This window comes from Actinacidiphila rubida (assembly GCF_900110255.1).
GTDB lineage: Bacteria > Actinomycetota > Actinomycetes > Streptomycetales > Streptomycetaceae > Actinacidiphila > Actinacidiphila rubida.
In genome coordinates this window covers 1-46,854 of the sequence record NZ_FODD01000051.1, presented here as the reverse complement: position 1 = coordinate 46,854, position 46,854 = coordinate 1, and the positions used below count along the sequence as shown (strand labels likewise).

At 73.9% G+C, this 46,854-nt stretch carries 41 protein-coding genes, 1 tRNA gene and 1 pseudogene; 18 read left to right on the top strand and 25 right to left on the bottom strand.

Features of this window, described 5'->3' with window-relative positions:
• Positions 1–507: 507 nt before the first annotated feature.
• On the bottom strand, positions 508–1,782 hold the full coding sequence (gene purD, locus BMW99_RS34120) for a phosphoribosylamine--glycine ligase (protein WP_069464944.1): 1,275 nt from the start codon (positions 1,780–1,782) through the stop codon (positions 508–510).
• 212 nt (positions 1,783–1,994) lie between these two features.
• On the opposite strand from purD, the gene BMW99_RS34115 reads away from it, so the two are divergent.
• Entirely contained in the window at positions 1,995–2,738 is a 744-nt protein-coding gene (locus BMW99_RS34115; RefSeq protein WP_107485458.1) for an SLATT domain-containing protein, read from the top strand.
• Positions 2,739–2,777: 39 nt separating this feature from the next.
• Here BMW99_RS34115 and BMW99_RS34110 read toward each other — a convergent pair whose 3' ends face one another.
• Positions 2,778–3,431, bottom strand: coding sequence for a hypothetical protein (locus BMW99_RS34110; protein ID WP_069467641.1), 654 nt, complete (start codon positions 3,429–3,431; stop codon positions 2,778–2,780).
• Between the two features lie 73 nt (positions 3,432–3,504).
• The gene (locus BMW99_RS34105) at positions 3,505–4,194 is read right to left on the bottom strand and encodes a GntR family transcriptional regulator (RefSeq protein WP_069467640.1); all 690 of its coding nucleotides are present in this window, start codon (positions 4,192–4,194) and stop codon (positions 3,505–3,507) included.
• A gap of 321 nt (positions 4,195–4,515) precedes the next feature.
• Here BMW99_RS34105 and BMW99_RS34100 point away from each other — a divergent pair, with 321 nt between their 5' ends.
• Complete coding sequence (locus BMW99_RS34100; RefSeq protein ID WP_075018148.1) at positions 4,516–6,381, top strand: serine/threonine-protein kinase; 1,866 nt, start codon at positions 4,516–4,518, stop codon at positions 6,379–6,381.
• Between the two features lie 103 nt (positions 6,382–6,484).
• Here the strand turns inward: BMW99_RS34100 and BMW99_RS34095 are convergent, their stop codons facing one another.
• Positions 6,485–7,768: an adenylosuccinate synthase gene (locus BMW99_RS34095; protein WP_069464041.1), complete on the bottom strand. Its 1,284-nt coding sequence runs from the start codon at positions 7,766–7,768 to the stop codon at positions 6,485–6,487.
• 134 nt (positions 7,769–7,902) lie between these two features.
• Between BMW99_RS34095 and BMW99_RS34090 the strand changes: the two genes are divergently transcribed.
• Complete coding sequence (locus BMW99_RS34090; RefSeq protein WP_069464040.1) at positions 7,903–8,730, top strand: diacylglycerol kinase family protein; 828 nt, start codon at positions 7,903–7,905, stop codon at positions 8,728–8,730.
• Between the two features lie 70 nt (positions 8,731–8,800).
• On the opposite strand, the gene BMW99_RS34085 is transcribed toward BMW99_RS34090, so the two are convergent.
• The 5 genes from BMW99_RS34085 to BMW99_RS40460 form a co-directional block, all read right to left on the bottom strand.
• Positions 8,801–10,096, bottom strand: a complete 1,296-nt coding sequence (locus tag BMW99_RS34085) for a cytochrome P450 (RefSeq protein ID WP_079138491.1) — start codon at positions 10,094–10,096, stop codon at positions 8,801–8,803.
• Positions 10,093–10,896 (bottom strand): MBL fold metallo-hydrolase, encoded by an 804-nt coding sequence (locus tag BMW99_RS34080; protein ID WP_245791741.1) that lies wholly within the window; start codon positions 10,894–10,896, stop codon positions 10,093–10,095. The genes BMW99_RS34085 and BMW99_RS34080 overlap by 4 nt, the downstream gene beginning before the upstream one ends.
• A 137-nt stretch (positions 10,897–11,033) precedes the next feature.
• Positions 11,034–11,957 (bottom strand): NUDIX hydrolase, encoded by a 924-nt coding sequence (locus BMW99_RS34075; protein WP_177226134.1) that lies wholly within the window; start codon positions 11,955–11,957, stop codon positions 11,034–11,036.
• Between the two features lie 217 nt (positions 11,958–12,174).
• Positions 12,175–12,642, bottom strand: a complete 468-nt coding sequence (locus BMW99_RS34070) for a RidA family protein (protein ID WP_075018147.1) — start codon at positions 12,640–12,642, stop codon at positions 12,175–12,177.
• The gene (locus BMW99_RS40460) at positions 12,642–12,803 is read right to left on the bottom strand and encodes a DUF4177 domain-containing protein (protein ID WP_107485457.1); all 162 of its coding nucleotides are present in this window, start codon (positions 12,801–12,803) and stop codon (positions 12,642–12,644) included. Before BMW99_RS40460 ends, BMW99_RS34070 begins: the two co-directional genes overlap by 1 nt.
• 320 nt (positions 12,804–13,123) lie before the next feature.
• Here BMW99_RS40460 and BMW99_RS34065 point away from each other — a divergent pair, with 320 nt between their 5' ends.
• Positions 13,124–14,284 carry an ArsA-related P-loop ATPase gene (locus BMW99_RS34065; RefSeq protein ID WP_079138806.1) on the top strand — a complete coding sequence of 387 codons (1,161 nt, stop codon included), beginning with the start codon at positions 13,124–13,126 and terminating at the stop codon, positions 14,282–14,284.
• Between the two features lie 4 nt (positions 14,285–14,288).
• Positions 14,289–15,557 (top strand): ArsA family ATPase, encoded by a 1,269-nt coding sequence (locus BMW99_RS34060; RefSeq protein ID WP_069465888.1) that lies wholly within the window; start codon positions 14,289–14,291, stop codon positions 15,555–15,557.
• Here BMW99_RS34060 and BMW99_RS34055 read toward each other — a convergent pair.
• Positions 15,539–15,872, bottom strand: a pseudogene (locus BMW99_RS34055) (WhiB family transcriptional regulator). The gene BMW99_RS34060 and the pseudogene BMW99_RS34055 sit on opposite strands and share 19 nt — an antisense overlap.
• Positions 15,873–16,259: 387 nt before the next feature.
• On the opposite strand from BMW99_RS34055, the gene BMW99_RS34045 reads away from it, so the two are divergent.
• Positions 16,260–18,578 (top strand): transglycosylase domain-containing protein, encoded by a 2,319-nt coding sequence (locus BMW99_RS34045; RefSeq protein WP_069465887.1) that lies wholly within the window; start codon positions 16,260–16,262, stop codon positions 18,576–18,578.
• A gap of 256 nt (positions 18,579–18,834) precedes the next feature.
• Here the strand turns inward: BMW99_RS34045 and BMW99_RS34040 are convergent, their stop codons facing one another.
• A complete protein-coding gene (locus tag BMW99_RS34040) occupies positions 18,835–19,293 on the bottom strand; it encodes a GatB/YqeY domain-containing protein (protein ID WP_069465886.1) in 459 nt (152 codons plus the stop codon).
• A gap of 143 nt (positions 19,294–19,436) precedes the next feature.
• On the opposite strand from BMW99_RS34040, the gene BMW99_RS34035 reads away from it, so the two are divergent.
• From BMW99_RS34035 to BMW99_RS34020, 4 genes are all read left to right on the top strand, one after another.
• On the top strand, positions 19,437–20,360 hold the full coding sequence (locus BMW99_RS34035; RefSeq protein ID WP_069465885.1) for a metallophosphoesterase: 924 nt from the start codon (positions 19,437–19,439) through the stop codon (positions 20,358–20,360).
• Between the two features lie 183 nt (positions 20,361–20,543).
• Positions 20,544–20,617: transfer RNA gene (locus BMW99_RS34030), tRNA-Pro, on the top strand.
• Positions 20,618–21,053: 436 nt separating this feature from the next.
• The gene (locus BMW99_RS34025) at positions 21,054–21,587 is read left to right on the top strand and encodes an SMI1/KNR4 family protein (protein WP_141726501.1); all 534 of its coding nucleotides are present in this window, start codon (positions 21,054–21,056) and stop codon (positions 21,585–21,587) included.
• 195 nt (positions 21,588–21,782) lie between these two features.
• Positions 21,783–22,202: a hypothetical protein gene (locus tag BMW99_RS34020; protein WP_245791739.1), complete on the top strand. Its 420-nt coding sequence runs from the start codon at positions 21,783–21,785 to the stop codon at positions 22,200–22,202.
• Between the two features lie 126 nt (positions 22,203–22,328).
• On the opposite strand, the gene BMW99_RS41605 is transcribed toward BMW99_RS34020, so the two are convergent.
• From BMW99_RS41605 to BMW99_RS34000, 4 genes are all read right to left on the bottom strand, one after another.
• Positions 22,329–24,617, bottom strand: a complete 2,289-nt coding sequence (locus BMW99_RS41605; protein ID WP_176735710.1) for a YncE family protein — start codon at positions 24,615–24,617, stop codon at positions 22,329–22,331.
• A gap of 277 nt (positions 24,618–24,894) precedes the next feature.
• Positions 24,895–25,509: a dihydrofolate reductase family protein gene (locus BMW99_RS34010; protein ID WP_069467035.1), complete on the bottom strand. Its 615-nt coding sequence runs from the start codon at positions 25,507–25,509 to the stop codon at positions 24,895–24,897.
• A 116-nt stretch (positions 25,510–25,625) separates the two neighbouring features.
• Positions 25,626–26,255, bottom strand: a complete 630-nt coding sequence (locus tag BMW99_RS34005) for a DUF6197 family protein (RefSeq protein ID WP_069467036.1) — start codon at positions 26,253–26,255, stop codon at positions 25,626–25,628.
• Between the two features lie 172 nt (positions 26,256–26,427).
• Positions 26,428–27,000 carry a flavoprotein gene (locus BMW99_RS34000; protein WP_245791738.1) on the bottom strand — a complete coding sequence of 191 codons (573 nt, stop codon included), beginning with the start codon at positions 26,998–27,000 and terminating at the stop codon, positions 26,428–26,430.
• A 220-nt stretch (positions 27,001–27,220) separates the two neighbouring features.
• Here BMW99_RS34000 and BMW99_RS33995 point away from each other — a divergent pair, with 220 nt between their 5' ends.
• The 4 genes from BMW99_RS33995 (at position 27,221) to BMW99_RS33980 (ending at position 30,725) form a co-directional block, all read left to right on the top strand.
• Positions 27,221–28,384 carry a hypothetical protein gene (locus tag BMW99_RS33995; protein WP_177226133.1) on the top strand — a complete coding sequence of 388 codons (1,164 nt, stop codon included), beginning with the start codon at positions 27,221–27,223 and terminating at the stop codon, positions 28,382–28,384.
• A 359-nt stretch (positions 28,385–28,743) separates the two neighbouring features.
• Positions 28,744–28,992: a CbtB domain-containing protein gene (locus BMW99_RS33990; protein WP_079138986.1), complete on the top strand. Its 249-nt coding sequence runs from the start codon at positions 28,744–28,746 to the stop codon at positions 28,990–28,992.
• Between the two features lie 24 nt (positions 28,993–29,016).
• Complete coding sequence (locus tag BMW99_RS33985) at positions 29,017–29,904, top strand: CbtA family protein (protein ID WP_069466843.1); 888 nt, start codon at positions 29,017–29,019, stop codon at positions 29,902–29,904.
• Entirely contained in the window at positions 29,901–30,725 is an 825-nt protein-coding gene (locus BMW99_RS33980) for a (2Fe-2S)-binding protein (protein ID WP_245791737.1), read from the top strand. The genes BMW99_RS33985 and BMW99_RS33980 overlap by 4 nt, the downstream gene beginning before the upstream one ends.
• A gap of 109 nt (positions 30,726–30,834) precedes the next feature.
• On the opposite strand, the gene BMW99_RS33975 is transcribed toward BMW99_RS33980, so the two are convergent.
• The 7 genes from BMW99_RS33975 to BMW99_RS33945 form a co-directional block, all read right to left on the bottom strand.
• Positions 30,835–32,010, bottom strand: coding sequence for a damage-control phosphatase ARMT1 family protein (locus tag BMW99_RS33975; protein ID WP_075018146.1), 1,176 nt, complete (start codon positions 32,008–32,010; stop codon positions 30,835–30,837).
• A gap of 280 nt (positions 32,011–32,290) precedes the next feature.
• The gene (locus BMW99_RS33970; protein WP_075018145.1) at positions 32,291–33,541 is read right to left on the bottom strand and encodes an MFS transporter; all 1,251 of its coding nucleotides are present in this window, start codon (positions 33,539–33,541) and stop codon (positions 32,291–32,293) included.
• Position 33,542: 1 nt separating this feature from the next.
• Positions 33,543–34,121: a winged helix-turn-helix domain-containing protein gene (locus BMW99_RS33965; protein WP_069467500.1), complete on the bottom strand. Its 579-nt coding sequence runs from the start codon at positions 34,119–34,121 to the stop codon at positions 33,543–33,545.
• A 333-nt stretch (positions 34,122–34,454) separates the two neighbouring features.
• Positions 34,455–36,719: an ArnT family glycosyltransferase gene (locus BMW99_RS33960; protein ID WP_079176279.1), complete on the bottom strand. Its 2,265-nt coding sequence runs from the start codon at positions 36,717–36,719 to the stop codon at positions 34,455–34,457.
• A 287-nt stretch (positions 36,720–37,006) separates the two neighbouring features.
• Entirely contained in the window at positions 37,007–37,378 is a 372-nt protein-coding gene (locus BMW99_RS33955; RefSeq protein ID WP_069466981.1) for a DUF952 domain-containing protein, read from the bottom strand.
• Between the two features lie 22 nt (positions 37,379–37,400).
• On the bottom strand, positions 37,401–38,057 hold the full coding sequence (locus tag BMW99_RS33950) for a GNAT family N-acetyltransferase (RefSeq protein WP_075018144.1): 657 nt from the start codon (positions 38,055–38,057) through the stop codon (positions 37,401–37,403).
• Positions 38,058–38,110: 53 nt separating this feature from the next.
• Positions 38,111–39,004, bottom strand: coding sequence for an NAD(P)-dependent oxidoreductase (locus BMW99_RS33945; protein ID WP_075018151.1), 894 nt, complete (start codon positions 39,002–39,004; stop codon positions 38,111–38,113).
• Between the two features lie 102 nt (positions 39,005–39,106).
• On the opposite strand from BMW99_RS33945, the gene BMW99_RS33940 reads away from it, so the two are divergent.
• The 4 genes from BMW99_RS33940 (at position 39,107) to BMW99_RS33925 (ending at position 43,418) form a co-directional block, all read left to right on the top strand.
• Positions 39,107–39,778 (top strand): GNAT family N-acetyltransferase, encoded by a 672-nt coding sequence (locus BMW99_RS33940; protein ID WP_176735614.1) that lies wholly within the window; start codon positions 39,107–39,109, stop codon positions 39,776–39,778.
• Between the two features lie 140 nt (positions 39,779–39,918).
• A complete protein-coding gene (locus tag BMW99_RS33935; RefSeq protein WP_075018150.1) occupies positions 39,919–40,473 on the top strand; it encodes a TetR/AcrR family transcriptional regulator in 555 nt (184 codons plus the stop codon).
• A 466-nt stretch (positions 40,474–40,939) separates the two neighbouring features.
• On the top strand, positions 40,940–41,398 hold the full coding sequence (locus BMW99_RS33930) for a universal stress protein (protein ID WP_075018149.1): 459 nt from the start codon (positions 40,940–40,942) through the stop codon (positions 41,396–41,398).
• Positions 41,399–41,567: 169 nt separating this feature from the next.
• On the top strand, positions 41,568–43,418 hold the full coding sequence (locus tag BMW99_RS33925) for a S9 family peptidase (protein WP_075018143.1): 1,851 nt from the start codon (positions 41,568–41,570) through the stop codon (positions 43,416–43,418).
• A 212-nt stretch (positions 43,419–43,630) separates the two neighbouring features.
• Here the strand turns inward: BMW99_RS33925 and BMW99_RS33920 are convergent, their stop codons facing one another.
• From BMW99_RS33920 to BMW99_RS33910, 3 genes are all read right to left on the bottom strand, one after another.
• A complete protein-coding gene (locus BMW99_RS33920) occupies positions 43,631–44,473 on the bottom strand; it encodes an SURF1 family protein (RefSeq protein WP_069464654.1) in 843 nt (280 codons plus the stop codon).
• Between the two features lie 140 nt (positions 44,474–44,613).
• Positions 44,614–45,732: a hypothetical protein gene (locus tag BMW99_RS33915; RefSeq protein ID WP_069464653.1), complete on the bottom strand. Its 1,119-nt coding sequence runs from the start codon at positions 45,730–45,732 to the stop codon at positions 44,614–44,616.
• Entirely contained in the window at positions 45,729–46,313 is a 585-nt protein-coding gene (locus BMW99_RS33910) for a SigE family RNA polymerase sigma factor (RefSeq protein ID WP_069464656.1), read from the bottom strand. The genes BMW99_RS33915 and BMW99_RS33910 overlap by 4 nt, the downstream gene beginning before the upstream one ends.
• Between the last annotated feature and the right edge of the window lie 541 nt (positions 46,314–46,854).

Genomic DNA, 46,854 nt, shown 5'->3' with positions numbered 1-46,854 from the left:
ACTCCGGGAGTGTCTCCTCGAGCTTTGCATGGCGGCTTTTTCCGAAGAGGTGGGCCGGGGCCTTGCAAAGCTCTGCGGGGACACACCCGGATCGTCCCCCTCCGGCCCGTCCCCGTCTGCGGGAGGACAGAGCTTGGCCGTGTCCCATGTCCCCCGCCGCACGGTGGATCAGCGGGAGGGGGTGGGGAGGAAGTGCTCCCCGCAGAGAAATGTGCGCGGCCCCCGGGCAAGACTGCGTACGAACCCGTATGCACATTTCCGAGGAGACGCTTCCGGAGCGCCCCCGACCCCCGTACCGACGGCACGCACACCAGGGGCGCGAGGAACTGCGCGAACAACCACGACGAGACCCGCAGACGGCAGCGCGCAGCGCGGGGCACCCCGGAGCCCGAACACACCACCGGCCGGTGGACGGCCGACAAGCCCCGGGGGCACCCCGGAAGCCGAACCACCCACCGGCCGGTGGACGGCCGACAAGCCCCGGGGGCACCCCGGATTCCGAACCCCTCAGGCCCGCGCCGCGTCCGCCGCGATGTCCCGGCGGTGGTGGGAACCGGCCAGCCCCACGCGGTCCACCGCGTGGTACGCCCGCTCGCGGGCCACCGCCAGATCGTCGCCGGTCGCGGTCACGGACAGGACGCGGCCGCCGGCCGCGACGACGCGCCCGTCGTCCTCCCGCCGCGTCCCGGCGTGCAGCACGTACGCGTGCTCGTCCTTCGCGACCTCGTCGAGCCCGGTGATCTCGTCACCGCTCCGCGGCGTGCCGGGGTAGTTGTGCGCGGCGATGACCACCGTCACCGCCGCGCCGTCGCTCCAGTGCAGCTCGGGGAACGCGGCGAGCTGTCCCGTCGCCGCGGCGCGCAGCAGCTCGGCCAGCGGGGTGCGCAGCCGTGCCAGCACGACCTGCGTCTCGGGGTCGCCGAACCGCGCGTTGAACTCGATCACCCGCACTCCGCGCGAGGTGATCGCCAGCCCGGCGTACAGCAGCCCTGCGAAGGGGGTGCCGCGGCGCCGCAGCTCGTCGACCGTCGGCTGCAGCACGGTCCGCTCGACCTCGGCGACGAGGCCGGGGTCGGCCCACGGCAGCGGCGAGTAGGCGCCCATGCCGCCGGTGTTGGGGCCCTCGTCGCCGTCCAGGGCGCGCTTGAAGTCCTGCGCGGGCTGCAGCGGCACGACCGTGCGGCCGTCGGTCACCGCGAACAGCGACACCTCGGGGCCGTCGAGGTACTCCTCGATGACGACCCGCCCGGAACCGGAGCCGTCCGCGCCGGCGACGCAGGCCAGGGCGTGCGCCCGCGCCTCGTCCACGTCGGACGTGACGACGACGCCCTTGCCGGCGGCCAGCCCGTCGTCCTTGACGACGTACGGCGCGCCGAACGCGTCGAGCGCGGTGTCGATCTCCTCGGGCGTGGTGCAGACGTAGCTGCGGGCGGTCGGCACGCCGGCCGCTGCCATGACGTCCTTCGCGAACGCCTTGGACCCCTCCAGTGCCGCGGCCTCGCCGGACGGCCCGAAGCAGTCGATGCCGCGTTCGCGGACCGCGTCGGCGACGCCGGCGACCAGCGGCGCCTCGGGGCCGACGATCACGAAGTCGGCGCCGAGCGCGACCGCGAGGCCGGCGACGGCCGCGCCGTCCATGATGTCGACGGGATGCACCGCTGCGACCTCGGCGATACCGGCGTTGCCGGGCGCACAGTGCAGCGACGTCACGTCGGGGTCGAGGGACAGAGAGCGGCACAGGGCGTGTTCGCGGGCACCGCCGCCGATGACAAGGACGTTCACGCGCACCAGGGTAGTGGGCGGTGCGGCCGGGGCCCGCCTCACTCTTTCGAGCGACCGCGCAGAACGGCCTCCACCTGATCACGCTGCCCGTACGGGCGGTCTTCCGATGACGGGACGCACGGGCTCAGCCGTTCGGCGGTAAGAAGAGAGCTTCACACCGGGCCGGAGTGCCGAGCCCCCGTGAGGTCGTGTGTCGTCCCAGGGAGTGCGCAGTGAGCCAGCAGGACAAGTCCCCCGAAGAGGCCCCTCGTGAGGAGCCTCCGCGGCGGGCGCTGCACCACCAGCACGAGGACCTGCGGGCGCTGCCGTTCCCGCTGGGCGACTGGGGCGAGCCGGCCGAGCGGCTGACGGAGCTGTACCGCTGGTCGGAAGAGGGCGCGGTGCGCACCGCCGAGTGGTACCTGCGCGACCGCGTGGGCAAGCGCCGGGCCGCCCGGGGGCTGCGGGTCGCGGCGGCCTGCCTGGTCGCCGCGGGTGCGCTGCTGCCGCTCGTCGAGCTGGCGGACGGGCCGGACACGGCCGCGGCCTGGGGTTATGTCGCGCTGCTGCTCGGTGCGGTGTGTCTGGCCTTCGACAAGGTGCTGGGCCTGACGTCGGGGTGGATGCGGGACGTGGCCACGGCCCAGGCGGTGCACCGGCGGCTGGAGGTGCTGCGCTTCGACTGGGCGGCGGAGAGTGTCCGGGAGGTGCTGGGGCCGACCGAGGGGACGGCGGCGGAGGCCGCGGACCGCTGCCTGGCGATCCTGCGGCGCTTCTGCGAGGACGTCGCGGACCTGGTCCGGATGGAGACGGCGGACTGGATGGTGGACTTCGGCGCGAAGACCGCGGCGGCGCCGCTGCGCACCCAGTCCGCCGCCTGGTGGCCGTCCCGCCAGGACACCAGCGCGCCGCGCCTGGCCCACCCCAGCACCCGCCCGAACATGCCCCGCCAGCGTCCCCCGGAGAACCCGCGGTAGCCCACGGGATCTCCGGGATCCGGCGGGAGACGGCGGGAACTAGCTGAAGACGATCATCGAGCCCTGGCCCAGGGACCGCGTCGCCGCGGCGTGGAGGCCGAGCCAGACGTGGTGTTCGCGGGCGAAGGGGCCGTCCGTGGGGAGCGCGGGGGTGAGCGCGGGCTCTTCGAGGGTGGTGTGCCGGTCCGGCGGAGTGGGGGCGGCCGGCGGGTTCGCCGGGTCGATGCCGATGGCGGGCGCCACGAACTCCAGCTCCCGCAGCAGGCCGTGGCTGGAGCCCAACGGGCCGCCGCCTTCGAGCAGTTCGTCGTTGACGACGGGCACCGGGAAGTCCAGGGGGACGTACGCGCCCGCGTGGTCGTAGTGCCAGACGAGGTGGGAGCGCTGGGCCGCGCCCTCGAACATCTCCAGCAGCTGCTCGTAGTCGCCGCCGAGCGCGTCGACGGGCGTGACCTCCAGTCCCTGCAGGCTCAACAGGTAGGCGCGGCGCAGGAAGTGCAGCGCGTCGTAGTCGAAGCAGGCCACCGGGGCGACGTCGCCGGACAGGCCCGGCATGTAGCTGTAGACCGGGATGGGCGGCTGTCCCGCCTCGCCCAACGCCTTGTCGTAACGGGCGAGTTCCTCGGAGAAGGGGTTTTCCGGGCTGTGGCAGAGCACGTCCACGAGCGGCACCAGCCACAAGTCGCAGGCCACGAACACTCCATCCGGTCGGGGGCGTACAGCGTAGTTCGCCCGCGCCGGTCGCGTCAGCGGCACACGGGGCGGTTCAGGGGTGTGCGGGGTCGAGTTTCTCGACGAGCGCGCGGGTGTGGGCGTGGTAGTCGAGGGTGAGCTGCCGGGCGGCGCCGGTGTCGCGGGCGGCCACGGCGTCCACGAGGTCGACGTGGCCGGCCCAGCACACCCCGGCCAGGTCGGGTACGGCCCGCAGGTGGGGCACCGTGTAGATCCAGGTCTGGACGCGCAGCCGGTCGAGGAACTCGCAGATGTGCGGGTTGCCGCCGATGGCCGTCAGTTCGCGCCAGAAGCGCAGGTCGCAGCCGATGAGCACGTCCAGCACGCCGGCGTGCGCTGCGCGGGCCGCGGCCTCCGCGCGGCGCCGCACGGACGCCAGCGCGTCCGCGGGGACGTCGCCCATGCCCTGCTCGTCCATCATGCGGAACGCGGCCTCGACCACGAAGACCCGCGCCTCGACGATCGACTGGAAGTCGTCCGCGGTGAGCTGCCTGACCTGGAAGCCACGGTGCTGCTCGACCTCCAGCAGGCCCTGGGCGGTCAGGTCGACGAGGGCCTCGCGCACCGGGGTCGCGGAGACGCCGTAGGTCTCGGCGATCTCCTTGACGGTGAAGTGGCGGCCGGCCTCCAGCCGTCCGGTGAGGACCTCGTCGCGCAGGGCGTCGGCGATCTGCTGGCGCAGGCTGCTGCGCCGTACGGGCAACGATCCGCCGCCGTCCGGCATGCCACGGTCCTCTCCCGCGTCGGCTGCCGCGCGACCGAGCGGCGGCCGTGCGGATGACCCCGCACACGATAGGCGAGTGCGCGGGGCCCGCGCCGCGAGGTTCGGCTCATCGTGGCCACGGCGTGACGGTCGGCGACGGCGGGAGCCGCCGGCGGTGCCCGGAGGGGGCCGGGGCGCCGGGGTGGGGGCGGGTGGCGAAAGCCGTCGCGGAACCGGCGGGTTGTCAGGGGCGGCGGGCGGACCGCCGGCCGTTCGTACGCATATTCTTCGGCCGTACGAGTGCGGGGCGACGCCCGCGCCGTCGGAGACGGGGGGCCAGGGATGGACGAGCTTCGGGCCGACGACCCGCGCTGGATCGGCACGTACCGCCTCCTGGGCCGGCTGGGCACCGGCGGCATGGGGCGGGTGTACCTGGCCCGGTCCGAGCGCGGCCGGACGGTCGCGGTGAAGCTGGTGCGCGCGGAACTCGCCGAGCAGGAGGAGTTCCGCACCCGGTTCCGCCGCGAGGTGCGCGCCGCCCGCCGCGTCGGCGGCCGCTGGACCGCGCCCGTCCTGGACGCCGACACCGAGGCGGAGATCCCGTGGGTCGCCACCGGGTACGTCGCGGGGCCCTCGCTCCAGCAGGTCGTCGCCAGGGACCACGGCCCGCTGCCCGAGCCGTCGGTGCGGGTGCTGGCCTCGGGGCTGGCGCACGCGCTCGCCGACATCCACGCGGCCGGCCTGGTGCACCGCGACCTCAAGCCGTCCAACGTGATGATCACCATCGACGGGCCGCGGGTGATCGACTTCGGCATCGCCCGGGCCCTGGAGACCGTCGCGGACGACGGCGAGGGCACGGAGGGCACGGAGGGCGCTGTCACCTACACCGGCGCCATGGTCGGCTCCCCCGCCTTCATGTCGCCCGAGCAGGTGCGCGGCGACCGGATCGTCACCCCGGCCTGCGACATCTTCTGCCTCGGCTCGGTACTGGCCTTCGCGGCCACCGGGCTGCAGCCGTTCGGCGCGGCCTCCAGCGGGGTGCACGCGCAGATGTTCCGCATCGTGCAGGAGCCGCCGGACCTGGACGCCGTGCCGGACGGCCTGCGCGACCTGGTCGCCGCGTGCCTGGTCAAGGACCCGCAGGAGCGTCCGTCGCTCGCGGAGGTGCAGGAGCGCATCGGCGCGGGCGGTGCGGTGGACGCCACCGGGCCCGCCGGCGAGCCGTGGCTGCCGGGCGCGATCGTCGCCCAGCTGGGGCGGCAGGCGGTGCGGCTGCTGGAACTGGAGGCGGCGGAGACCGGCTCCCTGCCCGTCGTGAGCCTGGCGGACGCGCCGAGCGCGAGGACCCGCGTCCAGACCGCGCCGGCCGGGCAGGCGCCCCGCGACACCCACGGCACCCGGGACACCCGGGCCTCCTCGGACGCCCCGAGCCCGGTCGTGCCGCGGCCGCGCGCCGAGCCGTGGCCCGCACCCGCGTCAGCGGCCGCACCCGCCGCGGTACAGGCCGCCGGCCCCGGCACGGGGTCCACCGCGGCACCCCAGCCGGGCACGGCGTACCCGCCGTCCGCGGCCGGTGCGCCGGTACCGCCGCACGCCGCGACGGCCCCGCACCTCCCGCCCGGCGGCCCGGCGGCCGCGCCCCCGCGGCGCGGGCGGCGTGGCGCGCTCATCGCCGTCGTGGTGCTGCTCGCGGTGATCGCGGGCACCACGACGGCGCTGGTGGCGCTGCGCGCCGGCGACCACGGCGGCTCCGGACCGCGCACCGCCTCCTCGGCGCCGGCCACGACGGCGAAGGGTGGCGGCACCACGGCCGCGACGCCGCCGGCCACGGCCACGCCCTCGGGCCCGGGCGGCCCGGGCGGCCCGGGCGGCGTGCCCGCGCCCGCCGACCTGGTCGGGACCTGGCACGCCGCCTTCGACAGCGGGCAGGGCGAGAACGACCGGACGCTGACCGTCCACGCGGACGGCTCGGTCGTGCTGACCGGCGACAGCACCAGCGGCGGCGGCTACGACTGCGCGTGGTCCATGCACGTCACCTCCGCGGGGCCGCCCACCGAGCTGAGCGCGTCGGTGCTCACCCGCGGTGAGCCGGCCGGCGCGTGCCTGCCCGGCGAGACGACGTCCCTGACCCTGGTCGACGCCACGCACCTGCGCCGGGACAACCTGGAGTCGGGCAAGGCGCCGCTGACGTACGAGCGGACCGGCTGACCCGCACGCACCGCGAACGCCGGACGGGCCGGGCCCGGACGGCGTACCGTCCGTGCCCGGCCCGTCCGCCGGAGCCGCGTCAAATGCGTCCGCTGCGTACCGTCTACAGGAACGAGTTGACCTCGATGGTCTCGGTGCGGCCGGGGCCGACGCCGATCGCCGAGATGGGTGCGCCGGACATCTCCTCCAGCGCCTTGACGTAGGCCTGCGCGTTCTTCGGCAGGTCGGCCACCGTCTTGGCCTTGCTGATGTCCTCCGACCAGCCGGGCAGGTACTCGTAGACCGGCTTGGCGTGGTGGAAGTCGGTCTGGTTGTAGGGGAGTTCCTCGACGCGCCGGCCGTCGATGTCGTAGGCGACGCAGACCGGGATGCGCTCCCAGCCGGTGAGGACGTCGAGCTTGGTGAGGAAGAAGTCGGTGAGGCCGTTCACCCGGGTGGCGTACCGGGCGATGACCGCGTCGAACCAGCCGCAGCGCCGGTTGCGGCCGGTGGTGACACCGAACTCGCCGCCGATGGTGCGCAGCTTCTCGCCGTCCTCGTCGAGGAGTTCGGTGGGGAACGGTCCGGAGCCCACACGCGTTGTGTACGCCTTGAGGATGCCGATGACCCGGGTGATCTTGGTGGGGCCGACACCGGTACCGGTGCAGGCACCGCCCGAGGTCGGGTTGGACGAGGTGACGAAGGGATAGGTGCCGTGGTCGACGTCCAGGAGCGTGCCCTGCCCGCCCTCCATCAGCACGACCTTGCCCGCGTCCAGCGCGTTGTTGAGCAGCAGCGTGGTGTCGGCGACGTAGCCGCGGATCTGCTCGGCGTAGCCGAGGTACTCCTCGACGACCTGGTCGGTGCTGATCGCCCGCCGATTGAAGATCTTGACGAGGATCTGGTTCTTGTCCTGCAGCGCCGCGTCGACCTTCTGCCGGAGGATCGACTCGTCGAAGAGGTCCTGGACGCGGATGCCGACGCGGTTGATCTTGTCGGCGTAGGCGGGGCCGATGCCGCGCCCGGTGGTGCCGATCTTGCGCTTGCCCAGGAAGCGCTCCGTCACCTTGTCGATGGTCTGGTGATACGGCGTGATCAGGTGGGCGTTACCGCTGATCACCAGTTTGGAGGTGTCGACGCCTCGCTCGTTCAGCCCGCTCAGCTCGGAGAGCAGGACCGCGGGATCGACGACGACACCGTTCCCGATCACCGGGACGCACTCCGGCGACAGGATTCCGGAGGGGAGGAGATGCAGTGCGTACTTCTGGTCGCCGACGACGACCGTGTGGCCGGCGTTGTTGCCGCCCTGGTAACGCACCACGTAGTCCACGGAGCCACCGAGCAGGTCGGTGGCCTTCCCCTTGCCCTCGTCACCCCACTGAGCACCGAGCAGCACAAGTGCGGGCACAGGCGTACACCCCTTCCGGGCGGGGCATGTCCAACGTGCAGAGAGCCGTCGAACCTGCCCCGGAATAGACGAAGCCCCTGACGCAAAGGCGCAAGGGGCTCTTGCACCGAGATTTTACCTGAGGAAGGACCAAGGTGTCGGCTCACGTCCCGGCCGGACAGTCCCTGCTCGTCCTCGTCGACCCCGCGGCACGCGCCGTCGACGGCGAGTCCGTGCGGATCGCCAAGGACGTACTGCGTGCGGGCGCGGCCTCGCTGAAGATCGTTCTGCCGGAATCCGCGGCCGAGGCCGAGCACGCCCTGGCGCACCGCGGCCGCCGCCACCCGGTGGTGCTGGGCGACGACGCGGCACTGCTGCGCACCGTGCGGGCGCTGCACCGCGAGCGGGCGCTGCACGAGGCGCCGGTCGCGGTGGTGCCGATCGGCCCGCGCTCCACGCTGCTGCGGGCTCTCGGCGTCCCCGGCCAGGTGCCGGCCGCCGCCCGGGCGGTGCTCGACGGCGCCGAACGCGAGCTGGACATCCTCGTCGACGAGAGCGGCGGCATCGTGCTGGGCGCGCTGAGCATCCCCTGCGGCAACCCCACCGCGCAGACCTCCGCGCGCTGGTGGACGCCGGTGGAGAAGACCGCCCGGTCCCTGGTGCGCACCCTGACCTCGCCGATCCCGGTGAACGGCCAGCAGCCGCAGCGCCAGCAGCGGCTGCGCGTCGAGGCGGACGGCGTGCTGCTCGCGGACCTGGACCGGCCGGTGCACGAGGTGTCGGTGCGCACCGCACCGGCCGGCTTCGCCGAGATCTCGGTGCGGCACACGCAGGACTCCGCGCACGTGCGGACGCGCGCCCGCACCATCACCGTCTCCGGCCGGGACTTCCGCTACCGGGCCGACTCGGCGATCACCGGCCCGGTGCGCACCCGCACGTGGACCGTCGAGGCGTCCGCGTGGCGGCTGACCGTCCCGAAGTGACGGCGGGCGGACGGGAGTCCGCGCGCGCCCGCCCGTACCCACCGCGGGGCCGGCGCCCGCCCGGCGCCGGTCACCAGGTGACGAGCAGTTCCTCCAGGCCGCGGATGACGTACCCGGGGCGCCACCGCGGCTCCTCGGCCAGTCGCATGCCGGGCGCCCGGCCCAGGAACGTCCCGAAGGACGCGGCGAGTTCGAGGCGGGCCAGCGGCGCGCCCAGGCAGTAGTGGATGCCCGCGCCGAACGACAGGTGCCTGTTGCCGGCCGCGGGACGGGTGACGTCGAAGCGGTCCGGGTCGGCGAACCGGGACGGGTCGCGGTTCGCCGACCCGAACAGCAGCGCCACCTCGGAGCCGCGGGGGACGACGGTGCCGTCGATCTCGACGTCGTCCAGCACCCACCGCTCGAACATCTGCAACGGCGTGTCGTAGCGCAGCATCTCCTCGACGCCGTCCCGGAGCAGGCCGGGGTCCCGCTGGAGCAGCCGCAGCTGGTCGGGGTGGCGGAACAGCGCCAGCCAGCCCAGCGTCGTGGTGTTGACGGTGGCCTCGTGCCCGGCGTTCAGCAGCAGCACGCACGTGGACACCATCTCCTGCTCGCTGAGCACGTCACCGCCGTCGTGCGCGGCGATCAGCGCGCTGATCAGGTCGGTGCCGGGGTCGCGGCGACGGGCGGTGATCAGCTCCCGCAGATAGGCGGAGAACTCCTCGCTGGCCCGCACCGCCCGCCGCGCGCTCTCCTCGGTGGGGTTCAGCTCGAACATGCCGGTGATCGCCGCGGACCAGGGCCGCAGCAGCCCCCGGTCGGCGGGCGGCACGCCCAGCATCTCGGCGATCACCGCGACCGGCAGCGGCTCGGCGACCCGCGCCAGCAGGTCGCCGCCGCCGTCCGCGTGCAGCGACCCGACCAGTTCGGCGGCCAGCCGCCGCACGGTCGGCGCGAGGTCGTCCACCATCCGCGGGGTGAACGCCTTGGAGACCAGGCGGCGGACACGCGCGTGCGCCGGCTCCTCCAGGTCGAGCATCCCCTCGCCGTTGAGCGTGGTGAACGGCTCGTGCTCCGGCGGCGGCGCCGGCCGGCCGAACTCCTCGTGGCTGAAGCGGTGCAGGTAGGTGCGGCCCAGCCGGCGGTCGCGCAGCAGCGCGCTCACGTCGTCGTGGTGCGGCACCAGCCACTGGTCGGTCGGCGCGAAGTAGTGGACGCGGCCGGCCGCGCGCAGCGCCTCGTACGCGGGGTACGGGTCGGCGACGAAGGAGCCCGCCCACGGCTGGAACAGGGCGGTCGCGGCGTCGGGGGAGGGCGAGCCCGAGGAAGCCGGCGAGGCCGGGGGCGTCGGGGAGGTCCCGGATGTCGGGGAGGAGGGCGTCATGGCAGCTCGATCAGTCCGTGTTCCCGCAGGTAGTCCAGTTGCGCGTGGACCGACAGCTCGGCGGCCGGCCACAGCGACCGGTCGACGTCCGCGTACACGTGCGCCACGACCTCGGACGCGGTCCGCAGGCCGGACTCGACGGCCGTCTCGACCTGCGCGAGACGGTGCGCGCGGTGCGCCAGGTAGAACTCGACGGCCCCGCGCGCGTCGGCGAGCACCGGCCCGTGCCCGGGCAGCACGGTGTCCACGCCGCCGTCGGCGGTCAGCGCCTGGAGCCGGCGCAGCGAGTCCAGGTAGTCGCCGAGGCGGCCGTCGGGGTACGCGACGACGGTGGTGCCGCGGCCCAGCACGGTGTCGCCGGTCAGCACCGCGGCGTCCGCGGGCAGCTGGAACGACAGCGAGTCCGCGGTGTGGCCCGGGGTCGGCAGCACCCGCAGCTCCAGCCCGCCGGTGGTCACCGTGTCGCCCGCGGTCAGGCCCTCGTCGCCGAGCCGCAGCGCCGGGTCGAGCGCCCGCACCGGCGTGCGGGTCAGCTCGGCGAACCGGGCGGCGCCCTCGGCGTGGTCGGGGTGGCCGTGCGTCAGCAGCGTCAGCGCGACGCGCTTGCCGAGCCGTTCCGCGGTGGCCACCACGTTCGCCAGGTGCGCCTCGTCGAGCGGGCCGGGGTCGATGACGACGGCCAGCTCGGAGTCCGGCTCGGCGACGATCCAGGTGTTGGTGCCGTCGAGCGTCATCGGCGAGGGGTTGGGGGCGAGCACGCACAGCGCCCGCTCGGTGGCCCGCCCGCCGACGGTGTCCAGCGGGCGGCCGGGCGGAACGGGCGGCTGGCCCTGCGGCCGGTGCAGCGGCTGGCCCTGGCCGTGGCGGCCCGCGGCGGAGGGGCCCGAGCGGTCCGGCCGCCCGTCCGGTCCGGGCCGGCCCGGCGGTGTCACCTCGGTCACCGGCACTCGCCCCCGGACGCCGGGCCGTCCGACGGGGGCGCGGGCAGGCCCCTGACGACGCGGGTGAACTCCTCGTGCCCCGGCCAGGTCAGCACCACGTCGCCGGATGCGTCCAGTTCGGCCCTGGCCAGCACCGGTGTCAGGTCCCGGCCGGACGCGGCGGCGAGCGCCGCGTCCGCGGAGGAGTAGGGCAGCAGGTCCCGCAGCATCGTGATGGTCGGCGGCAGCATCACCATCTCGCCGCGGCCGTAGCCCTCGACGCCCTCGCTCGGCGGCAGCCACACCGTGCGGTCGGCCTCGCCGGACACGTCGCGGGTGCGCTGCCCCTCGGGGAGCCGGGCCAGGAAGAACCACGTGTCGTAGCGGCGCTCCTCGAACTCCGGGGTGATCCAGCGGGCCCAGGGGGCCAGCAGGTCGGAGCGCAGCGCGAGTCCGCGGCGGGCCAGGAAGTCGGCGAAGCCCAGCTCGCGGGCGACCAGCGCCTGCCGGTCGCGCTCCCAGTCGTCGCCGGTGGTGTCCTCGACGACGGTGCCGTCCTCGGGGCCGGCCAGCAGCACGCCCGACTCCTCGAACGTCTCCCGGACGGCCGCGCAGACGACGGCCTGCGCGCTGACCTCCGGCACCCCCAGTACTGCGGCCCAGTGCGCGGCACCGGGCCCTGCCCAGCGGACCTCGCGCTCGTCGCGCGGGTCGACGCCGCCGCCGGGGTAGGCGTAGGCACCGCCGGCGAAGGCCATCGACGTGCGGCGCCGCAGCATGTGCACCATCGGCTCGCCGCCGTCGCCGCCGTCGGCACCGTCTCGCAGCAGCAGCACGGTCGCCGCGGGCTTGGGGGGCACCACGGCGAGCTCGCCCCGGGCCAGCGCCCGGATCCGCTCGGGCCACGCCGGGGGGAACGCCGAACCGTCCATCGAGGTCATGTCCCGAGGCTACCGGCTCGCCTCGTGGCGGGAAGGTCCCCGGGGACCCGGCCGGCGCCTTGCCCGGCCGGCGGTTTCCGGCGGACGGCGGACGGCCCGGCGCACCGCCGGCGGGCGGGCGGACCGGGGCGGGAACGGCCCCGGCGTTCGCCACGACGCCCGACGCTCGACGCCCGATGCGCGACGCCCCCGCCTGCCGTCCGCCGACGGCCTCGCCCTACGGCAGCAGTTCGACCTGGATCTCGACCTCGACCGGCGCGTCCAGCGGGAGCACCGCGACGCCGACCGCGCTGCGCGCGTGCTGGCCCTTGTCGCCCAGCACCTCGCCGAACAGCTCGCTCGCGCCGTTCACGACGGCCGGCTGGCCGGTGAAGTCCGGCGCGGAGGCGACGAAGCCGACGACCTTCACGACCCGCGCGATGCGGTCGAGGTCGCCGACCACCGAACGGACGGCGGCGAGCGCGTTGAGCGCGCACACCCGCGCCAGGTCGTACGCCTCCTCGGCGCTGACCTCGGCACCGACCTTGCCGGTGGCCACGAGCTTGCCGTCGACGATCGGCAGCTGACCGGACGTGAACACGTACGCGCCCGAACGCACCGCGGGCTGGTACGCGGCCAGCGGCGGGACGACGTCCGGCAGGGTGTGGCCCAGCTCGGCGAGCCGGGCGGCGACCGCGCCACTCATTACTGCTTCTCCCGCTTCAGGTACGCCACCAGCTGCTCCGGATCGTTCGGGCCGGGCACGACCTGCACCAGCTCCCAGCCGTCCTCGCCCCAGGTGTCGAGGATCTGCTTCGTCGCGTGCACCAGCAGCGGCACGGTCGCGTATTCCCACTTGTTCGCCATGACGGCGACTCTAGTGCCTGGGCGTGGTGCTCCCCCGGCGGCCCGACCCGCGTCGGGCCGGCGTCCGATCCCGGCCCGTGCCGGGCCCGGTCCCCCGCTCGTCCGGCGCCGCTCCGCCCGCGCTCCGGCCCCGGATTCCGCCCGGTTCCGGCCCCGCTCCGGCCCCGCTCCGGCCCCGCTCCGGCCCCGGATTCCGCTCTCGTCCGCGGGCCCGCCCGCCCCGTTCCGGCGGGCCCCGCGTGCCGCCGGAACGCCGGGCGCCGGGATGTCAACCGCCGACCGGCCGAGTGTCGGGGCCGTCGAGTGGTTAGGCTCGCAAGGTGAGCCCTCAACAGTCATCTGCGGTCAGACTGCACATCGTGACCGGCAAGGGCGGCACGGGAAAGACCACGGTCGCCGCCTCACTGGCGCTCGCCCTCGCCGCCGAGGGCCGGCGCGTGCTGCTGGTCGAGGTCGAGGAGCGGCAGGGTATCGCCCAGCTCTTCGAGACCGAGGCGCTGCCTTACGAGGAGCGGAAGATCGCGTCCGCGCCGGGCGGCGGCGAGGTGCACGCGCTGGCCATCGACGCCGAGCTGGCGATGCTCGACTACCTCGACATGTTCTACAAGCTCGGCCGGGCCGGCCGGGCGCTGAAGAAGCTCGGCGCGATCGACTTCGCCACCACCGTCGCGCCCGGCATCCGGGACGTGCTGCTCACGGGCAAGATGTGCGAGGCCGTCCGCCGCAAGGACAAGGCCGGCTGGCCGGTGTACGACGCGGTGGTGCTGGACGCGCCGCCGACCGGCCGCATCACCCGCTTCCTGAACGTCAACGACGAGGTCGCGGGCCTGGCCAGGGTCGGCCCGATATACAACCAGGCGCAGTCCGTGATGGCCGTGCTCAAGTCCCCGCAGACCGCCATCCACCTGGTGACGCTGCTGGAGGAGATGCCGGTCCAGGAGACGGTCGACGGCGTGGCGGAGCTGCGCGCGGCGGGCCTGCCCGTGGGCGCGGTGATCGTCAACATGCTCCGCCCGGTGCTGCTGTCCGACGCGGACCTGACCGAGGTGGCCGACGGGCCGCGCCGCACGGCCGTCGCGAAGGCGCTGTCCCAGGCGGGCCTGGGCGGTGCGCGGCGCGGCGGCCTGGCCGAGCGCCTGGTCGACCCGCTGCTGGCGCAGGCACACGAGCACGCCGAGCGGGTCGTCCTGGAACGCGCGCAACGCGCGGAGATCACCGGCCTCGGCCTGCCCGTGCGGGAGTTGGAGCTGCTGTCGGACGGCGTCGACCTCGGCGGCCTCTACCGGCTCGCGGAGAGCCTGCGCAAGCAGGCGGTCGCGGTGCCGGCCGACGGCCCGGTGCGTCCCCTCGGGGACGACGCGCTGTCCGCCGACGCGGCGCGGGACGGCGCGGACGACGGCGGCCGTGGAGGCGGCGGCCGTGGGGACGACGGCGACAGCGACAACGGTCACGACGGCGACGACACGGACGGCGAGGTCTGAACGGATGAGCCTGGAGAGCCCGGTGCTGGACATCGACCCGCTGCTCGACGACCCCAAGACCCGCATCATCGTGTGCTGCGGCTCCGGCGGTGTGGGCAAGACCACCACCGCCGCGGCGCTGGGCGTGCGGGCGGCCGAGCGCGGCCGCACCGCCGTCGTGCTCACGATCGACCCGGCGCGGCGGCTGGCGCAGTCCATGGGACTGACCGAACTCGACAACACCCCGCGCGAGGTGGCCGGAATTGATCGGTCCGCCGGCGGGTCGCTCCACGCGATGATGCTGGACATGAAACGGACGTTCGACGAGGTCGTGGCCCAGCACTCGGACCCCGAGCGGGCGCGGGCGATCCTGGAGAACCCCTTCTACCAGTCGCTGTCGGCCGGATTCGCCGGCACGCAGGAGTACATGGCGATGGAGAAGCTGGGCCAGCTGCGGGCCCAGGACGCCTGGGACCTGATCATCGTCGACACCCCGCCGAGCCGCAGCGCGCTGGACTTCCTGGACGCGCCCAAGCGCCTCGGCTCGTTCCTCGACGGGAAGTTCATCAAGCTGCTGATGGCGCCGGCGAAGGTCGGCGGCCGGGCCGGGGTGAAGTTCCTCAACATCGGGATGTCGATGATGACCGGCACCCTGAACAAGGTGATGGGCGCGTCCCTGCTGCGGGACGTGCAGACCTTCGTGGCCGCCATGGACACGATGTTCGGCGGCTTCCGGACCCGGGCCGACGCCACGTACCGGCTGCTCCAGGCGCCGGGCACGGCGTTCCTGGTGGTGGCCGCACCGGAACGGGACGCGCTGCGCGAGGCGGCCTACTTCGTCGAGCGGCTGGCCGCCGAGGACATGCCGCTGGCCGGGCTGGTGCTCAACCGGGTGCACGGCAGCGGCGCGGACCGGCTCACGGCCGAGCGCGCGCTGGCCGCCGCGGAGGCGCTCGAGGAGCGCGCGGAGGAGCCCGGGGGCGCGCGGGGTGACGCCGTGCCAGAAAATCTTGCGCCGGGCGGCATGGAGGGCCACCCGGCGGGGAAGGCTGACACAGGCGCCGCGGAGGGCGCCCCGGACCGTACGGAACGCCTCACCGCCGGACTTCTGCGGTTGCACGCCGAGCGCATGCAGGTGGTCGCGCGTGAACGACGCACCCGCGACCGCTTCGTCTCCGTGCACCCCGAGGTTCCGATGGTGGACGTGACGGCCCTACCGGGCGACGTGCACGACCTGGAGGGACTGCGGGCGATCGGCCTGCGGCTCTCCGGGGCTCAGCCCGCGGCCGCGTAGTCCGCTTCGTCGCCGAGGGGCAGCAGACCCGTACTGCGCTCGTACTCGGTGCGGGCGGTCTCCAGCAGCCTGCGCCAGGAGGTCACGGTGGGACGGCGGCGCAGCAGCGCGCGGCGTTCCCGTTCGGTCATCCCCCCCCCACACACCGAACTCGACCCGGTTGTCGAGCGCGTCCGCCAGGCACTCGGTGCGCACCGGGCAGCCCGTGCACACCGCCTTGGCCCGGTTCTGGGCCGCGCCCTGGACGAACAGCTCGTCCGGATCAGTCGTCCTGCACGCCGCTTGCGTGCTCCAGTCGGTTACCCAGCTGCTCATGCTGGCGCCGTCCTCTCCCGAATCGAGGCTCCCCCACGGCGGCAAGCGGCATATTCACCGTTGCCAGTTGAGGACGTTACGGAAGGTAGGCGCGGCGCAACAGCCCTTTCAGGCCCAATCTTGCATGGCCCGAATGGACTATGCGTACCCGGGAGGTCACCCACCGGAGTGAGCGACGATCAAACTGGACACACCGGGACGAACATCCATGGTTCGCCCGCCTCAGGGTCCAAGACCCCAGGCATATGCCGAAATTCGGGCAGATCTCATCACTCACAAGAGTGACGGCGAGAGACAAGTGCGCGCACGACGATCGCGCCCTGTCTGTTACAGAGTAGGCGAACAGATGGGCGCCCGTCCGGGGAATCGCAACGTAGGCTGCTCTGCATGGCTCACAAGCGTTCTGGCGGGGGGCTGACGTCGGCCCAGCAGGCCGCCAAGTTCCTCGGTGTCAGTGTGCTCGCCGGTGTGGTGCTCGCAGGGATCGCCCTGCCCGCCGCCGGCGCGCTCGGCCTTACCGCGAAGGGCACGGCATCCGGCTTCGCGGACCTGCCGGGCGAGCTCAAGGCACCGCCCCTGAGCCAGGCCTCCAAGATCCTGGACGCCAACGGCGGTCTGATCGCGACCGTGTACTCCCGTGACCGCACGGTGGTGCCCATCACGCAGATGAGCCCGAACATCCTGGGCGCCATCGTCGCCATCGAGGACTCGCGCTACTACCAGCACGGCGCCCTCGACCTGAAGGGCATCCTGCGCGCCGTCAGCCACAACGGCTCCGGCGGCAGCACCCAGGGCGCGTCCACGCTCACGCAGCAGTACGTGAAGAACGTGTTCGTGGAGGAGGCCGGCGACGACCCGACGAAGGTCGCCCAGGCCACCCAGCAGACCGTGGGCCGCAAGATCAAGGAGATGAAGTACGCGATCCAGGTCGAGAAGGAGCTCGGCAAGAAGAAGATCCTGGAGAACTACCTCAACATCACCTTCTTCGGCGAGCAGGCCTACGGCATCGAGGCCGCCTCCCAGCGCTACTTCAGCACCCACGCCAAGGACCTCACGCTGACCCAGGCCGCGCTGCTGGCCGGCATGGTGCAGTCCCCGAGCCGCTACGACCCCGTCAACGACGAGCAGGAGGCGCTCAAGCGCCGCAACACCGTGCTCGCGCGCATGGCGCAGCTCAAGGACATCAGCCCCGCGCAGGCCCAGGCCGCCGAGAAGCAGCCGCTGGGCCTGAAGGTCAGCTCGCCCAAGAACGGCTGCATCACCGCCGTCAACGGCGCCGGCTTCTTCTGCGACTACGTGCGCGAGACCTTCCTGCAGAACGCCGCCTTCGGCAAGACGAAGGAGGACCGCGCGAAGCTGTGGAACACCGGTGGCCTGACGATCAAGACCACCCTGGACCCGAACGCGCAGACCGGCGTGCTGCAGGGCATCAGCAAGCACGTCAACAAGTCCGACAAGGTCGCCGCCGCCGTCGCCCTCGTGGAGCCCGGCACCGGCAAGATCGTCGCGATGGGCCAGAGCCGCCCGTACGGCTTCGGCAAGAACGAGACGCAGATCAACTACTCGGTCAACGCCGACATGGGCGGCGGCCAGGGCTTCCAGAACGGTTCGACGTTCAAGCCGATCACCGCGGCCGCGGCGCTGGAGGCGGGCTACAAGCCGTCCCAGTCGGAGGACTCGCCGAACAAGATGGTCTACCCCGACGTCACCACCTGCAGCGGAGCGACGCTGCACGGCACGGACCAGACCGGCAACGAGGACCCTTCGGAGAAGGGCCCGTACATGATGCCCGAGGCGCTGAAGAAGTCGATCAACACCTACTTCCTCCAGCTGGAGAGCCAGGTCGGGCTGTGCCCGATCATCAACATGGCCTCCAAGCTCGGCCTGGTGCGCGCCGACGGCAAGCCGATGAGCCAGATCGCGTCCCTGACCCTGGGCACCAACGAGGTCTCGCCGCTGAACGTCGCGGCCGCGTACGCCGCCTTCGCCAACCGCGGCACCTACTGCACCCCGGTCGTCGTCGAGTCGGTCACCACCAACACCGGCAAGAGCCTGCCCGTGCCCAAGACCATCTGCTCGCAGGCGATGTCCCAGAACACCGCCGACACCATCAACACCATGCTCAAGGGCGTCGTCGACGACGGTACGGGTGCCGCGGCCAACCTGGACGACGGCCGGGACACCGCGGGTAAGACCGGTACCACCGACGACCGCTGGGCCGCCTGGTTCGCCGGCTACACCCCGAACATGGCCGCCGCGGTATGGATGGGCGACCCGCGCCACGTGCAGCAGATGAAGAACGTCACCATCGGCGGCAAGTACTACGACAAGGTGTACGGCGCCGACGGCCCCGCACCGATCTGGAAGGACGCGGTGGCGGGCTCGCTGACCAACAAGCCGCGCCTGAGCTTCGTGACCGTGCCGCTGGGCCTGCCCGACAAGACCCAGCAGCCGCCGAACTCGCCCAACCCCAACAACCCGAACCCGGGCAACAACAAGCACCCGGGCAAGCACGGCGGCGGGGGCGTGACCGTCATGGGCGCGACCGGGGGCCTGATCGGCGGCACCACCACCGGAGCGACCACCGCGGGCGCGACCGCGGGCGGCGCCACCGGCGGAACCGGGACGGCCGGCGGCACCACCGGCGGGCCCAACCCGTTCCCGACACTGCTGCCCTCGGGCGGCGGAGGACCATCGACGCCATAGCCGGGGCGGCCCGTGACGGGGCCGCCGCACCGGACGCATGAGTAAGGGGTGCCCCGCTTTGTGGGGCACCCCTTACTCATGCGTGAACGCTGTGGCGCGGGCTCGCGCGGATGGTACGGGCTCGCGCGGATGGCACGGGCTCGCGCGGATGGCACGGGCTAGCGCGGATGGCACGGGCTCGCGCGGGCTCGCGCGGATGGTGCCGGCTCGCACCTGAACCCTTGGTGCGGGCGGGCCCGTCCGCGTCGGGCCGGGCTCAGCCCGCGAGCTGCTTCTTCACCTCGGCGGCGACCCGGCCGCCCTCCGCCAGCCCGGCGACCTTCGGGTTGACGATCTTCATCACGGCGCCCATGGCCCGCGGCCCCTCCGCACCGGACTCGGCGATCGCCGCCCGCACGATCTCCACCAGCTCCTCGTCGGTGAGCTGCTTCGGCAGGTACTCCGCGAGCAGCTCGCCCTCGGCCCGCTCCCGCTCCGCCGACTCCGCCCGGCCGCCCTGGTCGAACGCCTCGGCCGCCTCCCGCCGCTTCTTCGCCTCCCGGGTGATCACCTTGAGCACCTCGTCGTCGGAGAGCTGGCGGGCGGTCGTGCCCGCCACCTCCTCCTTGGTGATCGCGGTGAGCGTCAGCCGGAGGGTGGCCGAGCGCAGCTCGTCCCGGCTCTTGATGGCGGTGGTGAGGTCGTCCTGCAGTCGCTGCTTGAGGCTGGTGGTCATGAGCCGATTTTCGCACCCCCGGCGGACGGATGCGCCGCAATAACGGGTGCAGCGCCGCACGCGCGAGTGCGGCGCCGTACGCGCGGCCGAACGCGCAGCCGGGCAGGCGCCCGGCCGGACGCCCCGTCTGACACGATGGACCCATGCGCGCGCGATACGGAGTACCCCTGGGTGTGGTGGCGGCCGGCGCGGCCGGTGTGGCCTACGCGGCCGGTTTCGAGGCCCGGTCCTTCAGGCTGCGGCGCATCGACGTCCCGGTCCTGCCGCAGGGCATGCGCCCGATCCGCATCCTCCAGGTCTCCGACATCCACATGGTCTCCGGCCAGGACAAGAAGCGCCGCTGGCTGCAGTCCCTCGCGGGCCTGCGCCCCGACCTCGTGGTGAACACCGGCGACAACCTGTCCGACCCCACCGCGGTGCCCGAAGTCATCGACGCGCTCGGCCCGTTGATGCAGTTCCCCGGCACGTACGTGTTCGGCTCGAACGACTACTACGGCCCCAAGTTCCGCAATCCCGCCCGCTACTTGGTGGAGAAGGCGCGCGGCCAGCACGGCCTCAACGGCAAGAGCCAGGGCGCGCACGGCGTCATCCGCAACCCCTGGGGCGACCTGCGTGACGCCTTCGAGGCGGCCGGCTGGGTGGGCCTGAGCAACTCCCGCGGACGCGTCAAGCTCGCCCACGGCCCCGTGCTCGGCCTCACGGGCCTGGACGACCCGCACATCAAGCGCGACCGGTACGCGCAGGTGGCGGGCGGCCCCGACCCGGACACCGACTTCAACCTCGCCCTGGTGCACGCGCCCTACCTGCGGGCGCTCGACGCGTTCACCGCGGACCGCTACCCGCTGATCCTCGCCGGCCACACCCACGGCGGCCAGGTCTGCATCCCCTTCTACGGGGCGCTCGTCACCAACTGCGACCTCGACACCGGCCGGGTCAAGGGCCTGTCCCGCCACACGGCCACCGGCTGGACCTCGTACCTCCACGTCTCCGCGGGCTGCGGCGCCAACCGCTACACCCCGGTCCGCTTCGCCTGCCCCCCCGAGGCCACACTCCTCACCCTGCGGTAGCCCTCCCCGGGCTTTCCCCGGCCTTCGCCAGCCGTGACGCACCTCACCCTCTCCCCGGGGGGCGCCCCGCCCGCTCCCAGGTGCGCCCGTACCCGGCCGGCGCCCTCCCCACCCCCGCCCCGACCTCCGCAAAACCGGATTTCGCGTCCGGCCCCGGGTCCGCTAAAGTAATCCTCGTTGCACCGGGGTGTGGCGCAGCTTGGTAGCGCGCTTCGTTCGGGACGAAGAGGCCGTGGGTTCAAATCCCGCCACCCCGACTCGGTAAGCAGCAGATCAGGGCCCCGATCCTTCCGAGGATCGGGGCCCTGATCCGTTCCCGGGGGCGTCTTGGGAGCCATTTGGGAGCCAACCTCAACATGCGGCTCCCGGGACGGGAGCCGCCCGGCTCGGCGGAACGCCTGAGACGGCCCTCACGACGGCGCTACGGTCGCCTGCACGGACTGCCGACCCTGGGGGCGCCCCATGCAGGAAAGATCAGCGGCCCGGGGCTCGGGAGCCGTGCCGACGTCCCGACCTCTCTTCGCCGGAGAGATACCGCTGCCCGAGGTCATGGCCCGACTCCAGCAGGACGCCGTGGCTCGATCGGGAGGGGAACGAGTTCGTGATCCGAGCGGCGGTAGCTCGTGGGCGAATCAGCCGGCGGGCTCTCGGGACAGCCCGAATGATCGAGCCTGCTGAGATCCACGAGTTCGCATGGCCGCAGCACTTCGAGGGGGGCTGACGTCAACCGTGGTGCATGTCAACGACCTTGAGGCCTGCTTCGGTCAGCCTCGTGGCTACTCAACGGTTGACGCGTGGGAGGAGTTGGAGGCCGCGGTCGGGCCGCTGCCGTCGGACTACAAGGAATTCGTGGCTGCCTACGGTCCAGGCGTCGTCGGCGGCTTCCTCCACGTCCTGCACCCGGCGTCCGCAGGTCACGGCATGTTCGAGATCATGGAACGTATGGCTCCGCTCTACCAAGAGCTGGTCCCGGGCCCCATCCCGCACCCGGTCTTTCCCTCGGAACCGGGCATGGTTCAGTGGGCGATCACCGTGGAAGGCGATGCCTGCTTCCTCGTGCCACGGCCCGGAGGTGGGTGGCGCATCGGGGTCTGGTTCCGACAGTGGGCCCAGTGGGAGGAGTACGAGGACAGCGTCCCGGACTGGCTCCTCAGGCAAGCGGGGGGCACGTTGGTCATCGACGGCCTGCCCCTGCATGTCCGCGGTGGATTCGTGCCCGTCGACTGATCTCGGCTCGGACACCCGGCAACGCGCCCAGCGCGTCCGGCCACGACGGCGGGCGAACGTACAACGGTGAGGGAATGTTCGCCGGACACGCGCGCATGCAGCGGCGCCTGCTGCGGGTGCGGATGCGCTGATCGCGTCCACGGACGGATCCGGAAGCGGGAAGATCCGGGGAACGAAACCGTTGGTGGGAGTCCGGTGATCACTCAGGGCGTGAAAATCACGACACGCTGCCACGACTGCGGCGGTGAGCTGACCCGCGACGTGGGTCAGTTCACCGAGCGCGGGCAAGTGCGGTGGGGCATCGAAGGACAGTGCCAGAACTGCCCCAATGCCTGGTGCGAGCAGGGCAGTGGCGCCACTCCCGAGGAGATCCGCGAGGCTCTTCTGGCGCAGCAGGGCCCCGCGCGACTCCGTCTTGCCGGGCCGGAGCCGAGCATGGTCCCCGTGCTGCGGGCCCTGCGGGAGCTGCACGGGCTCTCGCTTGCGCAAGCCCGGGCCATGGCCCACGAGTTGAGGACGACCGGTCTGACCGGCACGCTGGTGGAGATGGAATGTGTGGCTGCCGGCCTCCGCCGCCGCTCGGTCGCGGTGACCATCGAGACGGCAGCCGGCTGACAGCCCGCACCTCATCCGCAGAGTCGCAAAGCCGCGGCGCCGCGGACCGTCCGCGAAACGCGCCGCGCCGCCCGGAGGGGGTCCGGGCGGCGCGGCGCCGTGTGCTCAAGCAGAGCTCGGGCGGGATCAGTTGGTGAAGTACAGGTACTTCCAGGCTCCGTACGTGGACGTGTTCACGTAGTCACCGGACGCCGTGTCGATGTAGTCCGCCTTGACCCGGACCCTGATGCCGGACTGCCCCGGCGCCCCGATGGCGACGATCGACTTTCCGGTGCTGCTGAGCCGGAAGTACTGGGAACCCGCCGCGTACCACGTGCCCGCGTAGTAGATCTGCAGGTCGAGGCGCTGGGCGCGGCCCGGGTAGGCCGTCATGACCGTCGTGACGTACGGATCGGTCGACTTGTGGAACCAGTAGTAGGACGTCGAGCCGATCTTGCCGGTCCTGTAGTACCTGGCGATGCTGGTCGAGAGCGCGACCCGCGTGTACGCGACCCCCCTCACCGTCCGCGGGGCGCTGCGCGCGTCGCCCTTGTAGACGACGGTGATGGCCGTGTCCCGCACCAGCTGCAGGGTCGTGCTGATGTAGCCCTGGGAGTTGACCGTCCCGGACCGCAGCAGCTTGTTGGGCTTGTCCCCGCCGTAGGGGTCGGCCCAGATCTCCACGGTGCGGTTCTTGTAGGTGGCCCCGAGGCGCGCGGTGAAGGTCACCTTGGTGTTGTAGTTGTACATCTTCCCCGTGTTGTTGACGGAGAGCGCGGTCGCGGTGCGGGAGACCGCCACGTTGCGGGACGTGCTGACCGCCGTGTGCGCGGCGTCGCCCGCGTAGGAGACCTTGTACGTCACCGTGCCGCCGGCCGGCGGGGTGTCGCTGAACGCGAACGTCCCGTCCGCCTTCGGGTGGACGGCGGCCAGCGCCTTGCCCTGCGGGCTCTCCAGGTCCACACGGACGACCTGGAGCGTGGCGCCGGAACTCACCGGCACCGTCACCGACAGCTTCCCCGACACGGTGAGGGCCTTGCCGCGGGTGGCGGTCGCGGGCGCCGTCACCGTCAGGATCGGGGCGTTCTTCGTCGGGTCGGTGAGCACCTTGACGGTGTAGCCGGTACCGCTGCTGCTGCCGCTGCCCACGAGCGCGAAGATCCGGGAGTAGTCCGGGGCCCACGTGAGCGCGGCGGCTCCGGTGCCCCCGACGGCGTACGTGTGCAGGGGCTGGGTGGTGTTCGGCTTGTACACCGCCACGTTGGTGCCGGACGCCTGGGCGACCAGCCCGTTGCCGGCGATGTCGGCGCGCTGTCCTGCCGGGTAGGCCCCGGCGGCGGTGAACTTGCCACCGGCGTAGCCGTCCCGCTGCGTGCCGTTCACCAGCACCTGCGGGGTGCTGCCGGGCACCAGGTCGATGTCCCCGATACCGGAGTTGAGCGTGTAGTCGCCGAAGTACCACGCGGTCGATTTCGGAGTGCCGGTGGAGACGTCGACGACGGACATCGAGTCCGTGGAGATGCCGGTCTCCCCGATGGCCAGGACACCGGGTTCCGACGGGTTGGTGTCGAGGATGCCCGGCCCCCAGATACCCGGCCACGGCCCCGGGAACTGCCCGAGGGTCACCGGGTCCGCCGGAGGCGGGGTCGGGTCGCCGGTGGGCGGCGGTGTCGGCGGCGGCGTCGGGGTGTCCGTCGGGCTCGGGTCCGCGGTCGGCGTGTCCGTCGGGCTCGGGTCCGCGGTCGGCGTGTCCGACGGGCTCGGGTCCGCGGTCGGCGTGTCCGTCGGATCCGGGGTCGGATCGCCGGACGGCGTCGGGTCCGCCGTCGGGGTGTCCGTCGGCGTCGGGTCCGCGGTCGGCGTGTCCGACGGGCTCGGGTCCGCGGTCGGGGTGTCCGTCGGATCCGGGGTCGGGTCTCCGGACGGTGTCGGGTCCGCCGTCGGCGTGTCCGTCGGCGCCGGGTCGGACGTCGAGGCGTCCGCCGGAGCGGCGGCCAGCGACCGCGCCGTCGTCGTGCCGGCCGTCGTGCCGGCCGACGGGTCGACCGACCCGAGGTTGCCGCTCCACTGGTCGCCGTACGTGAACCAGACCTTGCCCCCGGCGAAGGCCACGTACCTCGGGCCGACGTCCGTGGCCACCGTGTAGCGGGTCCTGACGTCCAGGGTGGCCGCGTCGAGCGCCACGATCTGGTGGCTGCCCTCGGCAGCCGCGTACAGGACCGTGCCGTCCGCGGACAGCGTCAGGTCGCTGACCCCGCTGACCCCGCTCACCGAGTCGACGAGCGTGCCGTTGTAGTCGGTGGCGACGATCTTCCCCGACGTGTGGTCCCCGACGAAGACCCGGTGCAGCGCGCCGTCGGCGACGATGCCGCCGGGCGAGGTGACCACGGCCTGGGCGGCCGTGGCGGAACCGGCCGCCACGACGCTCAGTGCCACCGAGCTGAATGTGACCGCGAGCACTGTCGCGGTAGAAATGCTGCGCCTACGCACAGTGTGTTTTCCCCCCACGGGAAAGCCGGCGGAGCCGGCTGGAAGCGAGCGCGCCGCGTGAACGCCGCACCTGCCTCCGGGAAACGGACGGTGGTGCGGTGCGCGGCTGCGGGCGACAGCATATGCGCGGGGAGGCCGGTCTGACGACCGATAACCGCGGTGCGCACCCTCGCCGTTCGGCGTCCCTTCCGAGGTGCGCGGCCCGGTCGGCGGCCCTCACCCGTCAGGGCTTGCTGAGGTCGCCGAGGGCGGGGTCGCCGGCCCAGGTGTACTCCAGCTGGACCGCGCCGTTCGCGAAGGCGTGCGACGCGGTCAGGCGCAGGGCGGACGGCATGGCGCCGCCCTCGAACACGCGCTTGCCGCTGCCGAGCACGACGGGGTAGACCCAGAGGTTCAGCTGGTCGACGAGGCGCCGGGCCAGCAGCGACTGGACCAGGTCGAGGCTGCCGATGACGTGGACGCGGCCGTAACGCTCTTTCAGCCCGGCCACGGCCTCCGCGAGGTCGCCTTCCAGGACACTCGCGCCGTCCCAGCTCAGCGGCTCCTTGAGGGTGCGGCTGGCGACGAACTTCGGGACGGTGTTGAGCAGGCGCGTGAAGTCCATCTCGGCCGGAGCCGTGGGCCAGTACCCGGCGAAGATGTCGTACGTGCGCCGGCCCAGCAGCAGCGCGTCCATGCCCTTGGCCTGCTCGAAGATGAGCCCGCCGGCTTCGGGGTCGAGCAGCGGCGCCTGCCAGCCGCCGTACGCGAAGCCGTCCTCGGGATCCTCCTCGGGGCCGCCGGGGGCCTGCGCGATGCCGTCGAGGGTCATGAACTCGGTGACGACGAGCTCGCTCATGCGGTGCTCCTGTTCCTTTGCCTTTTCCTGGGACGCTCGGAATCGTTCTCCCTTTGGTGACGGCCCCCGCGCCCCGGACTCATCGGTCCCCGGGCCGAGGGGACGGTCAACGACGGTCAGCCGCGGTCGGCGTGCGTCGCGGCGGAGCGCAGGAGGGCGAGGGCCTGGTCGAGGGTGACGTGGGGTTGTTCGTTCCAGCGCGGGTAGGGCAGGGCGATGCCGCGGGACCGCAGGACGGTGTCGAGGTGGTCGCCGGCGGTGGTCGCGGTGTACTCGGTGCCGTAGCCGAGGTGGAACAGGGCGCGTTGGGCGCCGAGGATGCACCGGCGGCCGGTGCGGGTCCGCAGCCTGTCACCCGTCCTGGCCCAACCCCACTGCTCCAACACCAGTGCGGTCAGGCCGAGATGCTCGGCCGGGGTGATCCGCAGCCGGGCGACGGCCTCGCCGCGGCGGGCGGGGTGCAGGGACAGCAGCCGGTCCGGCAGTACCCGCCACAGGCCCTGCGGCAGCCGCCCGCGGGCCGTCGCGCCGATGGGCCCGGGACGACGCGAGACGAGGGCGTCCCGCACCAGCTCGTCGGTGGCGGCGCTCACCAGGGGGTGCGCGGTGACGGGTTCGAACTCCCGGTGCGCGGCGGCGGGTTCGAACTCGTGGTGCACGGCGGCGCGGAGATGGCGCTCCACGTCCCGGACCAGGCCGGCCCCGAGAGATTCGATGTCGGGCGGGCGCGTGGTGGTGTCGCTCATGGCTGGGCGTCGTTCATGGGTGGGCCTCCGTGCGGTCGGCGGCGCGCGCCCGCGCGAGAGTGCGCGCCACTCGCCATGAACGCAGAGGGGGCCCGGCGCCCCGCGGGACGCGGCCGCACCGACCCGGCCGGAACACCGCAATGGCGGCGCCCGCGCGGGTGCGGCCCGAACGTCAGGCGGGCGGCGCGGTCGCCTGTTCGACGGCCGCCAGCACCGCCGCCCACGGCAGCTCCCGTGCCGGCACCGACGCCCGCGGCTCCTCCAGCGGCCACACCTCGGGACCGTGGACCAGCCGCACGCCGGCCGACCGGAGCGCGGCGAGGTGGCCCTCCCAGGCGGGGTGCCGGGCGTGTGCGGCGTTCACGCCGGGGAGGACGACGACCGGCAGCCCCACCGTGCCGATGGCCTCGCACACCTGCGTGAGCGCCTGGTTGTCGCCGATGCCCAGCGCCAGCTTGGCGACGGTGTTGGCGCTGGCCGGCGCGACGACGAAGCAGTCCGGCTGCGGGTGCGGCCGCGCCTCGTCGGGGAAGCGCGGCCCGCCCCGTACGGGCAACCCCGTCAGTTCCTCGAGCCGCTGGACCTCGCCGGTCCGCCGCAGCCACGCCCCGGCCGTCGGCGTGAGCGTCACCGCCACCCGCCACCCGCGCTCCAGGGCGGGCGCCACCAGCCCCGTCCGCAGCCGCTCGACTCCCCCCGCGCCGGACGCCACCACACCCAGCACCCCACGGTCCGCCGTACCCACCGCACCACCCGTCGCCTCGCGGGACCGCGTCCCGGCCCGTGCCCCATTGTGGGAGGCGCGCCCCTCGCGCGTGACACCTTCCCGCGACCGGCCTCGTGGCGACGGAGGCGAATTCCGGACAGAGTGGCGAACCTCACGGAAACCCGACATAAGGAACTTGTCCGTAAGCTTGCTCGTCTGCTCCTGACGAGGACGCGAAGGAAAGGCGGCAGGGTCCGGCATGGGCGAGGAATGGGGCGGTGACCGTCGCCACGACGACACGGCACACGAGCAGCGGGCACAGCTGTCCCCGCAGGCGGATGCCCCGACGTCCGTACTGCCGGAGCCGCCGGGGCACGGGCCTGGGCAGGACCAGGGACCCGGGCCGGGCCCGGACCAGGCCGCGGGCAGGCGCCGCCAGGGCAGGCTCGACCTGAACGTCCCGCAGGTCGCGGGAAGCGCGGTCGCCGCGGTGGTGGCCGCCAAGCTCGCCTCGAACCTCGGCGTCTACGGCACGATCGCGGGCGCCGGCGTCGTCAGCGTCCTCGGCACCTGCGGCGGCTCGATCCTCCAGCACGTCTTCCGCCGCACCGGCCATCACATGCAGGAAGTCGCCGTGCAGGCCCGTCCCGGCGTGCGCCGGGTGCGCGGGCAGGCGGCGCCGCGGGCGAACGGCGACGGGCGGACCGTGCTGCTGCCGGAGGCACGCCCCGCCGATCCCGCGGACCCCTCGGCCACCCGCCCCCTGACCAGCGCCATTCCGCTCCCCGCCCCCGCCCCGGCCCCGGGGGAGTACCCGGTGGCCGCCCCCGGGCACGGCGGTGACGTCGGCCACGCCGAGGGGCACGCGGAGGGCGGCGTCCGGCCCGGCCGTGACGGGTACGGCGCGGCCACCGCGTACCGGTCCCGCCGGCGCGGCGCCTGGAAGCGCCCCGCGGTCGCCGTCGCCCTCGCCTTCGGCCTGACGATGGCCGGCATCACCGGCTACGAGGCCGTCGCCGGCGAGAACATCAGCGGTGACGGCCACGGCACCACCATCGGCAACGCCGTCACCGGCCACGGCTCGTCGCACTCCGGGGGCGGGAGCACGCCCACACCCGGCGGCGACACCCCGTCCCAGGGCACGACGAGCAGCCCGTTCGGCAGCGACCCCAGCGGGCGGCCGCGCCGCGACACCACGCCCACGGCACCGCAGCCCTCGGACACCCCGTCCCAGGGAAGTGGCACCGGCAGCGGTTCCGGCACGGGATCCGGCGACGGCAGCGGCCCGACCGGCGGCACGCACACCACCCCGACGCCGACGTCCCCGGCACCCACGTCCCCCACGCCGGCCCCCTCCGCCACCGGAACGCAGGGCGCCGGGACCGCGGACGCCGGCACGTCGAACGGCTCGTCGGCGCCGTAACGCCCCCGACGCCGGGCCACCGTGTCGGGGTGACGCCCCAACCTCCCTCGGCCACAACGCCGTTGCGGCACCCGGCCGTCACATCCCCGCGCGTTCACGCCGCCCCGCCCCCTCCGCCCCGCGACGGATACGGCCTGATCCGGCCTGCCCGCGCGGCGACTTGGCCGCAGGTCACATTGACGACGTCTCCGGCCCGCCCTTACTGTGCGAGTGAATGTGAGGGAGCGAGTAAGCCGGTGCAATTCCGGCACGGTCGCGCCACTGTGTGCCCCCGGCCCCGGCCGCGGGTGAGTCAGACACTCCTTCCTCGCGCCCGCTCCATCGAACTGGGACGCACGATCCCCAAGGAGGGCTTCCTCATGAGCAGTCTGTCCGCCTCTGCCGCCACGCACGGCGCCACCACCCCCGAGGCCGGAGCACCGGCGATCCCGGTCGTCGTTCCCCACGCCCGGGCCGTGCTACTGCTGGTCAGCACCGCGGTGATCGCCCTCGCGGTCTACTACTTCATCGGCGTCGACCAGGGCGCCGTCTCCGTCTTCGGCAACGACATGCACGTCCACGAATTCGTGCACGACGCACGGCACTTCCTCGGTTTCCCCTGCCACTGAGCCGCGGGAACACCGGGAACCACCATGGTCAAGCGCATCATCGGGCGCGGCCTGCTGGCCGGCGCCGTCGCAGGGCTGCTCGCGTTCGCATTCGCGCGGATCTTCGCCGAGCCGCAGATCGACAAGGCCATCGCCTACGAGAGCGGCCGCGACGCCGCGCAGGAGGCGCTGGACAAGGCCGCGGGTCTCCCGCCCGACATGGGGGGCGGGCCCGACCTCTTCTCACGAACGGTGCAGGCCGACGTGGGTCTCGGGGTCGGCATGGTCTTCTTCGGCATGGCGATGGGCGCGCTGTTCGCGGTCGCGTACCTGCTGTGCCTGGGACGCACCGGCCGGCTCCGGGCGCGCACCCTCTCGGTGCTGGTGGCCGGCGGGGGACTGCTCGGCTTCTACGTCGTGCCGTTCCTGAAGTACCCGGCGAACCCGCCGGCCATCGGGCACGCGGAGACCATCCAGCAGCGCGGCAGCCTGTACCTGGTCATGGTGCTGTGCTCCGTGGTGTTCCTGGCCGGGGCCGTCTGGCTGGGGCAGCGCCTCCAGACGCGGTTCGGCAACTGGAACGCCACGCTGCTAGGTGCGGCGGCGTACGTCGTCGCGATCGGGATCGTGATGGCGCTGCTGCCGTCGCTCGGTGACCTGTCCGACAACGTCCGCCTCTACGGCCACCACGCCACGGAGACGCCGCTGCCGCTCACCGACCCGCGGGGGCACATCGTCTATCCGGGCTTCCCGGCCGACGTGCTGTTCGGCTTCCGCCTCTTCTCGGTCCTCGCGCAGCTCGTCCTGTGGGGTGCGATCGGGCTGGTCTTCGCGCCCATGGCACAGCGCCTGCTGCAGCCGGCTCCGGCCGGGGCGAGGCCGAAGGAGGCGTCGCCGGGGGCCGGTTCCGCACCGGACCCGGTGACGACGTGACGGAGGGGGCTGCCGGCCGCGGTCGGTCCGGGGAGGCGGCGGCACCCGGCGGTGCGGCCGAACTCCCCGGCACCGAAAGCGCTTTGGCGGCCCTCGGCCCGTTCTTCACCGTCGACCGCCATTCCCCGGCGCATCCGCCGTCCGGGACGTGGCGGGAGCTGCGTGAGATCATCCGCGACCCGGCCGTCCTGGACGAACGGGTGTCCTCCGTACGGCAGTTCCTCGCCGCGGGCAGCGGCGGCACCGCCGGGACGGTCGAGATCCGGGTGGCCGCGTCCGTGGCGCACCTCGGCATGGCGGCCCGGCTCGCCTCCCCGCTGCTGGCAACAGCCTTTCTGCGCAGGCGTGTTCCGCTCCTCACACTGGACGATCTGCGCTGGCAGCCACTGCTGGGCGGCGCGTTCCCGCTGTCGCTGCCGTGGGACCCGCGCACCGCGGACCTCGCCCGGGCCGGCGGCCCTCTGTCCACCGTCCTGGTCGACGGCGTCGCCCGGCCCCTCGCCGGGGCGTTCGCACGGTTCGGTGTCTCCGAGCGGATCCTGCGCGGCAACACCGCCTCGGCCCTCGCGGGCGCGGCACGGATGCTCGCGACGGCGCGTGGCGAAGCGCGGCTCCTCGTCGGGCCGTCCCCCGAAGCCCGCCTGCTCGTCGAGGAGTTGCTGCGGCACCCGTACCTCAGGGACGCCGGTGCGTACGCCCCGACCGGGCCGGGGTCCTTCCGCCGCCGCAGCTGCTGCCTGATCTACCGCGCGGCGCCCGGGCGCGACGGCGCCCTCTGCGGCGACTGCGTCCTCGACCGTCCCCCGGCCCGCACCCCGTAGCCCGTAGCCCGGCTCAAGCGGTCGCGCCGCCACCGCCCATCGAGCCGCTGACCCACTCCGCCAGCCACGCCCCATGCGCCACGTCACGCCTCGCCCGGCACGCCTCGCGTCACGGGCGGAACTGGATCACCGCGTAGGTGCCGCTGGTCCGCCAGTCCTCCCCGCTCGCGTCCAGCGCGGCGAGCCCGGACTCCGAGAGTCCCACCGCCACGTCCGACTTCAGGGTGCGCAGCGCCAGCAGCGGGCTCGGGAAGTGCGCGGTCAGCTCCGCGAACGGCGTGGTGGCGGGCCAGCGCCGATCGCCCACGAGACGGCGGTAGTTGAGGTCGCCCTTGGAGATCGTGACGGTGGCCTGAGCGAGATCGGCGCGCAGGTCGGGCGGCATCTCGGCGTACGGCAGCGGCGCGCAGGAGAACGGGTGGGCGCGGACCAGCAGGCACCCGCCGGCCAGCGCGTCGTGCAGCCGGGCGCCGATCTCGCCCGCCCGGCCGGGGGCCTGCGCGATCCGCCGCACGCACGCGACGACGTCGGCGGTCGTCGCGTCGGAGACGTAGTACGGGTACGGCTTGACGTGCAGCACCACCGCCGCGGCCCGTCCGGTGTGCAGGAGCCGGTCGATCAGCAGCAGGTCGGGGAGGAGTTCGCGGCCGGCGTTGTCGGCCAGCACGTACACCGGGCCCGGCGGGGACGCGTCGAGGTGCCGCCACAGCAACGCGCCGTCGTCCGCGACGAGATGCTCGCCCTTGCCGTCGAGGTCGCCGGAGGAGATCTGGAACCCGAGGTCGGCCTTGTTGCCCCACAGCGCGCTGCTGAGCATCGCCTGGTCCTGGGCGTCCGCGGGCCGGCCGGACAGCGCGTCCAGCGCCGCGAGTTCGGCCTCGACGGCCGGACCGTCCAACTCGGCGGCCTTGAACGGCGCGAAGGGGTCGAGGCCCTGCCACGGGCCGGGGCCGAAGTAGCCGACGGCTTCGAGCAGCCGCCGGTAGAAGTAGCTCTCGGACCACAGGAACGGCACCTCGAACCACGGCCGCCGCAGTTGCCCCTCGCCCCAGCGGGCCCACCGGTCGGCGCCGTGGGCGTCCTCGGGCAGCGGCGCGATCACCCCGTCGGTGACCTCGGCCATCAGCGCGTCGAGCGCCCGCTGCCGCTCGGGCGGGTAGGGCGTGGCGTCCCGCACCTTCCGCACCAGCGCGGGATGCCGCTCGGCCAGCACGGACCAGGCGAACGAGCCGGCCTCCTGGCAGGTGATCACCGGCGCGCTGCGCGGTGCGGACTCCGTCTCCACCCGAACCTCCACCGACCTTCCCGTCGTCGCCTGCCACCGTACGGGCCGCGGGTGCGTGTGGCGCGCAACCGCCCGCCCGTGTGGCGCGGTCCGGGCGCTCCTCCCCGGCCCTCGGGCTCGACGGTGACGGCCCGCGCGGCGGACTCGCCGACCGGGACGTCGACGGTCGGCGCCATGCCGTGGGAGCAGCCGAACGACAGGTTCGCGGTCCGGCAGGTGGTGCCGCCGGCGGCCCGGCCGTCGCCACCGCCCGTGCCGCCGCCGCTGGTTCCGCTCGTCCTCAGCGGGTGCCCAGCCGGGCAGTGCGCAGCGACGCGACGAGCAGGCACGGCACCGCGGCCAGGACCTCGACCGCGGCGCTCGCCAGCAGCGCCGGGACGGTCCCGATCGCGGCGGCCAGCACGCCGGTGCCGGCGACCGCCAGCGGCACCACGCCCAGGCTCAGCAGGGTCTGCACGCTGCTGATCCGGCCGCGCAGCTCGTCCGGCGTGCGGGCCTGCCCCAGCGCACCGCAGCTGACGCCGACGACCGCGCCCGAGATCCCGACGACCCCCGCCGCTGCGGCGGCCGCCGCCAGGCCCGGGACCAGCGACATCGCGGCCAGTGACGCGGCCTGCGCGAGCACCGCCGCCGCCACGACCAGGCCGATCCGGCGGGTGACCCGCCACCGCAGCAGCACCGCCGAGCCGGCCGCCGCGCCGACCCCGAACGCCGACAGCAGCAGCCCGATCCCGCCCGCACCCCAGCCGCGCTGGTCCGACAGCAGCGCCAGGCCCACGTTCATCGGCCCGACGAACCCGAGGTTGGTCAGCAGCCCGACCAGCAGCAGCGCGCTCACCACGCGGTTGCGCACCACCGCGGACAGACCGTCGCGCAGCGACCGCAGGTAAGGCGTCCGCGCCGCGGCGGCCGCGTCCCCCGCGCCGGCCGGCACCGGACGCGGGCGGATGCCGTACACGGCCACCATCGAGGCGGTGAAGCTCAGCGCGTTGATCGCGCACGCCCAGCCCAGCCCACCGCTCGCGACCAGCAGCCCGCCGAGCGGCGCGCCCGCCACCAGTGCGCCGCGCAGGGCCAGTTCCCGCAGGGCTGCGGCCTGCGGCAACTGCTCGGTCTCCAGCAGCCGCGGCCGCACCGAGCCGGCCGCCGGCAGGAACAACGCGTCGATCGCGCCCAGCAGCAGCGAGACCCCCACCAGCATCCCGACGCCCGGGCTCAGCACGGCGAGCGCCGCCGCCCCCAGCATCAGCACCGCGCGGGCGGCGTCGCTGCCGATCATCAGCCGCCGCGCGTCGAACCGGTCGGCCAACGGCCCCGCGAACAGCAGGAGCAGCATCCGCGGTATCGCCGAGGCGGTCATCACCGCACCCGCCGACGCGGGCCCGCCACTCCGTACGGCGGCCCAGCTCAGCGCCACGTACCAGACCTGGTCGCCGACCGTGGACGCGCCCTCCCCCAACAGCAGGCGCAGAAAGGAGCGTTCGCGGTACGCGGGACGGACACCGGCGGGTGCGGACGTCAGGGTGGTCATCTCACGACTCCGGTCGCTCGGGGAACGCGTGGAAGAACAGGAAGACGTGCTCACGGCCGTCGTCCGGCCGGGCATCCTGCCGGGCCGCGTCGCGGTACCGGCGGACGACGGTGTTCAGCTCCTCGCTCAGCGCGCCCAACTCCTCGGCGCTGAGCCGCAGATAGGACTCGCTACTGGTCATGGCCTGCCGCCACGCGTCGTCCCACTGCTCGGCCTCGCGCTTCCAGACGCCCAGCCGCTCGTACTGCTGCGCCGCCATCTGCGCACCGAGCGCACTGACGGCCGCCTGCATCTCCGGCTCCTCGAAGTCCTGCTCCGAGAAGCTGAACGCCCCAGGCGCCGCACGCCACACCCGCTCCCGGCGGTTCCGCGCGAGCTCCGGCGCCTCCTCCAGAAACCCGTGCCGCCCCAACTCCCTCAAGTGGTAGGCGATCTGCCCGGCATCCACCCCCAGCCGCCGGGCCAGCACCGCCCCCGTCGCCGGCCCGAACTGCGCCAACTGCCGGAACAACTGCCGCCGCAACGGATGCGCCAGCCCCTTCAACGCCTCGGGATCAGTAATACGCCGCGTCTCACTCATGCCCCGAGGCTAGACCCAGAAGCTTTCTTCTGGAAGCTCTTTTCCAGAAGAAAGCTTCTGGGTCTCCCGCGGCTGGCCGGGGACGGTCCGGAAGGGGACGATCCGGGTGTGTCCCCGCAGAGCTTTGCAAGGCCCCGGCCCACCTCTTCGGAAAAAGCCGCCATGCAAAGCTCGAGGAGACACACCCGGAGTGGCCCCTGACCCCACCCACGAACCCGCACCGCCAGGGGCGCGGGGTCCCCCAGCCTTCGGCCGGGAGGTGCCCCCAACGCGAGCAACCACGGCGAACCGTCCGACATCGACGGCGCCGAGCCCCACCGCCCCCCTCAGAGCTCAGCGCAGCGCCCCGCACTGGAACAGCGCCGCCGGCCCCGGCTCCACCCGGACGCACCGCGCCCTCACCCACGCCTCGATCCATTCCCCCTGCCGGCTGACCGGCCCGGTCAGATCGACGTACCGCAGCCGCCCGTCCGCCACCAGCTGCAGGAACTCCGCCCGGGACGGGCTCGGTGCCGAGCCGGTGAACCCACCCGCGGGCAGCACCGCGGCATCGGAGTACAGCAGATACGGCGCGGCCGCCCGCCAGCTCAGCGTGAGGAAGAGGAACGGCGCCCCGCCCTGGTGAGCCCGGGTGTAAGCGAGCACCCGCTGCTCCTCCGGGCTGAGCCGGCCGTCCGCCGACGTCCCGGCCGACGTCCACCCGTGGCCGCCCCGAAGCCCCGCATCGGCCCCGTTCGCCCCGAACCCCGCCTCACCGCTCGCCACTCCGGCCGCCGTACGACCCCCTACTCCACTCCGCACTCCACTCCGCCGCCGCACGACCATTCCCGGCCCACCGCCGCGGTGAAGCCCCGTCTCCCGGGCCGCACCGCGCCGCGCGCCTGCCAGCACGGGCCCCGCCGTACCCATCCCGGAATGCCCGTACCGGGCGTCCAGGACGGACGACGCCCACGCGCCGGACGGCAGCAGCATCGCCACGAGCACAACACCGAGCCCGACCACGGCGGTTCGCCGCCGAAAGCCATCCGGGCGGCCCGAGCCCCACACTCCGCCGCGGGCACCGCCCGCAGCGCCCGCACCGACCCCGCCGCGGGCGACCGCGAGCAGCCCGAGCCCCACAGCCCCGCCGGCCGAGGCGACCGGCACGAGCCACGGCAGGAACCCGGGGAAGCGCCCCGCCACCACCGCCGACCAGCCCACGGTCCCCACGACCAGCGCGGGCAGGCCCCACAGGCCCACCCGGCCGCCGCGCTTCCAGGAGCGCCACAACTCGACCGTTCCCGCGCCGAAGAGCGCGGCGAGCGGTACGGCGACGACGCCCATGTAGTACGTGTGCTCGCCGACCGCGCCGGCGCTGAAGATCGCGAAGTACGTGGCCAGCCAGGCCGACCACAGCAGGAAGCCCGCCCGCAGCGGGTCCGTACGCGGCCGGCCCCGGCGCCGTACGACCCCGCACACCGCGGAGATCAGGGCCGCCGGATACAGCCAACCCGTCTGCGAGGACAGCGACTTGCCGAACATCTTGGCCCACTGCGCGGGCCCCTGGGTGCCGTGACCGGTGCCGGGGTGGCCTGTCGGGGTGGTGCCCACCATCACGGAGTCGGACACGCTGCCGGTGTCCTTCGCCGTCACGCCCAACGACGCGAACCGGCTGAGGAAGTTGTAGCCGACGACCTGGCTCACCGCCGAGTTGTCGGTCGTCCCGTCCACGTAGGGGCGGTCGTGCGCGGGGGTCAGCGTGACCGCCAGCACCCACGTCGCGGACACCGCCAGGCACACCGCGCCGGCCGCCACGAGGTGCGCCAGCCTGCGGCGCAGCACCGCCGGTGCGGACACCGCGTAGAGGAGGCCGAGCGCGGGCAGCACCGCCCACGCCTCCAGCATCTTGGCCTGGAAGGCCAGTCCGACCCAGAATCCGGCCGCGAGCAGCGGCCGCACCCGCGCGCCGACCGCGGCCTTGAGCGTCGCATCGGCGGCCAGCAGCACCAGCAACGTGAACGACGGATCCTCGACCTGCGTGCGGAACATCCCCGCGATCACCGGCGTCAGCGTGAACGCCGCGGCCGCGAGCAGCGCCGCGTGCACGCCCGCCCAGCGGCGTACCGCGCGGTGGAGCACCGCCACGCTGAGCACGCCCTCGATCGCCTGCGGCAGGGTCAGCGCCCACCCGTGGAAGCCGAACAGCCGTACCGACAGGGCCTGCGGCCACAGGAAGCCCGGCACCTTGTCGATGGTGATGGTGTTGCCGGGGTCGAACGAGCCGAAGAAGAAGCCCTTCCAGCTCATCGCCATGCTGTGCGCGGTCTCGGCGTAGAACGCGTGGTAACCACTGTGCCGCATGTCCCAGCAGAACAGCACGGCGGCGACGGCCATGATCGCCAGCAGCGCGGGGCGCGCGTACCGGGGGTCGCCGGGCGGCGTGCGCCACGGCGCGGAAACCGGCCGGCGCAGCCGCCCGAGCGGCCCCAACCGGCTCAGGCGGCCAAGTCGACCCAGCCGGCCGAACCGGCCGAACCGGCCGGGCGATCCGTCACTCGGGGCCGAGGGCGGCCCGGCGCTGTCGCCGGGCCGGGGGAGCAGGGTGGCGCCGCCGGTCATGAACGAACCTTCCGGTGTCCGGGTGCTGAGTCCTCAGGACACGGACGATTCCGGCTGCTCCCCCACCGCCATGCGGCGAACGTCCCACGCCCGTGTCGGTGAGGAAGAGGGGCGAACGGCCCCGAAGGATCCACCCCACGGCACCCGTTCCCTCGATCGACTCAGCCGCTGGACACCCGTCAGCGCGTTGACCAGGTAAAACGCCGGCATCACCACCCGGATGGGACATTCCCCGCACCCGGCTCACACGGCATCGGCACCCGGATCCCCCGACGTCCGCGCCCGGCTCACACAGCGCCGGGGCCCGCTTCGAGGCCCGCGGCGGAGTCCGGACCCGGCGGCCACGGCTCGACCCCGACGACCGCCGCGACCGGCAGCGGGCCGTAGATGTGCGGGAAGTCCTCGCCTCCCGGCACCGGGGGCTCGAAGCGGACCGGGGACGTGACGAGGTCCTCGTCGATCACCAGCACGACCAGGTCGTCCCGTTCCGGCGGCGACCCGTACACCAGGGCCGCGACCTTCGGGAGCTGATGCCGCAGCGAGCAGTGGATGAAGCCCACGTCCTGGAGGGTGCAGCCGCGCGTCGAGATCTCGTAGCTTCCCGACGCGACGGCGTCGTCCCACAGGTGGCGCTCGGTGAGGTGGAGGAGTTCGGCCATGCCGTGAGCGTACGGCCTGCGGTCAGGAGCGGGCGGCAGCCCGCGGCTCGCGCCACATCGGCCACATCTGGGGGCCGTCGGGCAGATCGACCGTGGTGCCGGTGAAGGCGAAGCCGAGCCGCTCGTACAGCGCGCGGCTGCGCATGCTGCTCGCCTCCAGGTACGCGGCCAGGCCCTCGCGGTCGCAGCGGTCCAGCACCGCGTCGATCAGGAGAGTGCCGACGCCCTGGCCCTGGACGTCCTCCGAGACGGCGATCAGCATCAGGTACTCGTGGGCGCGGCCCTTGGGGTGCGCGGCCTCCAGCAACCGGGCTATGCGCTCGACGCGTTCGTTGCCGGGGTCCACGAGCTCCCGGAACTCCGCGGGCCCGTCGGCGGCCTGGCCGTCGTCCGTCGCGTCCGCGTCCGCGTCGGCTGCCGATTCCGCTCCGGCGGCGTCCTCGTGGGCCGGGACGCTCAGCCACAGTGCGGCCGCCGCGCCGTCCTCGGTCATGTCGACGTACCCCTCGGCCAGGGCCGCGTCCAGGAAACCGCCCATCAGCCGGATGTGGGTGCGGCCGCGGTCCTCCGGGTCGGGGAAGACCCAACTGCTCACGGGGTCCTGCTGGAACGCCTCGTCCAGCAGTTTCGCCACCACGTCACGGTCCCCGGCCCCGGCCCTTCGGATCGCCACACCCATTGCGACAGTCCGCCCTTCGGATCAACTGATCGACGTGCACGGTCGGTTGCAGCCTAGACCGTCCCCGCGGACCGCTCGGTCCGGGCCTCGATCGCCTCGAGGACGGCCACCATGTCCGCCTTTCCGTACCCCAGTTCGACCGTCTCGGCGAAGAGCGCGTGACACACGTCCAGCAACGGTGACGCCAACTCGGCCTCCCTGGCTGCTTCAGCGATGAGCCGGTTGTTCTTCAGCACGTCCAACACCGCTGCCTGGACGTCGAAGTCACGGTCCCTCAACTTCGGCGCCTTCACCCGCGAGACTCCGCTCGCCATGGGTCCGGCGTCGACGACGGCGAGGAACGTCGCTTGATCCAGGCCGTGGCGCTCGGCGAAGTGGTACGCCTCCGACAGGCCGGTGACCGTCGTGATGAGGAAGAGGTTGACGGCGAGCTTCATGAGCAGCGCTTCGGGCGCCGACGTCCCGCACACGAAGCTCTCGTGGCACATGGGCGTGATCAACGCCCTTACGCGGGCGACCGCTTCGGGCGGTCCGGCGAGCATCGCCACGAGCCGCCCGGCCTCCGCGGGCGCACGGGACCCGGACACCGGCGCCTCGACGTACGTCCCGCCGGCCGCCCGGACGTCCGCTTCGAGGCCGCGCGAGTAGCCCGGTGACGTCGTGCCCATGTGGACGAGGGTGCGGTCGGCGACGAGGCGTGCGAACTCCGGGGTGCCCCGGCCGAGGACGGTGTCGACGGCCTTCTCGTCGGCCAGCATCACGAAGACGGTGCGCGCTCGCGCGAAGACCGCCGCGGGGCTCGCGGCGACGCCCGCACCGGCCTCCCGCAGCGCCTCGGCCGCCGCCGGGCTGCGGTTCCACACGATTAGCGGTGTCCCGCCGCGGACCAGGTTGAGCGCCATGGGCCGCCCCATCACTCCCAGCCCCAGGAAACCGACGTCCTCCACCACCGCACCCGCCCTCCGCTCCGCGGCCCCGAGCGGCGCGCCCCGAGGGCCGCGCCACCTGCCGCCTTGCCGATTATGACGAACGTCATAATACTGGTGTCCATGACGACTGTCATAGAGGGTGCGGTGGCCGGAGGCCCGGCGGGGACGCCCGTGGCCGCGCGGGCGGCTGCGGGGGTCGAGAGCCGTACCGCCGGCGGCGCCGTCCAGGGCGGCGGGGCCGACGGATCCGGCACCGTTGACGGGTCCGGCGGGGCCGACGGTGCGCGCCGCGACGCGCGGACCGGTTGGTGCGTGGCTCCGGCCCTCCCCGGCGACCGCCAGGCGCTTGCCGCGCTCTTCGCCGCCTGCTCCGAGGACACCGTCCGCCTGCGGTTCTTCGGACGGCTCCGCGCCTTCCCCCGCGACTACCTCGACGGCGCTCTCGCCGACCCGCCGCACGTCCACGACGCGGTGGTGGTCTACCGCGGCGGCGACCGGACCCGCCTGGCCGGGCTGGCGAGCCTCGTGGCGCCGACCCGGCCGGAGGGCGAGGCCGCCGCGCCGGAGATCGCGGTCCTGGTGGCCGACCCGTGGCAGCGGCAGGGCGCGGGCACGGCCATGATCACCGCGCTGCTCGCCCGGGCGCGCGCCCGCGGTGTCGTCCGCGTGCGGGCCTCGGTCCTCCCCGGACGGATGCCGCTGCTCGCCGCGCTCTCCCGCCGGCTGACGCCCGAGGTGGGCGGCTCGTCGTACACCCGGGACGGGCTGAGCACCGTCTATAAGCTGCGCTGAGCAGCGACACGGGCGGGCGCGACGCGCGTCCGCACCGAGAGGGGAGGTGGTCCGTCATGGCAGCTTCCGGCACGGCCGGCGAACCGCGCACGGACGAACCGCGCACGTACGGGCCGCGCACGTACGGGCCCCGCGAGCGGATGGTCTTCAGCGCCGCCCAGCTCATCCGGCGCGACGGCGTGGCCGCCACCGGCATGCGCGACGTCGCCGTCCACGCCCAGGCACCGCGGGGCTCGCTCCAGCACTACTTCCCCGGCGGCAAGGAGCAGTTGGTCAACGAGGCGGTGGCCTGGGCCGGCCGGTACGCGGGCCGCCGCATCGCCCGTTTCATGGCCGCGATGGAGCACCCCACACCGAGCGGGCTGTTCGCGGCGATGGTCCAGCAGTGGACCGGCGAGTTCGAGACGGCGGGATTCGGCGCGGGCTGCCCGGTCGCCGCGGCCACGGTGGACTGCGCGGACTCCACCGAGTCCACCCGCACCGCGACGGCCGCCGCGTTCGCCGCCTGGAGCACCCCGCTGGCCGACGCCCTCACCTCCATGGGCGTCCCCGCCGCCGAGGCCCCCGCCCTGGCCACCCTCATGATCAGCACCCTCGAGGGCGCCATCCTCATCGCCCGGGCGGAACACGACACCCGCGCCCTCCACACCGTCGCCCAGCACCTCGGCCCCCTCCTCGACACCCGCACGTCGTAGCCCGGCGGGCAGCGGTCGGGCAGGCAACCGTCGGACGGGAGGCGCACCGTCGGTACGGGACGAGTCCCGCGGGGCGGCGGGTCCCCCGGGCTCCGCCCGGGCGGGAGGTACCGCGCCAGCAGGCGGCCAAGCAACGGGCCGCCGCCCGGACTGCGGGCTCCACCCATCCCGCTTACTGTGTGGCCTACGGGAAGCCACCGCCCGGGCCCGGTCAGCCGGACCCGGGCGGGGCGGATCCTGACGGGGGCGGATCCCGGCGGGACGGGTCCCCGCGGGACGCACCCGCGCAGTGGACGCCACCGTCCCACCCCGCGCCCGTCCGCGACGCCAGGGCCGCCCGGGCCGCCCGCGACGCCCAAGGAGAGTTGCCATGGCCGATCCGATCCCCGAGCCGGAACGCGAGCCCGACCAGGGTCCGCTCCAGGACGCGGGCGAGCCGGCGACCGCGCCGACCAGCGAGTCCGCGATGCTCCCCGGCCGGATCGTCTGCGGTGTGGACGGCTCGGAGCCGTCCCTCGAAGCGCTGCGCTGGGCGGGCCGCCAGGCGTCCCTGACCGGAGCCTCGCTGGAGGCCGTCATGGCCTGGGAGATGCCGGGCGCGTGGGGCTGGGCCGGGCTGCCGGGCCTGCCCGAGGACTTCGACATGGAGGAGCCCGCCGCCGAGGCGCTGTCGGAGGCCGTCACCAAGGCCCTGCCGCCCGAGCAGGCGAAGGGCGTGAGCCAGGTGATCGTCATGGGCAACCCCGCTGAGGCCATCCTCGACCGCGGCGAGGGCGCGGAGCTGATCGTGATGGGGGTCAGGGGTCTGGGGACGTTCAAGGCCACCCTGCTGGGCTCGGTGAGTCACACCGTGACGCTGCACGCGTCGTGCCCGGTCGTGGTGGTGCGCGGGGCCGCCGAACAGGCCGCGGCGAGCGGCGAGTAGCAGCGCCTGCCCGAGGGCCCGCCCGGCCCACGCCGAGCGCACATCCCGCCCGCGCCCTGCCCCGCCCGCTCTCCGCCCGCGTGCCCCTCACCTGCACGCTCGCCGGGGTTGTCCACAGGCTGCGCCGAGGGCCTCACCGAATGTGCGCGCGGCGGAGCATGATGGGTGCATGAACGAGATCACCGGATCCGCGGGTGGATCCATGCCGGAGGCCGGCACCATGCCGGAGTGGGAGAAGCGCTTCCGCGCGCCGCGCGTCGGGCTCCCCGAGTGGGCGGAGGACGCCCCTCACCACAGCCTTTTCGTCTCGAACGTGACGGGCACGTACGAGCTGTACGCGTGGGACCGCACCTCGGGTGGGCGCCGCCAGGTCACCGACCGGCCCAACGGCACCACGGAGGGCGCCCTCAGCCGGGACGGCGCGTGGGTGTGGTGGTTCTCGGACACCGACGGCGACGAGTTCGGCGTGTGGATGAAGCAGCCGTTCGGCGGCGGCGAGGACATACCCGCCGCTCCGGGCCTCGCCGCCTCCTACCCGGCCGGGCTCGCGCTCGGTGTGGGCGGGCTGGCCGTGATCGGCCGGTCGACGGACGACGAGGGCACCTCGGTGCACGTGGTGCCCGCGGACGGGGCGGAGCCGTACGAGATCTACCGGCACGAGGAGTCCGCGGGCGTCGGGGACCTCTCGGAGGACGGCTCGCTGGTGGTGATCGAGCACACCGAGCACGGGGACGCGATGCACAGCGCGCTGCGCGTCGTCCGCGTCGAGGACGGCTCGACGGTCGCCGAGCTGGACGACACGGCGGGCGGCACGCGCGAGCTGGGGCTGGACGGCCTCGGTTTCGCGCCGGTGCCGGGCGACGCGCGGCTGCTCGTCGGTCACCAGCGTGCCGACCGCTGGCTGCCGATGATCTGGGACACCGCGACCGGCGAGGAGACCGCCCTCACCATCGACCTGCCGGGCGACGTGCACGCCGAGTGGTATCCGGACGCCTCGGCGCTGCTGGTGGTGCACGACTTCCACGCCCGCAGCCAGATGTTCCGGTACGACCTCGCGGACGGCTCGCTGACCGAGCTCGACACCCCGGCCGGCTCGGTGAGCGGCGCGACCGCCCGCCCGGACGGCACGGTGGAGTTCCTGTGGTCGTCGGCCGAGCAGCCGCCCGCGGTGCGGTCCACGGCCGGCGGGATCGTGCTGGAGGCGCCGGGCCTGCGGGCCCCGGCCTCCCAGCCGGTGGAGGACGTGTGGGTGGAGGGGCCGGCCGGCCGCATCCACGCCCTGGTCCAGCGCCCCGCGGGAACGGGGACGCCGGACGGACCGGCCGAACCGCTGCCGACGGTGTTCGAGATCCACGGCGGACCGACGTGGCACGACTCGGACGCGTTCGCCGCGAGCCCGGCCGCCTGGCTGGACCACGGTTTCGCGGTGGTCCGGGTCAACTACCGAGGCTCGACCGGCTACGGCCGGGCGTGGACGGACGCCCTGAAGCACCGGGTGGGCCTGATCGAGCTGGAGGACATCGCGGCGGTGCGCGAGTGGGCCGTCTCCTCCGGCCTGGCCGACCCGTCCCGGCTGGTCCTCACCGGCGGATCCTGGGGCGGCTATCTGACCCTGCTGGGCCTCGGCACCCAGCCGGAGGCGTGGACGGTGGGCATAGCCGCGGTCCCCGTCGCGGACTACGCCACCGCCTACGCCGACGAGATGGAGGCGCTCAAGGCCCTGGACCGGACGCTGTTCGGCGGCTCGCCCGAGGAGGTCCCCGAACGCTACGAGGCGTCCTCGCCGATCTCCTACGTCGAGAAGGTCACCGCGCCCGTCTACATCAGCGCGGGCACGAACGACCCGCGCTGCCCGATACGCCAGATCGACAACTACGTCGAGCGGCTGCGGACGCTGGACAAGCCGCACGAGGTGTACCGGTACGACGCGGGCCACGGCTCGCTGGTCGTGGAGGAGCGGATCAAGCAGGTCCGCCTGGAGCTGGCGTTCGCCCTCCGTCACACCGGCGCCGCGGTCTAGCCGGAGCGACGTCCCTGCGGGGCGGTGGGGTGCGCGAGCCGGCGGACCTCACCGCCACGGGGTGGTGATCTCCAGGCCACCCGCGGGCCGGCGTCGGGCGGCCCTCACGGCCCGCGGCCGGTGTCGAGCCGGGCCTCACCACCTGCGGGCCGCCGCCGAGCCGAGCCTCATCGCCCACGGGCCCGGCCTCCGGCCGGGGTGCGGGCGGGGACTCAGGCCGGGGTCGGTGCGGCGGGTTCGGCCTCTTCGTCGGCCGCCGCCGGCTGCGGGACGAGGCCGAGCGCGGCGTCGGCCCGGGCCTCCGCCTCGCGGCGCGCGAAGCGGAACACCATGAAGACCACGAAGCCCGCGAAGACGAACCACTGCCCGGTGTAGCCGAGGTTCTGGAACGCCTTGAGGTCCAGGCCGCTGTTGGGCGGAGCGGCCGGCGGCACCGCCTTGAGCGGGGCCGCGGGATGGGTGGCGGTGATCCAGCCGCTGTAGACCGGATAGGGAAGGAGGTTCACCAGGGACGCGGCGCTGATCACGCCGAGCTGGCCGGACGGCAGCGCGCCGCTCGCGGTCGCACCGCTGGGATCGGTCGTCTCGGGATACTGCAGGGCCCCGGTCACGGTGACCTGGCCGGTCGGCGCCGCGGGTATCGAGCCGGCACGGGACGCGGCGGACGCGTCTCCGGGCAGCCAGCCGCGGACCACGGGCAGCGCGGCACCGCCGGACACGCGCAGCGGGGTGAGGACGTAGAAGCCGTCGCGGCCGTCGAGGGTGCGGTCGGGCACGAGCAGCTGGCGGCCGCCGTCGTAGGTGCCGGTGGCGCTGACCTGCCGGCCGGAGTCCCCGTCGGGGACCTGGGCCCGCGCGGTGGGCAGCACCCCTGACAGGGCGACGGGCGGCCGGGTCTCGGTCGCGGCCTGGTCGTGCTTGGCGGACCGGTGCTCGTCGACACGCACCTGGAACCGGCTCAACTGCCAGCTGCCCATGAACGCGCAGAAGGCCACCGCGAGCAGCGCGAGCACGCTGACCGCGAGCCATCGGGAGCTGAGCAGGAACCGGTACACCCCACAACGGTACGGCGGCCCGCTGTGCGCACCGCACCCGGCCCCCGCCACCGCCGGGCGGGCCGGAGCTCCGGAAGGAGCGTGCGGGGGCTCGCCGGGCCCGGGCTGGTGGTGCGGGGTGGCGTCGCGGGGTGGCGTCGTTACGAGGCGGACGTGCTGGTCGGCGCGGGCAGCGGGGCCGTGGTGTACACCGTGCCGGCGCAGGCGTCCGCGATGACCGGGCCGTTGACCACCGGTGCGCCGGCGGCCGGCGTGTGGTTCAGGGCCACGCTCGCCGGGGCGGGCGAGTCCGGGGTGGTGCTGCCGCCGGACGAGCCGTTGCCCGCCGCGGGCCCGGAGCCCGCGGCCGAGCCGCTGGCCGGGTCGGCCGCGGTGCCGGTCGTGCCGGTGTCGGTGGGCGTCGGGGTCGGCGTGGTGGGCGGCGTCGTGGGCGTCGCGCAGCCGCCGGTGCCGCCGCTGTCGGGCACCCAGGCGAACGCCACCTCGTAGTCCTGGCCGGGGCGGAGCACCAGCGGGCCGGCCGCGCCGGGCGCGGGCAGTCCGGACGCCGCGTCGCCCGCGGTGTGGTCGAGGACCTGGATCCGCGAGGGGTCGGCGGAGCCCTGCGCCACGGCCTGGACCACGCCCCCGCTGGGCACGGTGCAGGGCGTGTCGGAGACGTTCGAGACGCGGAACCAGCCGTACACGCGGCCGTCGGCGTCCGGGGAGCCGGCGCTGCTGGCGCCCTGGCCGAGCTGGGTGCTGGAACAGTCGGGCGCGGGCCCGCCCGTCCCGACCACGGTGCTCGGCGGGGTGCTGGGCGTGTCACCGGCGGTGGTGTGCTGGGTGGAGGGGTCGCCTCCGATGCCTGGCGGCGCGTGGCCGGACGGGTCGTCGGATCCGCCACCGGGAAGCGTGTGGCCGTCTGCGCCGGGTGAGGAGGTGCGGGAGTCGGTGACGCTGGCCGCGGTGGCGCTCGAACCGTCCGTGGTGCCCGCGGCCCGGACGAGGGCGGGCACCGCCGCTCCCACCAGGATCAGGGCGGCGGCCGCGCCGACCAGGGCCTGCCTGCGGCGCTGGCGGCGCACCGGGACGGCACGCCGCAGGTAGTCCAGCGCGTCCGGGGTCGCCGGCAGACCGCGTACGGCGTCGTGCATCAGGGCACGCAGCACCGCCTCGTCGGCGGCCTCGCCGGCCAGGGGCCCGTCGGGGTGCGGGAAATCGGGAGAGTTCTGCTGGTCCATGTCGTGTGCGTCGTCGCCTGCGTGAGGGGTGGTCATGCCGTCGCCTCCATCGCGACGCGCAGCGCCGCGAGGCCGCGTGAACCGTACGCCTTCACCGAGCCCAGGGAAATCCCCAGGGTCTCGGCGACCTGCGCCTCGGTCATGTCCGCGAAGTAGCGCAGCACCAGTACCTCGCGCTGCCTGCGCTGAAGGGTACGCATGGCGGCTTTGAGCTGGTCGCGCTCCAGGATCTCGTACGCGCCCTCCTCCGCACTGGCCATGTCGGGCATGGGCTTGGAGAGGAGTTTCAGGCCGAGGATCCGGCGGCGCAGGGCCGAGCGGGAGAGATTGACCACGGTCTGCCGGAGATACGCCAGGGTCTTCTCCGGGTCCCGGACCCGGCTGCGCGCCGAGTGCACCCGGATGAACGCCTCCTGGACGACGTCCTCGCACGAGGCGGTGTCGTCGAGCAGGAGCGCGGCCAGGCCGAGCAGGGAGCGGTAGTGCGCGCGGTAGGTCTCGGTGAGGTGGTCGACCGTGGTGCCGACTGCCATCGCGGTGTCAGTGTCCTGACTGTCGGAGGTGCTGGACGAACCGGTCACGGCGCCCGGCGCCCGTACCGGCCACGGGGCGATCACCGGAAGTCCGCCGGAGCTCCGGCGCGGCGCGCCCACGGCCTCCCCGGCACCCGCGCCGCGGGCCCGTGGAATCCGCGGGGGTGCGATGATGCCGCCCCGCGGGCCGAATGCCGTCTCGATACCCAGTGCCTCCGCCACGACTGTTGGACACGCAGACCCCCGTCAGGGTTGTACGCGCACGTCACGTGATCCGACGGAGCGTCAGATATCTCCATGCGTACCAACTCTTCCTTGCGCCCCACCGACACCGACGGTCCCCCGGAGCACGCGCCGAGTGCCGCACCGTCGTGCGGTGCGTTGCCACAAAGACGCTCCCCCGCGGCCGGCCGGTTGCAGCCACGGGGGGAGAAGATTGTCCAACGTATGAGCGGCCTGGTTCAAGTGGTCCAGACCAGCAGTTGTGTGAACAGCGGGTGGGTCAGCGGCCGGTGCCGCCGTAGACCACGGCCTCGTCGCTGTCGCTGTCCAGCCCGAACGCGGAGTGCACCGCCTGCACGGCCGGCTTGACGTCGTCGACCCGGGTCACCACCGAGATGCGGAT

What these genes read in the sequence shown, in the direction of transcription:
- BMW99_RS34045 (WP_069465887.1), top strand. Translation starts at nt 16,260, where the DNA reads ATGGCTCACAAGCGTTCTGGCGGGGGGCTGACGTCGGCCCAGCAGGCC.
- BMW99_RS34085 (WP_079138491.1), bottom strand. Translation starts at nt 10,096, where the DNA reads ATGACGCCCTCCTCCCCGACATCCGGGACCTCCCCGACGCCCCCGGCC.
- BMW99_RS33925 (WP_075018143.1), top strand. Translation starts at nt 41,568, where the DNA reads ATGAACGAGATCACCGGATCCGCGGGTGGATCCATGCCGGAGGCCGGC.
- BMW99_RS34075 (WP_177226134.1), bottom strand. Translation starts at nt 11,957, where the DNA reads ATGACCTCGATGGACGGTTCGGCGTTCCCCCCGGCGTGGCCCGAGCGG.
- BMW99_RS33915 (WP_069464653.1), bottom strand. Translation starts at nt 45,732, where the DNA reads ATGACCACCCCTCACGCAGGCGACGACGCACACGACATGGACCAGCAG.
- BMW99_RS40460 (WP_107485457.1), bottom strand. Translation starts at nt 12,803, where the DNA reads ATGGCGAACAAGTGGGAATACGCGACCGTGCCGCTGCTGGTGCACGCG.
- BMW99_RS34105 (WP_069467640.1), bottom strand. Translation starts at nt 4,194, where the DNA reads ATGCCGGACGGCGGCGGATCGTTGCCCGTACGGCGCAGCAGCCTGCGC.
- BMW99_RS34010 (WP_069467035.1), bottom strand. Translation starts at nt 25,509, where the DNA reads ATGAGCGAGCTCGTCGTCACCGAGTTCATGACCCTCGACGGCATCGCG.
- BMW99_RS34040 (WP_069465886.1), bottom strand. Translation starts at nt 19,293, where the DNA reads ATGACCACCAGCCTCAAGCAGCGACTGCAGGACGACCTCACCACCGCC.
- BMW99_RS33970 (WP_075018145.1), bottom strand. Translation starts at nt 33,541, where the DNA reads ATGACCACCCTGACGTCCGCACCCGCCGGTGTCCGTCCCGCGTACCGC.
- BMW99_RS33940 (WP_176735614.1), top strand. Translation starts at nt 39,107, where the DNA reads ATGACGACTGTCATAGAGGGTGCGGTGGCCGGAGGCCCGGCGGGGACG.
- BMW99_RS34070 (WP_075018147.1), bottom strand. Translation starts at nt 12,642, where the DNA reads ATGAGTGGCGCGGTCGCCGCCCGGCTCGCCGAGCTGGGCCACACCCTG.
- BMW99_RS33930 (WP_075018149.1), top strand. Translation starts at nt 40,940, where the DNA reads ATGCTCCCCGGCCGGATCGTCTGCGGTGTGGACGGCTCGGAGCCGTCC.
- BMW99_RS34025 (WP_141726501.1), top strand. Translation starts at nt 21,054, where the DNA reads ATGGCCGCAGCACTTCGAGGGGGGCTGACGTCAACCGTGGTGCATGTC.
- BMW99_RS34005 (WP_069467036.1), bottom strand. Translation starts at nt 26,255, where the DNA reads ATGAGCGACACCACCACGCGCCCGCCCGACATCGAATCTCTCGGGGCC.
- BMW99_RS33985 (WP_069466843.1), top strand. Translation starts at nt 29,017, where the DNA reads ATGGTCAAGCGCATCATCGGGCGCGGCCTGCTGGCCGGCGCCGTCGCA.
- BMW99_RS33950 (WP_075018144.1), bottom strand. Translation starts at nt 38,057, where the DNA reads ATGGGTGTGGCGATCCGAAGGGCCGGGGCCGGGGACCGTGACGTGGTG.
- BMW99_RS34060 (WP_069465888.1), top strand. Translation starts at nt 14,289, where the DNA reads ATGAGCCTGGAGAGCCCGGTGCTGGACATCGACCCGCTGCTCGACGAC.
- BMW99_RS33955 (WP_069466981.1), bottom strand. Translation starts at nt 37,378, where the DNA reads ATGGCCGAACTCCTCCACCTCACCGAGCGCCACCTGTGGGACGACGCC.
- BMW99_RS33965 (WP_069467500.1), bottom strand. Translation starts at nt 34,121, where the DNA reads ATGAGTGAGACGCGGCGTATTACTGATCCCGAGGCGTTGAAGGGGCTG.
- BMW99_RS34035 (WP_069465885.1), top strand. Translation starts at nt 19,437, where the DNA reads ATGCGCGCGCGATACGGAGTACCCCTGGGTGTGGTGGCGGCCGGCGCG.
- BMW99_RS34100 (WP_075018148.1), top strand. Translation starts at nt 4,516, where the DNA reads ATGGACGAGCTTCGGGCCGACGACCCGCGCTGGATCGGCACGTACCGC.
- BMW99_RS33995 (WP_177226133.1), top strand. Translation starts at nt 27,221, where the DNA reads ATGGGCGAGGAATGGGGCGGTGACCGTCGCCACGACGACACGGCACAC.
- BMW99_RS33960 (WP_079176279.1), bottom strand. Translation starts at nt 36,719, where the DNA reads ATGACCGGCGGCGCCACCCTGCTCCCCCGGCCCGGCGACAGCGCCGGG.
- BMW99_RS33935 (WP_075018150.1), top strand. Translation starts at nt 39,919, where the DNA reads ATGGTCTTCAGCGCCGCCCAGCTCATCCGGCGCGACGGCGTGGCCGCC.
- BMW99_RS33990 (WP_079138986.1), top strand. Translation starts at nt 28,744, where the DNA reads ATGAGCAGTCTGTCCGCCTCTGCCGCCACGCACGGCGCCACCACCCCC.